The sequence below is a fragment of the Actinosynnema sp. ALI-1.44 genome (assembly GCF_001984155.1).
Lineage (GTDB): Bacteria > Actinomycetota > Actinomycetes > Mycobacteriales > Pseudonocardiaceae > Kibdelosporangium.
In genome coordinates this window covers 1-57,671 of record NZ_MTQO01000021.1, presented here as the reverse complement: position 1 = coordinate 57,671, position 57,671 = coordinate 1, and the positions used below count along the sequence as shown (strand labels likewise).

Annotated in this window: 45 protein-coding genes (1 of these 45 running past the window's edge); 13 read left to right on the top strand and 32 right to left on the bottom strand. The window is 69.5% G+C overall.

Translation table 11 applies throughout. From position 1 onward, the window contains the following. Positions 1-1,303, top strand: partial view of an ATP-binding protein gene (locus ALI144C_RS01430; protein WP_076985156.1) — the 3' end only. The gene continues 1,343 nt to the left of window position 1, outside the view; the window shows 1,303 of its 2,646 coding nt (coding positions 1,344-2,646); the start codon falls outside the window, past its left edge; the stop codon is at positions 1,301-1,303. Here ALI144C_RS01430 and ALI144C_RS01425 read toward each other — a convergent pair. From ALI144C_RS01425 to ALI144C_RS01410, 4 genes are all read right to left on the bottom strand, one after another. After that, a complete protein-coding gene (locus tag ALI144C_RS01425) occupies positions 1,300-1,869 on the bottom strand; it encodes a DUF3558 domain-containing protein (protein WP_076985155.1) in 570 nt (189 codons plus the stop codon). The two genes, ALI144C_RS01430 and ALI144C_RS01425, sit on opposite strands and share 4 nt — an antisense overlap. A 74-nt stretch (positions 1,870-1,943) precedes the next feature. Continuing rightward, positions 1,944-2,867, bottom strand: coding sequence for a hypothetical protein (locus ALI144C_RS01420; protein WP_076985154.1), 924 nt, complete (start codon positions 2,865-2,867; stop codon positions 1,944-1,946). Between the two features lie 68 nt (positions 2,868-2,935). After that, complete coding sequence (locus ALI144C_RS01415) at positions 2,936-3,949, bottom strand: D-cysteine desulfhydrase family protein (protein ID WP_076985153.1); 1,014 nt, start codon at positions 3,947-3,949, stop codon at positions 2,936-2,938. 1 nt (position 3,950) lies between these two features. Then, a complete protein-coding gene (locus tag ALI144C_RS01410) occupies positions 3,951-4,358 on the bottom strand; it encodes an HIT family protein (RefSeq protein WP_076985152.1) in 408 nt (135 codons plus the stop codon). Between the two features lie 156 nt (positions 4,359-4,514). Here ALI144C_RS01410 and ALI144C_RS01405 point away from each other — a divergent pair, with 156 nt between their 5' ends. The 3 genes from ALI144C_RS01405 (at position 4,515) to ALI144C_RS01395 (ending at position 7,833) form a co-directional block, all read left to right on the top strand. Then, positions 4,515-5,120, top strand: a complete 606-nt coding sequence (locus ALI144C_RS01405; RefSeq protein WP_076985151.1) for a hypothetical protein — start codon at positions 4,515-4,517, stop codon at positions 5,118-5,120. Between the two features lie 28 nt (positions 5,121-5,148). Beyond that, positions 5,149-6,648: a tannase/feruloyl esterase family alpha/beta hydrolase gene (locus tag ALI144C_RS01400; protein WP_076985150.1), complete on the top strand. Its 1,500-nt coding sequence runs from the start codon at positions 5,149-5,151 to the stop codon at positions 6,646-6,648. A 96-nt stretch (positions 6,649-6,744) separates the two neighbouring features. Further along, positions 6,745-7,833, top strand: coding sequence for an IS630 family transposase (locus tag ALI144C_RS01395; RefSeq protein ID WP_083752607.1), 1,089 nt, complete (start codon positions 6,745-6,747; stop codon positions 7,831-7,833). A gap of 7 nt (positions 7,834-7,840) precedes the next feature. On the opposite strand, the gene ALI144C_RS01390 is transcribed toward ALI144C_RS01395, so the two are convergent. Genes ALI144C_RS01390 through ALI144C_RS01380 form a run of 3 tightly spaced genes read right to left on the bottom strand, consistent with a single transcriptional unit; the run spans position 7,841 to position 10,587 of the window. Next, the gene (locus ALI144C_RS01390) at positions 7,841-8,545 is read right to left on the bottom strand and encodes a GntR family transcriptional regulator (RefSeq protein ID WP_076985148.1); all 705 of its coding nucleotides are present in this window, start codon (positions 8,543-8,545) and stop codon (positions 7,841-7,843) included. Next, a complete protein-coding gene (locus ALI144C_RS01385; RefSeq protein WP_083752606.1) occupies positions 8,542-9,981 on the bottom strand; it encodes a purine-cytosine permease family protein in 1,440 nt (479 codons plus the stop codon). The genes ALI144C_RS01390 and ALI144C_RS01385 overlap by 4 nt, the downstream gene beginning before the upstream one ends. A gap of 60 nt (positions 9,982-10,041) precedes the next feature. Continuing rightward, a complete protein-coding gene (locus ALI144C_RS01380; RefSeq protein ID WP_076985146.1) occupies positions 10,042-10,587 on the bottom strand; it encodes a TetR/AcrR family transcriptional regulator in 546 nt (181 codons plus the stop codon). 100 nt (positions 10,588-10,687) lie between these two features. On the opposite strand from ALI144C_RS01380, the gene ALI144C_RS01375 reads away from it, so the two are divergent. Beyond that, a complete protein-coding gene (locus ALI144C_RS01375) occupies positions 10,688-11,608 on the top strand; it encodes an SDR family NAD(P)-dependent oxidoreductase (protein WP_076985145.1) in 921 nt (306 codons plus the stop codon). A 54-nt stretch (positions 11,609-11,662) separates the two neighbouring features. On the opposite strand, the gene ALI144C_RS01370 is transcribed toward ALI144C_RS01375, so the two are convergent. From ALI144C_RS01370 to ALI144C_RS01360, 3 genes are read right to left on the bottom strand one after another with little or no spacing between them, the layout of a single operon-like run. Further along, the gene (locus ALI144C_RS01370; RefSeq protein WP_076985144.1) at positions 11,663-12,172 is read right to left on the bottom strand and encodes a DUF742 domain-containing protein; all 510 of its coding nucleotides are present in this window, start codon (positions 12,170-12,172) and stop codon (positions 11,663-11,665) included. Between the two features lie 12 nt (positions 12,173-12,184). Continuing rightward, a complete protein-coding gene (locus ALI144C_RS01365) occupies positions 12,185-12,616 on the bottom strand; it encodes a roadblock/LC7 domain-containing protein (RefSeq protein WP_076985143.1) in 432 nt (143 codons plus the stop codon). Then, positions 12,613-15,207, bottom strand: coding sequence for a nitrate- and nitrite sensing domain-containing protein (locus tag ALI144C_RS01360; RefSeq protein WP_076985142.1), 2,595 nt, complete (start codon positions 15,205-15,207; stop codon positions 12,613-12,615). The genes ALI144C_RS01365 and ALI144C_RS01360 overlap by 4 nt, the downstream gene beginning before the upstream one ends. Before the next feature lie 263 nt (positions 15,208-15,470). Here ALI144C_RS01360 and ALI144C_RS01355 point away from each other — a divergent pair, with 263 nt between their 5' ends. After that, the gene (locus ALI144C_RS01355; protein ID WP_237773904.1) at positions 15,471-15,839 is read left to right on the top strand and encodes a DUF485 domain-containing protein; all 369 of its coding nucleotides are present in this window, start codon (positions 15,471-15,473) and stop codon (positions 15,837-15,839) included. Then, the gene (locus ALI144C_RS01350) at positions 15,836-17,431 is read left to right on the top strand and encodes a solute symporter family protein (RefSeq protein ID WP_076985141.1); all 1,596 of its coding nucleotides are present in this window, start codon (positions 15,836-15,838) and stop codon (positions 17,429-17,431) included. Before ALI144C_RS01355 ends, ALI144C_RS01350 begins: the two co-directional genes overlap by 4 nt. On the opposite strand, the gene ALI144C_RS01345 is transcribed toward ALI144C_RS01350, so the two are convergent. From ALI144C_RS01345 to ALI144C_RS01280, 14 genes are all read right to left on the bottom strand, one after another. After that, positions 17,423-17,893: a carboxymuconolactone decarboxylase family protein gene (locus tag ALI144C_RS01345; RefSeq protein WP_237773903.1), complete on the bottom strand. Its 471-nt coding sequence runs from the start codon at positions 17,891-17,893 to the stop codon at positions 17,423-17,425. The two genes, ALI144C_RS01350 and ALI144C_RS01345, sit on opposite strands and share 9 nt — an antisense overlap. Then, the gene (sigJ, locus tag ALI144C_RS01340; RefSeq protein WP_076985140.1) at positions 17,890-18,735 is read right to left on the bottom strand and encodes an RNA polymerase sigma factor SigJ; all 846 of its coding nucleotides are present in this window, start codon (positions 18,733-18,735) and stop codon (positions 17,890-17,892) included. Before sigJ ends, ALI144C_RS01345 begins: the two co-directional genes overlap by 4 nt. A gap of 35 nt (positions 18,736-18,770) precedes the next feature. Then, positions 18,771-19,613 (bottom strand): SAM-dependent methyltransferase, encoded by an 843-nt coding sequence (locus ALI144C_RS01335; protein WP_076985139.1) that lies wholly within the window; start codon positions 19,611-19,613, stop codon positions 18,771-18,773. Positions 19,614-19,690: 77 nt separating this feature from the next. Further along, positions 19,691-20,578: a GHMP family kinase ATP-binding protein gene (locus tag ALI144C_RS01330; RefSeq protein ID WP_076985138.1), complete on the bottom strand. Its 888-nt coding sequence runs from the start codon at positions 20,576-20,578 to the stop codon at positions 19,691-19,693. Further along, positions 20,575-22,380, bottom strand: a complete 1,806-nt coding sequence (locus tag ALI144C_RS01325; protein ID WP_076985137.1) for a class I SAM-dependent methyltransferase — start codon at positions 22,378-22,380, stop codon at positions 20,575-20,577. The genes ALI144C_RS01330 and ALI144C_RS01325 overlap by 4 nt, the downstream gene beginning before the upstream one ends. Further along, positions 22,377-23,513 (bottom strand): glycosyltransferase, encoded by a 1,137-nt coding sequence (locus ALI144C_RS01320; RefSeq protein WP_076985136.1) that lies wholly within the window; start codon positions 23,511-23,513, stop codon positions 22,377-22,379. The genes ALI144C_RS01325 and ALI144C_RS01320 overlap by 4 nt, the downstream gene beginning before the upstream one ends. Then, a complete protein-coding gene (locus ALI144C_RS01315) occupies positions 23,510-23,890 on the bottom strand; it encodes an alpha/beta fold hydrolase (RefSeq protein ID WP_076985135.1) in 381 nt (126 codons plus the stop codon). Before ALI144C_RS01315 ends, ALI144C_RS01320 begins: the two co-directional genes overlap by 4 nt. Continuing rightward, positions 23,815-24,294, bottom strand: a complete 480-nt coding sequence (locus tag ALI144C_RS01310; RefSeq protein ID WP_076985134.1) for an alpha/beta fold hydrolase — start codon at positions 24,292-24,294, stop codon at positions 23,815-23,817. The genes ALI144C_RS01315 and ALI144C_RS01310 overlap by 76 nt, the downstream gene beginning before the upstream one ends. 3 nt (positions 24,295-24,297) lie before the next feature. After that, positions 24,298-24,585, bottom strand: coding sequence for an acyl carrier protein (locus ALI144C_RS01305; RefSeq protein WP_237773902.1), 288 nt, complete (start codon positions 24,583-24,585; stop codon positions 24,298-24,300). After that, positions 24,563-28,510, bottom strand: coding sequence for a type I polyketide synthase (locus tag ALI144C_RS01300; protein WP_076985132.1), 3,948 nt, complete (start codon positions 28,508-28,510; stop codon positions 24,563-24,565). The genes ALI144C_RS01305 and ALI144C_RS01300 overlap by 23 nt, the downstream gene beginning before the upstream one ends. Next, positions 28,498-34,971, bottom strand: a complete 6,474-nt coding sequence (locus ALI144C_RS01295) for a type I polyketide synthase (protein WP_237773901.1) — start codon at positions 34,969-34,971, stop codon at positions 28,498-28,500. Before ALI144C_RS01295 ends, ALI144C_RS01300 begins: the two co-directional genes overlap by 13 nt. Positions 34,972-35,366: 395 nt before the next feature. Next, positions 35,367-36,827 (bottom strand): aldehyde dehydrogenase family protein, encoded by a 1,461-nt coding sequence (locus ALI144C_RS01290; protein ID WP_076985131.1) that lies wholly within the window; start codon positions 36,825-36,827, stop codon positions 35,367-35,369. Further along, the gene (locus ALI144C_RS01285) at positions 36,808-37,470 is read right to left on the bottom strand and encodes an MHYT domain-containing protein (protein ID WP_076985130.1); all 663 of its coding nucleotides are present in this window, start codon (positions 37,468-37,470) and stop codon (positions 36,808-36,810) included. Before ALI144C_RS01285 ends, ALI144C_RS01290 begins: the two co-directional genes overlap by 20 nt. 343 nt (positions 37,471-37,813) lie before the next feature. Further along, positions 37,814-39,070: a pyridoxal phosphate-dependent aminotransferase gene (locus ALI144C_RS01280; protein WP_076985129.1), complete on the bottom strand. Its 1,257-nt coding sequence runs from the start codon at positions 39,068-39,070 to the stop codon at positions 37,814-37,816. A gap of 193 nt (positions 39,071-39,263) precedes the next feature. Here ALI144C_RS01280 and ALI144C_RS01275 point away from each other — a divergent pair, with 193 nt between their 5' ends. Then, a complete protein-coding gene (locus tag ALI144C_RS01275; protein WP_076985128.1) occupies positions 39,264-39,863 on the top strand; it encodes a TetR/AcrR family transcriptional regulator in 600 nt (199 codons plus the stop codon). Here the strand turns inward: ALI144C_RS01275 and ALI144C_RS01270 are convergent. After that, on the bottom strand, positions 39,854-40,120 hold the full coding sequence (locus ALI144C_RS01270; RefSeq protein WP_076985127.1) for a hypothetical protein: 267 nt from the start codon (positions 40,118-40,120) through the stop codon (positions 39,854-39,856). The genes ALI144C_RS01275 and ALI144C_RS01270 overlap by 10 nt on opposite strands. Positions 40,121-40,184: 64 nt before the next feature. Further along, on the bottom strand, positions 40,185-42,881 hold the full coding sequence (locus tag ALI144C_RS01265) for a helix-turn-helix transcriptional regulator (protein ID WP_076985161.1): 2,697 nt from the start codon (positions 42,879-42,881) through the stop codon (positions 40,185-40,187). Between the two features lie 198 nt (positions 42,882-43,079). On the opposite strand from ALI144C_RS01265, the gene ALI144C_RS01260 reads away from it, so the two are divergent. Both ALI144C_RS01260 and ALI144C_RS01255 read left to right on the top strand, forming a co-directional pair. Next, positions 43,080-43,625 (top strand): hypothetical protein, encoded by a 546-nt coding sequence (locus ALI144C_RS01260; RefSeq protein WP_076985126.1) that lies wholly within the window; start codon positions 43,080-43,082, stop codon positions 43,623-43,625. A 195-nt stretch (positions 43,626-43,820) separates the two neighbouring features. Then, positions 43,821-44,426, top strand: a complete 606-nt coding sequence (locus ALI144C_RS01255) for a response regulator transcription factor (protein WP_076985125.1) — start codon at positions 43,821-43,823, stop codon at positions 44,424-44,426. Between the two features lie 45 nt (positions 44,427-44,471). On the opposite strand, the gene ALI144C_RS01250 is transcribed toward ALI144C_RS01255, so the two are convergent. The 6 genes from ALI144C_RS01250 to ALI144C_RS01225 all read right to left on the bottom strand — a co-directional run bounded on the left by ALI144C_RS01250 (position 44,472) and on the right by ALI144C_RS01225 (position 52,945). Next, a complete protein-coding gene (locus tag ALI144C_RS01250; protein WP_202818818.1) occupies positions 44,472-45,572 on the bottom strand; it encodes a sensor histidine kinase in 1,101 nt (366 codons plus the stop codon). A gap of 209 nt (positions 45,573-45,781) precedes the next feature. After that, entirely contained in the window at positions 45,782-47,284 is a 1,503-nt protein-coding gene (locus ALI144C_RS01245; protein WP_076985123.1) for a SagB family peptide dehydrogenase, read from the bottom strand. Between the two features lie 23 nt (positions 47,285-47,307). Further along, entirely contained in the window at positions 47,308-49,590 is a 2,283-nt protein-coding gene (locus tag ALI144C_RS01240; RefSeq protein WP_076985122.1) for a TOMM precursor leader peptide-binding protein, read from the bottom strand. A gap of 6 nt (positions 49,591-49,596) precedes the next feature. Further along, the gene (locus ALI144C_RS01235; RefSeq protein ID WP_076985121.1) at positions 49,597-49,821 is read right to left on the bottom strand and encodes a hypothetical protein; all 225 of its coding nucleotides are present in this window, start codon (positions 49,819-49,821) and stop codon (positions 49,597-49,599) included. A 434-nt stretch (positions 49,822-50,255) separates the two neighbouring features. After that, a complete protein-coding gene (locus tag ALI144C_RS01230; protein ID WP_076985120.1) occupies positions 50,256-51,893 on the bottom strand; it encodes a tannase/feruloyl esterase family alpha/beta hydrolase in 1,638 nt (545 codons plus the stop codon). Positions 51,894-51,943: 50 nt separating this feature from the next. Continuing rightward, positions 51,944-52,945, bottom strand: a complete 1,002-nt coding sequence (locus ALI144C_RS01225) for a LacI family DNA-binding transcriptional regulator (RefSeq protein WP_076985119.1) — start codon at positions 52,943-52,945, stop codon at positions 51,944-51,946. 147 nt (positions 52,946-53,092) lie between these two features. Between ALI144C_RS01225 and rhaI the strand changes: the two genes are divergently transcribed. The 3 genes from rhaI to ALI144C_RS01210 are packed head-to-tail and all read left to right on the top strand — an operon-like array spanning position 53,093 to position 57,632. Then, positions 53,093-54,259, top strand: a complete 1,167-nt coding sequence (gene rhaI, locus ALI144C_RS01220; protein ID WP_076985118.1) for an L-rhamnose isomerase — start codon at positions 53,093-53,095, stop codon at positions 54,257-54,259. Further along, a complete protein-coding gene (locus tag ALI144C_RS01215; RefSeq protein WP_076985117.1) occupies positions 54,247-56,271 on the top strand; it encodes a bifunctional rhamnulose-1-phosphate aldolase/short-chain dehydrogenase in 2,025 nt (674 codons plus the stop codon). The genes rhaI and ALI144C_RS01215 overlap by 13 nt, the downstream gene beginning before the upstream one ends. Further along, the gene (locus tag ALI144C_RS01210) at positions 56,271-57,632 is read left to right on the top strand and encodes a rhamnulokinase (RefSeq protein WP_076985116.1); all 1,362 of its coding nucleotides are present in this window, start codon (positions 56,271-56,273) and stop codon (positions 57,630-57,632) included. Before ALI144C_RS01215 ends, ALI144C_RS01210 begins: the two co-directional genes overlap by 1 nt. Positions 57,633-57,671: the final 39 nt, after the last annotated feature.

The window sequence follows — 57,671 nt, the reverse complement described above, 5'->3', positions numbered from 1 at the left end:
CAACGCGGAACGCCAGGACAACCCGGATGCCCGGTCCCATCTGTCCACCACGGCCGAGGCGATCAGCGATCGGTACCCGGAAGCGGGCGTCCACCAGTTCATCTACGTGGCGCGGCACGACCAGGAACCCGACCTCCGCGCGGCGACCGCGCGGATGGCGAAACTCGCCGACGACACCAGCCGTCCCGTTGCCGCACAGGCGATCGGATACCTGGGCAAGGCCATCACGGCGATGCTCGACGGCCAGTTCACCGACGCGGTCGGGTACGGGGAACAGGCCATCGGGTACGCCAGGCAGTGCGACGCCGAGCAGGCGTTCCAGGGCCAGCGCATCAGTGTGGTGCTGAGCCCGTTGCACGCGCTGACCGGAAACGTCGCCCGCGCGATCGAGTTCGCGCTGGAGGCCGTGGACACCAAGCATTCGATCGAGATACCCACGCACGCGTGCTATTCCCGGTATGTGTTGTCGTGCGCGCGTTACCTGAGCGGTGACATGACCGCCGCCCTCGCCGAGATCGACAAGGCACTGGAACTGTCCGCCGGGCTGCCCCGGCACCGGGCGAGGTCGCTGGCGCAACGCGCGTTCCTCCGCGCGGAACGAGGAGAGCTGACCGAGGCGGCCGCCGATCTCGACCAGGCGCATCAGGTGTGCCGGGCGCCCGATCTCGGAGTCGTCGAAGTGACCAGGTTGGCGGCCAACACGATCGCACTGCATTCGGAGAACCGGGCCCAAGCCGAGCCCGATCCGGACTTCCGGTTGTTCCCGCTGTTCTGCGACCCGTACGCGGCCATGATCCGCCCGCTGTTCTCCCCCTCGTACGCGGAGAAGGCATTTCGGGCGTTCGGCGACCAGGCAACCCTGGCAGTGGCGCTCGCCGACCGGTTCACCGCGGTGCGGACGGGCGACCAGGACCTGTTGGCCGACGCCGTCAGCCGCCTGGAGAGCTTCGGCGCGGTCCTGTTCGCCGCACAGGCCAAGCTCGACCTGGCCGACCCCGGCGCGGTGCTGGCGGCGCTGGAAGTGTTCGAACACGCCGGTGCCGCGCCGTGGGTCAACCGCGCCCGGCACGTGGCCAGGGCTCTGGGTGTGCGGATCCGTTCGGCGCGCGGGACAGGTCCACTGTCCACCCGGGAAACGGATGTCGTCCGGCTGTTGGCCGAGGGCCTGTCCAATGCCGACATCGCGAGCCGTCTGTTCCTGAGCCAGCGAACCGTGGAAACCCACCTGCGCAACAGCTACGCCAAGCTGGGCCTCGCCTCACGGGTCGCGCTGGCCCGCTGGGGCGCGGACAACCTGGGCTAGGACGTGACATCCCCGATGATGGCGTTGGCCAGCAGGTCCGCGTCCGGGCAGGGAACGGGGTAGTTCAGGGTCTTCGGGTCCGCGATGGTGGTGGTGACCGTGAGCAGGGCGTCCTCGGCCACGCCGACGCTGACCGTGCAGCGCCCCTGGTCGGGGATGGCCCGTTCCGGGTCGTGGCGCACCGCCGGGTAGCCCTGGATCTCGGTCGGCTCGAAGTACGGCAGCCTGTTGCGCTTGCGGTACAGCCCTTCCAGACCACCGGATGCCAGGTCGACCGTCGCGGTCATCAGCGGCTGCTGTGGCGTCCTCGCCCGCCACACGCAGGTGTTGCCGCCTTCGTTGCTGCCGGGGACCAAGTCCTTGGTGACCGGCTGGTCCGGGCGGAGCATCGAACACGGCTCGGTGGCGTACCGCTTGACTTCCAGCGGCAGCGGAACCTCCGGTGCGAGCCTGCTCGGGCTCGGTGGCGGCGTCGCCATGACGATCCCGTGCCCCGGCGGCGAGCCGCAGCCGCCCAGCACCAGCAGGGCGACGCCCGCCAGTGCGCAGAGACCGATCCGGATCATGCCTCGACGATACCCTCAGGTGCCCTGATCAGGGGTGATCCTGTTCACGACGCATACGCGCGCCGTGGACTGGCCTACCGATCCTGGGCGGAGCCGTTGATGTGCCTGCCGTTCTCGGCGGCCTGAATCGCGCGGAGCAGTTCCGGACCGGGAATTTCCCTGCTGTTGGCCGCGGCGGTCAATTGCGCGAGGTGCCCGATCATCTCCACGCTGTTCTCGATCTCCTCGGTGTGCCGGGCCAACCACCACACAACCGCGCTTCCGGTGTCCTTCAGCACGTCCTCACTGAGGTAACGGCGCATGCTGATCTCCATTCGCCGTTCCTGGTCCCACATCCGCTCGTGTTTGCGCAATTCCGCGAGGCGATCCAGTCGACGGGAATCGTCGTCGGTCATCGTGAGCGAAACGTCGACGGCCCAGGCGACCACATGTCCGTACGGCTCAGCCAGCGCTGTCCCGAGCGCCACCGCCAGCCGGTGCTGGACCACTCGGTACTCCTCGGGCTTCTCCAGCACGGTGAGCTCACGGGCCCGGGTCAGGATCCAGTGCACGGCTAGGTCGCCGGGGCTGGCGTGCGGCACGGCGGCCTGGGGACTCGCCTGCCGCCAGCACACGGTCGCCGAGAACAGGAACCGGTAGTCCACCTCGGAACTGGGCAAAGGCACCGCGGACACCGGGTACTGCACGTGCGTCGGCGCCTCGGGTTCGCTGGACGGCGACGCCGCCTGGTCCGCGCCCGCCTGGTCCGGCCCCGGTTGGTCCGCGCCCGCCTTGGCCGCTCGCTGCTCCGCCAGCACCTTGCGCAGTTCGGCCTGTTCCCGCCGGTGCACGAACTGGATCGAAAGCAGAACAGCGATTCCGTTCCCGCCGACCATCACAGCCGCCCACACCCATACCGGTGCGGTCAGCAGAAGACTCAACGCCAATACGGCAAGGGTCGTCAGCACCGCGGTGAAAACGGCCAGCCGGGTCTTGTCGCTGTGGTTGCCACTGGGCACCTCGGGACCTGCCTTTCGTAGCCCCACCCGGGCCCATGTTCCCGTGCGATCCGCCTCCGATGGGATACCTACGGCAGGTTTTCCCTCAAACGAACCAGTTCCGGAGCATAGGCGAACAAACCCGGCAATCCACCGGTGTGGAGGAACACAACGGTTTCATCAGCACCAATGGCACCACTGCGCACAGCCGCCACCAGTGCGGCAGCCGCTTTGCCCGAGTAGACCGGGTCGAGGGTGATTCCCTCCGTTCGGGCGAACAGCCGCAACGCTTCCCACATCTGCGGTGTCGGAATGCCGTAACCAGGACCGACCGCGCCGTCGGACAGGCGCACGTGCGCCAGGTCCCCGGTGGTCGCGCCGAGCAGGTCCGCCGTCTCGCCGACCAGCCTGCGGATGTCGGCCATCGACTCGTCGGTTGTGTGCGAAATGCACGCGCCGTCCAGGATCACCGGCCAGTCCAGCAGGTGGATCCCCAGCGCGAGACCCGCCGCGGTGCCCGCGCTGCCCACCGCCACCACGATCCGGTCGACCGCCTCGTCCGCCACCTGGGTGCGCAACTCCGCCGCGGCGGCCACGTAGCCCAGCACGCCGACGGCGTTGGAGCCGCCGACCGGGACGGTGGCCGTCCTGCGGCCTTCCGCCCGCGCCTCAGCGACGATCCGGTCGTAGACCTCGTCCGTCTGCTCCGGCGTGTCGCAGAGGTGGACGTGGGCGCCGTACAGGTCGTCCAGGACGATGTTGCCGGACCGCTCGTAGGCCTCGCCCGACATCGGCACCGACTTCGTCAGGACGAGTTCGCACCGCAGGCCGAGCCGGGCGCACGCGGCCGCGGTCTGCCGCCCGTGGTTGGTCTGCACGGCACCGAACGTGATCACGGTGTCCGCGCCGTCGGCGAGCGCCTCGCCGAGCAGGAACTCGGCCTTGCGCAGCTTGTTGCCGCCGACGCCGAGACCGTTCACGTCATCGCGCTTGACCAGGATCCGGGGGCCGCCGAGCGCCTCGGTCAGCCTCGGGCAGTCCTCGACGGGCGTCGGCCAGTGGCCGAGCGGGACGCGGGGGTGCGCCGACAGGTCGATCGGCATGTCACACCTTCGCGCGGATGTCGGCGGCGTAGGACTCGGCTTCCTCGTCCGATGCGTACTTCGTCCTCGGCCAGAAGAACCCGCGCAGGCCGTCGCCCTTGGTGCGGGGCACGACGTGCGTGTGCAGGTGCGGCACGCTCTGGCTCACGGTGTTGTTCATCGCGACGAACGTGCCCTGCGCGCCGAGTCCTTCCTTGACCGCGACGGCGATGCGTTGCACGAAGCCGAAGTACCCGGCCAGGTCGGTCGCGGGCAGGTCGGCGAGGGTCTCGATGTGCGTCGGCGGGACGACGAGCACATGCCCCTTGAACACCGGCCTGGTGTCGAGGAACGCCGTGCCGTCGGATTCGGCGGCGACCACGAAAGCCGGCTCACGCCCGGCCACGATTTCACAGAACAAGCAAGCCACAGCGTGAGCCTAGCCCTCGTGATGTCCGAAAACCGCTCAGCTCTTGCTCAGCTGTATCGAGTCAGAAGTCGAAAACAAACCGGGTCGGCTCCGCGTTGTGGTAGTTCTTCCCCTGCCCTGCAGGCACGGATTCCCCATTGGTGGTGTGCACCCGAAATGAAGACGCGAACGACCACCGCCAGTGCTGTCGGCGTCGTCGGTGGCGTGTTGGTCGTCGAGGCCGTTGTGGCGCTGCTCAACCCGTTCCGGTGGACCTGGAGCGGCGACCGGCCGTGGCTCTGGCTGCTCGTGGCGGCCGTCGGGTTCGCCGCGCTCAGCGTCAGCTTCCTGCTGCTGATGCTCGCCCGGCCGGGTCCGCGGCGGGTGCCGCCCGCGTTGGCCATGGTCTGCCTGCTGCTGGTGGGCATGGTGGCGGGCGGACTCGGGCTGCTCGGGCTGGCGCTGCACGACCACGAGATGCGGGTCGTGGCGACGTCCGGCGACGGCAGGTTCGAGATCATCGTGCACGACACCAGCGACGTCATCGACCCCGTGGACGCGCTGTACGTGCAGACCACCGGTGGTCCGTTCAGCAAACGCGCCTACCTCGGCTGTTTCAACTCCGAGTCGGGTCACACGTTCGGTTCGGCGCGCTTCGCCGGGAACGGCACCGTGATCCTCGACGGCACCAAGCAGTGGACGCTCCGGTTCGACGCACAGGACGTCCGGAGTGTCGACGTCGTCGAAGAGGGCGCGTGCACCCGCCAGCTCTACACCGGCTGACCAGCTCACCGCGAAGGAACGACTGATCATGCGCAGAAGCCCAGGCAGGAACACGGTACTGGCTCTCACGACACTCCTGCTCATCCCGTTGGCGAACGCGTCACCGTCGACCGCGGCCGAACAGGCCTTCTCCGCACCGGAGCAGTGCACGGCGCTGCGTGATCTCAACCTGGAGACGCTGCCCGGCGCGCCGACACGGATGGCGAACGCCGAAGTAGTGCCCGCCACGCAGGCCACGCCGAGCCACTGCCGCGTCACCGGGTACGTCGCCCCGCAGGTCCAGTTCGAGCTGCGGCTGCCCGACCCGGCCGGGTGGAACGGGGACTTCCTCTTCGGCGGCTGCGGTGGCCTGTGCGGGAGCATCGACTCCGCGACGTGCGTCGAGGGCGTGTCCCGCGGCTACGCGTCGGCGACCACGGACACCGGTCACGTCGGGGCGGACCCGTTGGGGCTGGGCACGGTCGTCACCGACGCGTTGTGGGCCTACGGCAACGAGCCCGCCGTCGTGGACTGGGCGCATCGCGGTGTGCACGTCGCGACACTCGCCACGAAGAAGATCACGGAGTCCTTCTACCGCCGTGCCCCCAAGCTCTCCTACTTCCTCGGCTGCTCGAACGGCGGCCGTCAGGCGATGGTGGAGGCACAGCGGTACCCGGACGACTTCGACGGCATCTGGGCGGGCGACTCCGGGATCGACTACCGCACGGTCACGCTGAACTGGGTGTGGGCGGCGAACGCCAACCTCGGCCAGAACGGCGAACCGATCATCGTCGAGGCGGACGTCCCGCTGATCCACGACGCCGTGCTGGCGCAGTGCGACAACCTCGACGGCCGGGTCGACGGCGTGCTCGACGACCCACGGCGATGCCGGTTCGACGTGTCGGCACTCGACTGCGCACACACGCCGAAATGCCTTGACGGACGCAAGATCGCGGCACTGCGCCGGATGTACCAGACGCCGGTGAACTCGCGCGGCGAGGAACTGACCGACGGCGGCCTGCTGCCCGGCAGCGAGGGCGACTGGCCGACGTGGCTGACCGGAAGCGGCGGATTCCCGCCGCTGGCCCAGGTTCTCGCCGACGGCATGCTGCGCTACCTGGCGTTCGACACCCCACCCGGCCCCGGCTACAACCCCCGCGCGTTCGACTTCGACACCGACCCGGCGAAGATGAAGCGCAGGGACGAACTCGTCAGCGCGGAGAATCCCGACCTGTCGGCGTTCCGCGCGTCCGGCGGCAAACTGCTCATGACAGCCGACTTCGCCGACGGTGTCCTGTCTCCCCGGTCGTCGCTGAAGTACTACGACCGGGCCGCGCACGTCAACGGCGGCGTGGCCGCGACCCAGCGGTTCTACCGGCTGTTCATGGTGCCCGGCAAGAACCACTGCTCCGGCGCCGGGCTCGGCGAGACCGCGGACCCGTTGCGCCTGCTGGAGGACTGGGTCAAGCGCGGCGTCGCGCCGGACACCATCACCGTCCAGTACCCCGGCGGGCCGCGCTCGATTCCGGCATACGCACCGGGCCGCTAACTAGTGCCGCATCAAGCAACGTCGACGTTGTAATCGTGTCGTGTGGACGTGGGGTTGAGTGATGGTTCAGGCTGGGCCGCTGGAGGTGGTGGTCGAGTGGGGCGTCAGCCTGAAGTGTTCGTTCGCCCGCTGGAGCCCGAGGAGGCCCAGCGCCTGGTCAAGATCACCCGTTCCACCCGCGACCGCGTCCGATTGCGGCGAGCCGGGATCGTGCTGGCCTCGATGCAGGGCCGCAGCGCGGTCGATATCGCGATGATGTTCGCCGCGACCGAGGGGCATGTGCGGGAGGTGATCCACGCGTTCAACGAGTTGGGGTTCGCGGCACTGGACCCAAAATGGAGCGGCGGCCGACCTCGTAAGTTCGGGTCGGCCGCCCGAGAGTTGATCTGCCGCGTCGCCCAAGCCGCCCCCACTGGTCTGGGGCAGCCGTTCACCACGTGGAGCCTGTCCAAGCTCGTGGCCTATCTGGCGGAGTACCACTGGTTACGGGTGAGCACGGAGACCGTCCGTCAAATCCTGCGTGCCGCGGGCATCACTTGGCAGCGCACGAAGACGTGGAAGACCAGCAAGGATCCCGATTTCGCCAGCAAGATGGCCCGGATCCTGGACCTCTACGACCATCCACCCACCGACGGGCGGGTCATTTGTGTCGATGAGTTCGGTCCGCTGAACCTGCAACCCCGGCCAGGCCACGGCTGGTTCCCCCGCGGCCGCCCAGCCCGGCTGCGGGCCACCTACACCCGCGCCGCCGGAGTGCGGCAGATGTTCGCCGCCCTGGACCTGGCCACCGGGCAGCTGTTCTACCGGTTCCGCCACCGCAAACGCTGGCCGCAGTTCCTCGACTTCTGCAAACAACTACGGCGTCGGTTCCCGGCCGGGCGGTTGTATCTGATCTGTGACAACTACGGCCCACACCAAAAGGCCGAGGTCCGGGCATGGTGCGCTGGTCACGATGTCGAGTTGGTGTTCACACCGACCAACGCATCCTGGCTGAACTGGATCGAGTGCGAGTTCACCGCGCTGCGCTACTTCACCCTCGACGGCAGCGACTACCCCTCCCACACCGCCCAACAGACCGCAATCGCCCGCTACATCCGGTGGGCCAACAAGCACACCGCACCCAAACAACACTTCGCGGTCAACTCCAAGATCCGCAGACCTGATTACCTACCCAACGTTGCTTGACGCGGCACTAGCCGCCGAAGACCAGGTGCAGGCGGAACCGGTCGGGGTCGAGCAGGCTTTCGACGTGCTCGACGAACCGGCCGTTGAGATCCCTGGTCACCCGGCGGGTGCGCAGAAACCGCTCGCCTTCGGGCCGTCCGAGGAGCCTCGCCTCGACGGCGCCGAGGCGGGCGAGTTCGCACCACTCCTCGCCCGAGTCGGGCACCAGGCCGACCGCGCGCAACTCCTCGTACAACGACTCGCCGAGGCCGCGCTCGGGCAGGTCGCGCAGGGTCCCGATGGCCGGGACACGGCTGCGCTCGAAGGAGATCGCCTCGCCGTCCACACTGGAACGCAGCCGGTCGACCGCGACCAGCTCGGCCGAGTCGAGGCCGAACCGGGCGGCCAGTTCGGCGTCCTCGACCAGTTCCACGCGCACGATCGTGGTGCGCACTCCCTGGTCGGCCAGCGCACGGGTCCAGCCGAGGCGGTCGTCGATCGGGCGGCCGTCGAACGTCACGAACGAGCCTTTGCCGGAGTGCGTGGCGATCAGGCCCTGGTTGCCCAGTTCGGTCAACGCCTGCCGGACGGTGTTGCGGCTGACGCTGAACCGCGCCGCCAGCGCGTTCTCCCCCGGCAACTGCGCGCCGTGCGCCAGCCGGCCGGACTGGATCTCCTTGGCCAGGTGCTCGACGATCCGCTCGTGCTTGAGCTTGCCGACTCGGTCGTTCACATCCGCTCCTGCGCCACGACCCGGCCACGGCCCGCCAGGAACGTCACCAGGAAACCGGTCACCAAGGCCACGAGCACGCCGAGGTTCGCTCCCGACCAGCCGTCTGCCAGACCCAGCGGGGACAGCAGGTAACCCTGCCAGCCGAGCCACGCCGCGCCGGTGTTGGTGACCAGACCCCAACCGATCGCGGTCCCGGCGAGCACGGTGACGATCGGCAGGACGCGGACGTCGCCGTATCGCCCGGAGGGCGTGTAGAGGTCGGCTTGAGCGTAATCGCTTCGGCGCAGCGCGATATCGGCCAGCATGACGCCGCACCATACCGCGATGGGCACACCGAGTGTGATCAGAAATCCCTGAAACTGCCCGAAGAACGCACCGGCGAAGAAGACGACGTACACCGTGCCCGCGACCACGACGACGCCGTCGACGAACGACGCCGCGTAGCGCGGGATCCGGACACCAAGCGCAAGCAGCGTCAAACCGGACGAGTAGATGTTCAGCACAGCGCCGCCGACGAGACCCAGCACGGCGACCACCGCGAACGGGACCAGGTACCAGGTCGGCAGGATCGCGGCGAGCGCCCCGATCGGGTCCGTCGCGATCGACGCGTTCAACTCGGGCGACGACCCGGCCAGCAGCAAACCGAACAGCAGCAACACGATCGGCGCCAGCGACGACGAGAACGCCGTCCAGCCGACCACAGCGCGACCGGAGGTGCCGCGTGGCAGGTACCGCGAGTAGTCCGCGGCGGCGTTCACCCAGCCGAGCCCGAAACCGGTCATCACGAACACCAACGCGCCGACCACATTCTGCGCCGAGCCTGACGGCAACGCCGACACCGCCGCGAAGTCGATCCGGTGCGCGACGAAGGCGATGTACCCGATCGTGAGGGCACCCGTGATGACCGTGATCCACGTCTGCATCCGCATGATCAGGTCGAACCCGAGCACACCGCCCGCGACGGCGAGCGCGCTCACCACGACCAGTGCGACGATCTTCGTCGCCGTGCCGCCGCCCCACCCGAGCCGTTCGAACACCGTGGCGGTCGCGAACGTCGCCAGGATCGTCAGCACGGTCTCCCAGCCGACGGTGAGCATCCACGAGATCAGCGACGGCAACCTGTTGCCGCGCACGCCGAACGCCGCGCGGGACAGCACCATCGTCGGCGCGGAGCCGCGTTTGCCCGCGACCGCGATCAGCCCGCAGAGCAGGAACGAGACCGTGATGCCGACGATCCCGACGAGCACGGCCTGCCAGAAGGAGATGCCGAAGCCGAGCACGAACGAGCCGTAGCTCAGCCCGAACACCGACACGTTGGCCGCGAACCACGGCCAGAACAGCTGGCGCGGCGTGCCCCTGCGTTCCGCGTCGGTGATCACGTTGATCCCGTTGGCCTCGACCTGGAACGGTCTACCGCCGACCGGCACGTCCGCCATGACCGCTCCTCGACCCGGTTCAGACCTGTTCAGTCCCGAGGGGACCGTAGGCCCAGGTCATCACGGCGTCAAGCCGTCCCGCACGACCTGGAACGCCTTGTCGATGTCGCCCCGGTAGCGCCGCATCGCCTGCAACCCCACCATCAACGCCTTGACGTCCATCACGTCCACATCGGACCGCATCGCGCCTGCCCGCTGCGCGCGCCCGACGAGGTCGGCCAGCACGTCGAGGAACGCGCGTTCGGCCTCGGGCAGCACGACCGACAGGTCGATCCCGATCCCGGCCAGCGCGTCGACCAGTCCCTGGTCCACCGCGGCCTCGTCGACCATCAGGCGCAGGAAGTGGTACACCGCCTCCCCCGGTTCCTCGGCGGCCAGCGCCCGCGCGGCGTCGGTCAACTGTCCGACGCGGTCTCGCACGATCGCCTGGAACAGCAGGTCCTTGGTCGGGAAGTGCCGGTAGACGGTGCCCGCGCCGACTCCGGCGCGCCTGGCGATCTCGTCGATCGGCACGCCGAGACCTTCCGCCGCGAAGGTCTCGTACGCCACCCGCAGGACCTTGTCCCTGTTGCGCGCGGCGTCGGCTCGCAACGGCCGCCCTGACATGTGACCCACCTCTCCTCATGTCCCGTCCTCGACAAACGGGGCGTGCGTTCCGTATATTCGGAACCGGAACGCTCGCCCCGATTCTACGCGTGGAGGGATCATGGCCAAACAGAAGTGGACGGCAACCGACGTCCCCGCCCAGGACGGCCGCACCGCGATCGTCACCGGAGCCAACACCGGCATCGGCTTCGAGGCCGCGAAGGTGCTCGCCGCCCGCGGCGCCACCGTGGTGCTCGGCGTGCGCGACCTCGCCAAGGGCGAAGCGGCGTGCCACCGGATCAAGGCCGACCACCCCGGCGCCGACGTCCGGGTGCAGCGCCTCGACCTGAGCTCGTTGGACTCGGTCAGGAAAGCCGCCGACGAGCTGCGTGCCTCGCACAGCCAGATCGACCTGCTGATCAACAACGCCGGGGTGATGTACACGCCGAAGCAGACGACGTCGGACGGCTTCGAGCTCCAGTTCGGCACGAACCACCTCGGCCACTTCGCGTTCACCGGCCTGCTGCTGGACATGCTGCTGCCGGTGCCGGACTCGCGCGTGGTGACGGTCAGCAGCGCGGGCCACCGGATCAAGGCGCGGATCAACTTCGACGACCTGCAGTGGGAACGGTCCTACGACCGGGTGGCCGCGTACGGGCAGTCCAAACTGGCCAACCTGCTGTTCACGTACCAGCTGCAGCACAGGCTTTCCGGAAACGGCAAGACGATCGCGACCGCCGCGCACCCCGGCCTGAGCCGCACGGAACTCACGCGCCACGTGCCGACCATGATGCACTTGCCCTACAAACTCCTGATCGAACCGTTCTTCTCCCAGGACAGCCACAACGGATCGCTGCCGACGCTGCGCGCGGCCACGGATCCGCACGCCCTCGGCGGCCAGTACTACGGCCCGTCCGGCATCGGCGAAGGCAAGGGCGCGCCCACGCTGGTCAAGTCCAGCGCCCAGTCGCACGACACCGAGCTGCAGCGTCACTTGTGGACGGTCTCGGAGGAGCTGACCGGGGTCAAGTTCCCCGTCTGAGCCCGTCGGACGACGCCGTCCCGGTCGGTGACGCCGAGGAGCAGAGCCGGACGATCACCCTGTGGGGACAGCTCCGGCCCTGAGGTTGGTCAGTCCTTTCAGGACACGTTCGAGCAGCGCCATGTCCGGGCTGGTCGACGAGCTCTCGTGCACGATGACCAGGCCGAGCGCCGCCATGTCGCCGAGCACGACCTTCACCACCCCGAGCGGCAGCCGCAGCAGCGCGCCGATCTCCGCGACCGACTTGGAGCTGCGGCACAGCTCGGCGATCTCCTGGTGCTCGTCCTTGAGCTCCCACATCAGCTCGAGCGCACGGGCGCTGGTGGTGACCAGCGTCTCGATCTCGAACCGGTGGGTCGAGCGGGTCCGGCCGCCGGTCCACGCGTAGGCACGGACACTCGCCGCCTGCTCGACCGGGTAGTCGGAGTCCGCTTCGGCGGCGTCCGCCGCCGGTTTCGGCGGCACCGGACCGGCGGGCAGCCGCGCGGCGCGGCCACCCGCACGGAAGTTCAGGCTGAAGCCGTTGAGCACATCCGCGAATCCTCGATCCTCACCTGCACCCACCGATCACCTCGCTCACCGCCGCACTGCCCCGCTCAGTTCGGCACGCAGTTCCGGGGTCAGCATCTGGCCGACCTGGTCGACCAGCACAGTCATCTCGTACGCGATCTGCGCGATGTCGCTGTCACGGCGAGCAAGCACAGCAAGGCACGAACCGTCCCTGATGGACGTCAGCAACAGCACGCCGTAGTCCATCTCCACAATCGTGCGGTGCACAGTGTCCGCACCAAGGCACTTCGCCGCACCGGTGTTCAGGCTGACGATGCCCGCGGCGATCGCGGCCATCTGGTCGGCCCGGTCCTCCGGCAACCGGCTCGACGCGGTGAGCAGCAGCCCGTCGACCGAGATCACCACGGAGTGCGCCACCCCGGGCACCCGCTCGGTGAAGTTGTCCACCAGCCACCCGAACCTGCTGACCTGGCGGCCTTTCGTCGGCGTCTCGGTCATGTCTCCCCATCCCCCTCGTCGGTCTTGCTCTGGCGGATGCCCGCCTGGAAGCTGTTGAGCAGTCCCCTCGCCCGGTCGGCGTTGCGCGGACCCGGTTGGCGGTGCACGCCACCGTTCCCCGAGCCGTTCCCTGAGCCGTTCCCCGGGCCCCCGCCGTCGGCCTTGGCGGGATCCATCGGGGTGACGAACAACATCGCCTTGGGCACCCGCTTGGGCAGTGCCCCGTTCTCCGGCTGCGGTGGCGGCGTGGCCGCCTGCCTCGCCCGCGGCACCGACGGCGGCGCGGGTCGTGCGGCAGTCGCACCCGCCCCCGATCCACCCGGCCCGCCGAGCCAGGCGAAGTCCGCGGGGCCCTGCGGTTGCGGCATCGACTGAGACACCGGCGGGGCCGCCGGTGGTCGGGCGCCTGGGTGGACCGCCGCCTGGGGCACGGATTCGGCCGACGGTCGCGCCGGGGCCGCGTGCCGAGGCTCGGCGGAGGCCGGTACGGGCACCGGTTTGTGCGAACGGAACAGGATCGACGCCGGGGAACTGGCCAGCGGCAGCCGCGGCAACCGCACCGCGATCCCCACCGAGCTCAGCTTGCCGGTCAGGCTCCCGTCCTCGACCGGCCGCTCTTCCCACCGGTCCACCGGGAGAACCGCCGTCTCAGCCGGATCCGCCGTGCCGGCGGGTGCCGTACCGGTGATCAGCTCCGGTGGCACGGCAACAGACGCGACCATGCCGTCCTCGCCGTTGTCCCTGCGCCCCAGCACCACCTCGATGCGGTGCCGCCCGGCCAGGCTGCCGACCACGAACAGCCCCATCTGCCGGGACACCGGGACGTCCACCCCGCCACCGGCCGCCACCCTGGCGTTGGCGTCGGCCAGTTCGGCGTCGCCCATGCCGATGCCCTCGTCGACGATCTCGATCAGCACCGACCGGTCGGCCCTGACCGCGGTCTGGATGACCACCTGGGAGTCCGGTGGCGAGAACGCGGTGGCGTTCTCCACCAACTCGGCCACCGTGCGGACCAGGTCGCCCGCGGCGTAGCCGAGCACGTCCACCTTCGGCACCGAGCGCACCGTCGCGCGCTCGTAGTGCTCCACTTCGGACACGGCAGCGCGCAGCACGTCGGCGAGCGGCACGTGTTCGGTGAACCGGCGGCCGAGGTCCGCACCGGAGAGCACCACCAGGTTCTCGTTGTTGCGCCGCATCCGCGTGGCCAGGTGGTCCAGCTTGAACAGGTTGGCCAGCTGGTCGGGATCGTCTTCCTTCTGCTCGAGCTGCTCCATCAGGCGCAGCTGGCGCTCGACGAGACCCTGGCTGCGCCGGGACAGGTTGACGAAGATGTTGCGCAGGTTGCCCCGCAACTCGGCTTCTTCCTCGGCCGAACGCACCGCCTGGTTCTGCACGGTGTCGAAGGCACGGGCCAATTGGCCGAACTCCTCGCTCGTGCGGACCGGCATCGGGTCGATCTTCGCGGCACGGCCCGCGCGGATGTCGGCCACCGCGGACGGCAGCTGGTTGGACGCGACGTCCAGGGCGGCCCTGCGCAGGGAACTCAGCGAACGCAACAGGTACCGGCCGACGACACCGCCGATGCCTGTGGCGAGCAACACCATCGCCAGCAGCAGCACCGACTCCGCGCCCGCGCGGTTGCTCGTCTCGTCCTGCAGCCGGGCCGCGCCCGCCCGCAGGTCGGCCGCGGCCTGCCTGGCCACACCCGTCATCAGCGAAGTGGTCTGGTTGGACGTGCGCGACCAGTCCTCGGCCTTGAACGGCATCGTCGCGCGGGTGCCAGGTTTGCGTTGCCCCTGCGGCACATCGGCCCGCGCCTGCCGGACGAACTCCTGGCGCTGCGCGACCTCCGACCCGGCGACCGTGTCGAGGTAGCGCTGCCACAGGGCGGGCGGCGCGACCGACCGCATGTCGGCGACCACGTCCGACAGCCGGACGTCCGCTTCGATCAGCCGCTCGCGTTCCGGGGCGTTGAGCTCGCCACGCCGGATTCCCACGAGCACCAGCGACTGCTGGAACGAAACCTGCTCCCGAGCCACCTGCAGGTCGAACAGGGCGGAGGACGAGCCGGTCAGCCCCTCGTCGGGGAACTTGCTCGTCAGCGACCGGTCGAAGTCCACCATCGCCTGGATGATCGCGGCGTACCCGGCGAGCAGGACCTGCGTGTCGGCCCCGGCGACCACCTGCTGGCGCAACTGCGGCAACGAGCCGAGTTCCTTGCGGAGTTTGTCGTAACCGGCGGTGGCCACCGGACCGAGGTCCTCCGTGTTGGCCGCCATCCAGTGCACGGTGTCGATCAGCGTGTCCGTCTGCGTCCACTGGGCACGGCGGTACGCGTCACCCTGCGGCTCCATGGCCAGGCTGCGCTCGGTCTGCAGCAGGCCGATGGTGGGCACGAGCTCTTCCCGCAGGTGCGCGAACCGCTCGACCTCGGCGTACGAGGCGGCCAGGTCAAGGTCCGCCCGGACCCGCAGGGTGCCGAGCGTCATCGCGCCAATGACCGGCACCACCAGGACGGCGCCGATCTTGACGAGCACAGGCCAGTTCCGCCACTGCACGGCGGCGGTGGACCAGGAGCGCCGTGCGGTCACGAGAACCTCGAATACAAATACGACATCGCGGATAACCTAGGTAACTGTCGCCCATTTGTTCAAGTGTCAATTAAGCCACGACCCCGATACTGTCGGTCAATGGAGCGGTATTCGGCGTGACAACATTGGTGTTGGAACTTTTCAAACCAACGCGCCATCCGGTCGCCCGACAACCGGAACAGTGCTTGACGTCGTAGGGACGACGGCCTAGCTTGACTTCCACCCCCTGGCACGCCGAAGAACCCCGCGGAGGACAATCCCCGATGAAAACGATGACGTCCTTTTCACGGGACCACGATTTCACCGAGGAGGAGAACGACGGTCAGCCGGATTTCTCCGCGATCGCCGGGAGTGCCGAATTCGTCCAGTTGCGCCGTCGGATACTGCGGTTCGTCCTCCCGATGACCGGCTTGTTCCTCGGGTGGTACCTCATTTACGTGGTGCTCGCCGCGTACGCGCCCGAGTTCATGAGCATCCGCGTCGGCGACAACATCACGGTGGGCCTGCTGCTGGGGTTGTCCCAGTTCGCGACCACTGTGGCGATCATGATCGGGTACGTGGTGTTCGCGAAGCGCCGCATCGACCCGGCGACCGCGCAATTGCGTGAGCACGCGGGCAAGGCATCGAGATGACCATTAATCTCGCCGCCGCGGCGGGCAATCCGGGTCTGAATGTCAGCATCTTCGTCGGCGTCGTGGCGATCACGCTGTTCATCGTCTATCGCGTGAGCAGCAGGAATACCACCACGGCCGACTACTACGCCGCGGGCGGCGCGTTCAGCGGCATGCAGAACGGCATCGCGTTGTCCGGCGACTACCTGTCCGCCGCGTCCTTCCTCGGCATCGCGGGCGCGATCGCCGTGTACGGCTACGACGGGTTCCTGTTCTCCATCGGCTTCCTCGTCGCCTGGCTGGTGCCGTTGCTCCTTGTGGCGGAACGGTTCCGCAACACCGGCCGGTTCACCATGGGCGACGTGGTCAGCTTCCGGATGCGCCAGCGCCCGGTGCGCGCCGCCGCGGCCAACGCCACACTGGTGATCTCCTTCTTCTACATGCTCGCCCAAATGGCCGGTGCCGGTGGTCTCGTCGCGCTGCTGCTCGACGTGCACACCAAAGGCGGCCAGGCGCTGGTGATCTGTGTCGTCGGCGCGATCATGGTGCTGTACGTGCTCATCGGCGGTATGAAGGGCACCACGTGGGTGCAGATCGTGAAAGCCGCACTGCTGCTGGTCTGCGTGAGCCTGATGAGCGTGTTCCTGTTGGGCAAGTTCGGCTTCGACCTCGGCTCGCTGCTCGGCCGCGCCGCGGAGAACAACGCGCTGAGCGGCCTGGTGCTGGAACCCGGTGCCCGCTACGGCAAGACCGAGACCACCAAACTGGACTTCGTCTCGCTGTCGCTGGCGTTGGTGCTCGGCGCGGCCGCGCTGCCGCACGTGCTGATGCGGTTCTACACCGTGCCCAACGCCTACCAGGCACGCCGTTCGGCGGTCTGGGCCATTTGGACCATGGTGCTGTTCTACCTGAGCACGTTGGTGATCGGGTACGGCGCGAGCGCGCTCGTCGGCTCCGACGCGATCATCAACGCGCCCGGCGGCGAGAACTCCGCGGTGCCGCTGCTCGCGTTCCACATCGGCGGGACTGTCCTACTCGGACTGGTGTCGGCCATCGCGTTCACCACGATCCTCGCCGTGGTCGCCGGGCTGACGCTGACCGCGTCGGCGTCGTTCGCCCACGACGTGTACGCCAACGTGCTCAAGCGCGGCAACCCCGAACCCGGCTCGGAGATCAAGGTCGCCCGGCTGACCGCGATCGTGATCGGCTGCCTCGCCGTCGGCGGCGGCATCCTCGCCACCGGCCAGAACGTGGCTTTCCTGGTGGCGCTGGCGTTCGCGCTCGCCGCCTCGGCGAACCTGCCCGCGATCCTGTACACGCTGTTCTGGCGTAGGTTCAACACGACCGGGACGCTGTGGTCGATCTACGGCGGCCTGGCGAGCTGCCTCGTGCTGATCCTGTTCTCACCGGTCGTGTCCGGCACGCCGACGTCGATCATCCCCGGCGTCGACTTCGCGGTGTTCCCGTTGTCCAATCCGGGGCTCGTGTCCATCCCGCTGTCGTTCGCGCTGGGGGTCGCGGGCACGTTCGTCGGTGAACGCAAGGGCTCCGGCGACCCCGAACGCCGTGACGAGATGGATGTCCGGTCGGTGACCGGGATCGGGTCAGGCTGAACCGGCGTGCCCGGCGGCCTTGCGCAGCGAACCGGGAACGGTCCGCATGATCGTGCCGTACCGGTTCCACGCGTTGATGGTCGCGATGGTCACCACCAGCGCGCCCAGTTCCTCCTCGCTGAAGTGCTTGCGCGCCTCCTCGAACGCCTCGTCGGACACGTGCCCGGACTCCAGCCGGGTGCCCTCCTCGGCCAGCCGGAGCGCTGCCCGCTCCTGCTCGGTGAAGAACGGCGTCTCCTGCCAGGTGACCAGGCTGTACAGCCGCTCGTCGGTCTCGCCCTCCGCCTTCATGTCGTGCGAGTGCATGTCCACGCAGAACGCGCAGCCGTTGATCTGACTGACCCGGAGCTTGACCAGGTGCCGGATCGTCTCGGACAACGCGCTTTTCTGCTGCCACTGCTCAAGCGCGAACATGTGCTTGTACGCCTCGGCGGGTGCCGTCATCCGCGGTTCCACTGTCACTCATTCCTCTCGTTGATCGATACCCGCGTGAGTTTCTCCGGGTTGGCCACAAGGTCGATCGCCGTCACGCGGCTGTCGGCGGTGGACAACGCCATGACGCTGTGCAACTGCCCGTCGACCACCCGGATCAGCCCGGCCCAGCCGTTGACCGTGACCGAGCGGAAGTCCACCGCCCTGCTCCGGCCGATCCCGACCAGGAACCTCGCGACCTTGTCGGCGCCGTACACGGGGTTGCGGGCCGCTTTCACCAGGCCACCGCCGTCGCTGTTGAGTACGACGTCCGGATCGAGCAGCCGCACCAGTCCTTCCAGGTCACGACCCACGCACGCCTCGGCGAACGCCGTCACGACGCGTTTCTGCTGCTCGGGGTCCAGGTCGTAACGCGGTGTCCTGGCACGAACGTGCTTACGGGCCCGCGTCGCCAGCTGCCGCACCGCGGCGGGTGTGCGGCCGACCGCCTCGGTGACCTCGGCGAACGGCATGCCGAACACCTCGTGCAGCACGAACACGGTCCGCTCGGCTGGTGACAACGTCTCCAGCACCACGAGCAGCGCCATGTTCACCGACTCGGCCATGGTGACCCGGTCCTCCGGGCCGTCGACCAACGGCTCCGGCAGCCACGGTCCGACGTACTGCTCACGCCGGACCCTGGCCGACCGGACGTGGTCCAACGCCAGCCGCGAGGTCGTGACCACCAACCAGCCGGTGGTGTCCTCGATCCCCTCGGTGCGGCTCAGCCGTACCCACGCCTCCTGCACGATGTCCTCGGCCGCGCCGAGGTCACCGGTGATGCCGTAGGCGATGCCCAGCAGCCGGTCCTTCGCTTCGAGAAACTCACGCACATCTGGAGGACGAGACAGCGATCAGAAAAGTGACATCAGCGTTTGACGCCGACCGCGCCGAGCGCCAGGCGCTGGCTGGGGGCGAGCGGGTGCAGCCGGGGGCCGTCCGGCCACCAGTCGGCGCAGATCGCCAAGCCGGGATCGAGCAGCTCCAGTCCGGCGAGCATGCCTTCGATCTCGTCACGGGACCGCGGCCACGCGCCGACACCGGCGTCGCGGTAGACACCGTTGAGGTCACGGGCCAGTTGGGACAGTTGCGGATCACTGGGTCCCGGGTCGGTCCAGTGCCCGAAGACCACATAGGAACCGGGTGCGAGCAGGTCGACGTATCCGGCCATGATCCCCGCGGGGTCCTTTTCGGGACGGACGTGCTGCAACGTGCTCACGATGAACAGGGCCACGGGCTCGTCGAAGTTCAGGTGCTTGGCCACGACCGGGTGCTCGACCATCTGCCGCGGGTTGCGGAAGTCCGCTTCCGCCATGTGAGTCCGGTCGTTGTCGGCGACCTGCGCACGGCCGTGCGCGAGCACGCCCGGGTCCATGGAGGCGTAGACCATGGTCGCTTCCCGGTTGAGGCGTTGCGCGACGTCGTGCGGGTTGTCCTTCTCCGGCAAGGTCGCGCCGACATCGAGGAACTGGGTCACGCCGCGCTGCCCGGCCAGGTAGCGGGTGGCCCGCATGATGAAGTCGCGCCGGTCCCGCACGACCCGGACGAACTCCGGGTCCAGCCTGAGGAAGCGGGCCATCACGTCCCGGTCGACCTGGAAGTTGTCCTTGCCGCCGAGCAACGCGTCGTAGACCCGGGTGATGCTCGCCCTGGCGATGTTGACACGGGCAGGTGCGTCCCGTACATCCGGCGATTCCTCACCCCGAGTCATCCGCAGTCCCCGTCTGTTTGCAGCCGTTCACTGCATACAATACGGGTTCACGCAGCGCGACGGGTGGCATACGGATTTTATGGGGTGATTCTTCTTGCCCCCTGACTCGGGCGGATGGTGAGGTACCTCGGCGCGGTCAGCCGTTCCCGCCGGAAAGCACCGGAAACACCGGCGCGAACCGCGGCGAGCGATTCTGGCCTCACGAGTGCGGCGATCGGCCTGCCGGGCTCGTCGACCAGCATCGTTGCGCCGAGCGCACCGGCTTCGACCGCCGCGGTCACCGCGATGTCCTGCGCCGCTTCGGGTTGCTGGGCGCGGTGGAATTCGGTCAGCGCCGGCCCGAGTCGTCCGGGCGATCCGCTGTCGGGCATCGCGAAATCCGCCAGTCGGGCTGGCGTGTCGCGGCGGATCCTGGTGTCGACGATCAGCAGCCGCGCATCACCCAAAGCGACACCGACTTCGTATCCGGCGAATGCCGCTTCGACGCGAACGTGCGAATGCAATTGCGCGTGGGATCGCGTGACGACGTCCACGAGATAGTCGAGTGGAATATCCGGGTCGCACAGGTCACGCAATGCCAGCGCCGCCGCGCACGCCAACGCGGTCCGCGCGGAAAGCCCTGCGCCCGCGGGAAGGTCCACACTGCACAGCAGCGTCGCTCCGCAGGGACGCAACGCATCGACCACGTTGGCAACGGGCAGAGCCCACGCGGGAACGTCCTCCGTCGGCAGGACAACGGGTTCCGCTGGTTTGTTGATGGACCGCAGTTCGATGACGCCGTCGGTCCGCCGTTCGCCCGCGACGATCGCACCCCACCGCCCGCACACCGCCAGTTCGGATGTCAGAGCCACCACACCGGGCGCGTACCAGACGCCTTCGGCCGAGCGGCCGAACGCCTCACGGAAGGCATGGGGCACAAGACGAAGCTCCGGTGCCACGTCCGGCCTGTCCGCCAGATCGATCATTCGGTCTCCTTGTGCGCCAGCACGCGGTAGGCGTTGCCGCAGTCGCTTCGGTTGGCGATGGCCCGGTTGATCGTCTTGTCCAGCAGCCCGGCCACCACAAGCCACGGGATGCCGAAAGACCACACGACCAGGCTGCGCAACCCCTTGACCTTCGGCTTGCCCGGACGCCACGGCGCCGGTGAGCGCGGCGCGATGTCGGCGAGCATCAGGTAACTCGACAGGGCGAAGTCGTTGCACTGGTGCGCTTGGGCGCGTTCCTCGGCAACCGGGCGTAGGCCGCGCTCCGCCAGCGCCTTCTTCAGAACGCCGATCGGCAGCATGTTCTGGTGCTGCGGCTGGAACCACGGCATCCAGTACCTGCCGAACAGCTTGGCCAGCCGCCATTCCGGGTCCGGCACCTCGATCAGCAGGTATCCGCCGTCCGGCAGCGTGTCCGCGACGATGTCCAACTCCTCCCACGGGTCACGGACGTGCTCGAGGTAGTGGTGCATGCTGATCACGTCGTACCGGCCGCGCAACCCGTCGGCGAAGTCCTTGAAGTTGCCCCGGTACCCGCGGGTGACCCAGCCGAGCGTCTCCGCGTCCTCGATGGCCGCGCCCTGGTCGAGCCCGTCGAACCGGGTGCCGGGCAGTATCTCCTTGGCACCGCGGCAGAAGTGCCCGTGTCCGCCGCCGACGTCCAGCCAGGTGCGTGGCGTGGTGAACGGCTGGACCATCCTGGCTCGGTCGTAGTACGGCTCGGGCTTGCCGGAGAACACGGCTTCGGCCGCGGCGGCGCCGTGGCCGTCGTAGAAGTCCCGGTAGTAGAAGTCCAGTCCCGCCGTGGACAACCGGGGGTTCTGGAAGACGAGTCCACACGAGACACAGCGGTCCATGGTGAACTCGCCCGGTTTGCGCTGCACCAGGTCGACGCTGCGGACGTGCCGCGCCAACGACGTGCTCGAACAGGACGGGCAGTCCTGCCTGCGCGGCTCGAAGAACCGCTCGGTGCCGCGCTCGATCTCGTCGGCGTACGCCGGGACAGCGGCCAGCATGTCCTTCTCCTGCTGGATCTCCGCTGCCGTGCGCCACCGCCCGGCCAGCGTCCTGACCCACAGGTACGGCTGGTAGGCCACGCGGAACACCGACGTCAGCCACAGGTCCCTGGGTCGCAACGGGGTGCCGGCGAACGCCAGCAGCGGCTGGAGGCTGTAGAGACCTGCCGCGATCAACCCCCACGGCCACGTCCAGAGGGTGACACCGAGAACCGCGAGATACCCGAGTACGGATCCGGCCGTCCACAGCGCGGGGCGCTTGCCCAGCTTGCGCAACCGGGCCGCCCGCGTCGACAGGTCGTACGGACCGGCGGGCAGGTCGCGGGAGACCGCCAGGTCGACGCTGACGCCGTCGCGGTCCTTCACACGCCGTGCCACGGAGATGAACTCCGTGGGGTCGGCCGGTGGCGTGATGCCGAGGCCCTTGACGGCCTTGGGGTCGAACAGGATCGCCACACCGGCGCTGATTCCGCGCTCCCAGCGTCCCGTCCGGTAGGTCCTGGGGTTGACCTGGTTGAGCAGGTCGACCGCGGCGACGGTCGGGAGGGTGGCCGGGACGAGATCGACGAGGCCGAGGTTCCCGATCCGGGCGAACGCGACCGCCCGCTGCCGCACGCCGTCGGCCAGGTCCTGGGGGTAGGACTGGAAATCCCCGCGATCACCGCCCAGTTCGGGCAGCACCGCCAACTGGTTCGCCTTTCCCCGCAGGCGCAGGGCATCCAGCAGCGTCCAGGCAACCACCAAGCCGAACAGGATCCACGCGATCACGCCGCCACCGCCTCGAGTCGATCGGCGGCGGCACGGGCGCCGCCACCGAGCCGGAAGGACTCCCGCACCCGGCGCGCGTTGGCCGCGAAGCCGGGGTCGTACAGCACGCTGTCCAGCGCCGAGCGGATCTCTTCGGCGCGGACCCGTTGGTACTTCAGGCGTATCCCCGCACCGGCGGACACGACCTGGTCGGCGATGATCGGCTGGTCGTCCCGGATCGGCGCCACCACAAGCGGAAGTCCGTGCGCCAGCGCCTCGCAGACAGTGTTGTGCCCGCCGTGCGAGATCACCGCGTGCATGTGTTCCATCAGCGCCAGCTGCGGAACACGTTCTCGCACAAGAACATTGCGCGGCACGCTGAGAGGCGGGGCGACCATGACCACCTGCACGTCCGGCATGTCCGTGACCGCTTCGACCACCTCGCCGAAGAACCTGTGCCCGGCGGCACCGTTCAGCGTTCCCAGCGACACCAGTACTTTACGCGTATCCGGGGCCAGCCATTCCCAGGGGAACCCGGTCGGCTCCGGCCGGTGCGCCAACGCGGGCCCGGTGAAGGCGTAGTGCGGCGGGAAGGTCTCGCCGACGAGCAGCGGCGAGGTGAACACCAGCACCAGCAACTCGGAGAACCGGATGTCCACATCAGACCGGCTGAGCTCGCGCAGCTGCGCGGTGACCCACTCGTCGACCTTCGGCATGCTCTTGAGCGGACGGATCAACTCGGCCGGTGTGCTCGCACTGGTCACCCACGGCACACCGAGATCACCGGCCACGATCGGCCCGGCCAACGCCTGCTGGTCGGCGACGAGCACGTCCGGCAGGAAGTGCTTCACCGCGTCGTGGGCACCGGGGATCATCGCGTGCGCGAGCGGGATCAGGAACTCCTCCCACAGGAACTTCAGCACCGCGATGCCTTTGAGCTCAAGCCACCGCTGCCGCGCTTCCCTGATGTCCGCTTCCAGCCGGTCATCCAGCGCGGGGTAGATCCGGGAACCCGGCGGCAGCAACGGTTCCAGCGTCGCCGGGTGACCGACCCACGCGACATCGTGGCCACGGGAGAGCAACTCCCCGCCGACACCGACCGTCGGGTTGACGTGCCCGGTCAACGGCGGCACGACGAACAGGAACCGGGTCACGAGTGCTTCTCCAACCACGTGAGCACGCGCTGAATCAGTTCACCGGTGGCCTCGCGCAGGACGGTGTGCCCGAGGCCGGGGATGACGTGCGTCTCGCAGTCGGGGACGAACCGGTCGAGATCCGCCGCCGCGCCCGCCAGTTCCGACTCCGCGCCGAACACGCCGAGCACGGGACAGCCGACCTGGGTGAGATCCGCCTCGGACAGCAACGCCCCCGCCACGAGGTCGTCGATCAGCGAGGTCCGGTTGAGCAGCGCGTCCGCGTTGTTGGCAAGCTTCGCGACCTTGCGCTGACCGAGTTTCAGCAACTGCTCGCCAGTCCGGTCGTATTCCAGGCCCAGCGCGGCGACGCTGAGCGTGTTGACGATGTCCTCCACCCACAGCTCCCCGGAACGCCCGCGCACGCCGCCTCCACCACGACCACACCGGCCACCCGGTGGGCGGCCTTGAGCGCCGCGTGCATCGCGACCACACCGCCGTAGCTGTTGCCCAGCAGGTGAACCGGTTGGTCGACGCCGAGTTCGTCCAGGATCGCCACCAGGTCGAGCGCGCTGTCCCGCGGGGAGTAGCCGGATTCCGGCCGGGCGGACATGCCGTGCCCGCGCAGGTCGAACAGGATCGTGCGGACGCCCGCCTTGGCCAGCGGCGCGGCCAGCGTGTAGTAGAAGCTGGACAGGTTGTCCATCACGAGGCCGTGCACGAACACGACTGTGGGCCCGGTGTTCTCGGCTCCCAGTTGCTGGACGTGGAACTTCAGGCCGCGGGCGTGGATCTCGGCCACGGGTCAGCCGGTGCTCGGGACGGGCTGGGCGGCGATGTGGTCGACGAGCCTGCCGACGGTCATCGCCATGATCTCGTCGATGTCCATCTCGCCGAGGAACGCCACCAGGTCGACCCGGTCGCCGTACCGCTCGCGCAGCTTGTCCGCGAGCGCGACGAACTCGATGCTCTCCAGGCCGAGGTCGTCGCTGAAGGTCGTCTCCGGGGTGATCTCCACACCGACGAGCACGTCCTCGCCGACGACGTCGACGATCAGCCGGACCACCTCGTCAAGCACGTTCGGTTCGGACACGCCGCTCTCCCGTCTGCCATTCGACCACATAGGACGTTCCTTGGCCCGTGACGACGGCACCGCCCGGGGTGGCCGCCGTGCCGGGTCTGATGTCGATCACCACGTCGCCGTCGCCCGCGATGGCGACCGCGCAGCCCGCTGCCGACGGTCTGCCGGGGTCGGCGCAGTGCGCGACCGAGACCTTCGGCGTCGCGAACGCGCCGCGGACCCGGACCTCGGTGCCGTCGTCGGCGACGGTCAACTCGGCGGGGAAGATCGCACCGGCGCCGCGGTTCCACAGCCAGCGCCGGACCGCGTCCTTGGCCGCGATCCGGCGCAGCAGCCACTGGCGCCGGGTCCGCAGGTCCAAAGTGGCGTAACCGGCCCGTTCGGCCGCGGTCAGGTACCTGCGCGCCATCAGTTCCCGGGTCGCGCTGTCGTCGGCCCATTTCTCGGTGACGAGCACCCAGCCGCCGTCGCGCGGCTCGGCCAGGGTGTTGTGCTCGGCGCGGAGTTTGACCTGCCAGATCCGGTCGTCGGTGGTGAACCGGCGGGTCGTCCACCCGTCGACGCGGCACCACAGCCTGCCGTCCGCGGTCCGCAACCGCGCGTCCGCGCGCATGACCTCGTCGGTGACTTCCACGATCCGCGCGTCGCAGTCGATCCGCGTGCCCGGCTCGGGATCGGGTCCGTAGTACCGGACCCGGTCGATGCCGGTGGGCAGCACGGTCTGGTCGACGTCCTTGCTGACCTGCATCCAGTGCCCGATCAGCTGGCCCGCGCAGTCCAGCAGCGCGCCGGGCGACGGCAGGACGGTCAGCGCGCCGGTGATCCCGTTGTCCGCCAGTGTGGTGATCTCGCTGACCCCGGCGAACCGGGGACCGTGGAACATCCAGCCGTCGTCGTACAGTTCGGCCGCCGACACCGGCGCGGGGCGCGGTGCCCGCAACGGCGGGTAAACCGGCTCGTCCGGCATGGGGTACGCGGCCTCGATCCGGACCAGCCCTTCGGCGTACCCGGCGACGCGGACGCGGACGAGGTCGCCGTCCCGCTCGGCGGTGATCCGGACCTCTTGTGCCGGTTCGACTTCCAGCCACCGGATCGCCTTGACCGATTCGACCGCGGTCACGACACCACCGGGCACGAGCGCGCGGGCAGCGTCCTTGATCACGTCGGCGAGGCCGGTGATCGGCACGATCGGGAACCCGTCCGACGGGTCCGGCCACCCCTCCGCCTGGGGGAACACCGAGTGGTCCACCAGGTACGGCATCGTCCGCAACGAGAAGACCTCGGCCCGCTCGGATCCTGCCGGAACAGGCTCCGCCAAAGCCAGGGCCACTTCTCGGGCCACCGCTGTGGTCTGCGTGAGCACGGCGTTCAAGGCCGCGCCCACGGGTGTGCTCACATCCACCGCGACGGGCTGGTCGATCGAGATCGGGTCGAGCCGGACCGGTGTGAGACCGAGCGACAGCTTCCTGCCCCGTGTGGGCCGGTTCAGTCCGAAAGCCCACAGTGCCGACGCGGCTCGGTGTTCGTCGTCGCCCGCGATGGTCACGAACTGCTCGCCGCCGAGGGTGTCCTCGACGAACCCGGGCAGGCTGCCGGGGCCGACCTGGACGAAGGCCCGGATTCCGCTCGCGTGCAGGCGGTGCAGCAACGGCCGGAACCGGACGGGTTCGACGAGGTGCCGCAGAACGAGTTCCCTGATCCCGGCCGGGTCGCCGGGCATCGGGGCGAGTGAGGTGGCCGACCAGACCGGGATGGACGGCGGGTGCACCGCGAGGGCTTCGACGGTCGCGCGGGCCGCCGCGAGGTGCGGGGCCAGCGCCGGGGTGTGGAAGCCGGTGCGGAACGGCATGATCTGCGCCATCACGCCGTGTTCCTTCAGGCTGGCCACGGCCGTGGCCAGGTGGTCCGCCGGACCGCAGATCACCGACTGGTGCGGGCAGTTGTCGTGGCTGATCACCACGTCCGCCGGCCCAGTCAGTTCGTTCAGCACGGCCTGCGCCTTCTCGGCGGAACAGCCGAGTGCGGCGTAGACGACGTCGGCCACCGCGACCATGCCCGGCCGCAACGAGTCGACGAACTCGTCGATCGTGGGGTAGATCCCCGCGACGATCATCGCGGTCCACTCCCCCATGCTGTGCCCGGCCATGGCGCTCGGCACGATCCCGGCTTCGCGCAGCTTGTTCGCCTGCCTGCGGCCTGCTCGCAGCAAGTCCAGTGCGTGCTCGACGACGGACTCCTCGCCCGCGAGCTCGGCCGTGCCGCGCTGCTCGAACCCGGGGAACAGGAAGGCGATCTGGTCGTCGCCGGTCAGCAACGGCCGGGGCGAGAACCAGATGTCGTGCCTGCCGGTCCACTTCCTGCCCCTGGCCACGACCTGCCGCGCGATCTTGAGCCTGCGGGCGTCCGGCTGCCAGATCGCCAGGCGGCACGGCAGGTCATCGGCCCTGACCCGGCGCGCGGCGCGGCCGATCAGGTCGCCGTCGTCGGCCAGCAGTTCCCGTTCCAGGTCCTCCGGCGAGTTGGCCGACAGCAGCAGGACAGGCGCGAGCGGGTTCACGTCGACCGCGCGGGAATCACCGGTCTGCTCGAGCACGACGTGCGCGTTGATCCCGCCGAAGCCGAACGCGTTCACACCCGCCCGACGTGGTCCCTCCCACGCCCTCGGCTCGACGACGGGCGCGAACCGGGTGCCGGTCATGGCGGGGTGGGGATCGTCGATGTGCAGGGTGGGCGGCAGGGTCGCGTGGTGCACAGCGAGCGCGGCCTTGATCAGCCCGGCCATCCCGGCCGCGGGCATCGCGTGGCCGATCATGGACTTGACCGTGCCGATGCCGACGGGAGCACCGCCGCCGCCGAACGCGGTGATCATGGTCGTCAGCTCGGCCGCGTCACCGGCTGGGGTCGCGGTCCCGTGCGCCTCGATCAGGCCAAGGCCCTCGCCGGGTTCCAGCCCCGCGTCCTGCCATGCCCGCCGCACGGCCAGCAGCTGGCCGTCCGGGTTGGGTGTCATCATGCTGGTCGCGCGGCCGTCGCTGGCCGTGCCGACGCCGCGGATCACGGCGTAGATCCGGTCACCGCTCGCTTCGGCGTCACGCAAACGCTTGAGCAGCACCATGCCGACGCCTTCGGACAGCAGAGTCCCGTCCGCCGCACGGTCGAACGGGCGGATCTGTTCCTTGCGACTGAGCGCCCGCAGTTGCGTGAACACGCTCCACAACGTCGGGTGGTGCGACACGTGCACCGCACCGGCGAGCACCGCGTCACACCGGCCCGAGGCCAGCTCGCGGACGGCGTGCTCGACCGCGACCAGGCCGGACGCACACGCGGCGTCCACTGTGTATGCCGCGCCGCGCAGGTCGAACCGGTTGGCGATCCGGGACGCGGCCAGGTTCGGCACGAGGCCGATGGACGCCTCCGGCTGCTCCGGGCCGAGCCGTGCCCGGATGGCTTCCCGCAACGCGGCCGTGTCCACACCGGGGATGAGGTCCTTGACGACCGAGATGAGCTGCCCCACCTGGACCCGCTGGTCGAGCCGCGCGCAGCCGGGGGTGAGGTAGCCGCCCCTGCCGACGACGACACCGATCCTGGCCCGGTCCGGCAACGCCTGCTCGCCGCCCGCGTCCGCGATCGCCTCGGCGGCCACCCCGAGTGCGAGCAGCTGGTCCGGTTCGGCGTCATCCACTGTGGACGGCATGATGCCGAACCTGGTCGGGTCGAACACGGCCTGCTCGTCGAGGAAACCGCCTCGCCTGCAGTAGAACCGGTCACTGGCCGGGCTCGCCGACGGGTCGTAGTGGACGTCCGGGTCCCAGCGGTGCGCCGGGATCGTGCCGATCGCGTCGACCGATCCGGCGATGTTGCGCCAGAACCCCGGCGTGTCGTCCGCACCGGGGAACAACGCCCCCATCCCGACGATGGCGACGTCTAGCGGGCGCATTGGTAGACCACCTGGACCGCGTCACCGATGGCGATCTCGCGCAGCAGAGCCGCGACGCCCGCCTCCGGGTCGATCAGCCGGATACCGCGCCGGGCGTACTCTTCGGCCAGTCCGGCGGCCATCCCGCTGCCCGCCCACGGGCCCCAGTCGACGCTCACCACACGGGCACTGGTCCGGGTGGCCCAGAACCGGGCGATCCGGTCCAGTGTGTCGTTGGCCGCGGAGTAGTCGGCCTGGCCGCGGTTGCCGAGCACACCGCTGATGCTGCCGAACAGCACCATGAACTTCGGGTCGTGCTCCAGCGCCTTCGCCAAGGCCCGCGCGCCGCCGACCTTGGTGTTGTACACGCGGGCGAACGCCTCGGGGGTCTTGTCGGCCAGCAGTTTGTCGTCCAGCACCCCGGCGCCGTGCACCACGCCGTCGATCCGGCCGAAGCGGCCGACGATGTCACCGATCACCGCGTGCACCGCGTCGGCGTCCTGCACGTCGCAAGCGTGGTAGCGCACGGACGCCGCCGCGGCGCGAAGTGCGTCCATGGTCGTCCGGACCTCGCGTTCGGCCAGGATCTTGCGGGCCGCCGTGGCGATCTCCTCGCGGTCGGTCAGGCCCGTCTCGATCAGCGCCCGGCGCAGATCGGCCTCGGTCGCCGCGGCGGCTGTCCGCGCGTCCTCCGGTCCCTTCGGCGGCGCGGTCCGGCCGATCAGCTCGATCCGGCACCCGGTCCGCTCGGCCATCTCGATCGCGGCGAGTGCCGTGATCCCGCGTGCTCCGCCGGTCAGCAGCACCACGCTGTCCTCGTCCAGGTCCACCTGCCCGTCACCGGCCAGCTCGGTGTCGAGTTCGGCGGTGTCGAGTTCGATGGCGTGGCGTGTGCCGGACGCGTGCCCGACGACCGCTGGTCCGTCCACTGTGGTCAGCTCGGCCAGCAGGGACGCCGCGATCACGCGGTGGCTTTCCTTCGTGCTCACGTCGACCGCGCGCACGTGCAGGTCCGGGTACTCCGCGGCGACCGTGCGGATCAGGCCGTGCATGCCGAGGTCCAGCGGCTCGTGGTCGTCCTCCGGTTCGTCGAAGCCGAACGTCCCGCCACCCGCGGTCGCCACGATCAAGCCCTTGACGCCGGACAGCAGGCTCGTGCGGATTTCCTCGTAGGCTTCGGGCAACGTGGGCTCACCGGTCGAACGCAACGCGCTCAGGTACAGCACGTAGTCGGCGTCGACGGTGGTGACGTGCTGGGTCGTGTGCGCCGTGCCGCCGAGCCGTTCGATCCGGTCGGCCAGTTCCAGCCCGACGTCTCCGCCGTCGTCCACGATCAGGATCCGCTGGCCCGCCAGCGAACCGGGTGCCGGGCAGGCGTCGATCGCGACCAGGCTGGGTACCTGGCGGACCGGGGTGTCACCGATCTTCGCCTGGGCGGGCGCCGGTTCGGTTCGGGTGAACCAGCCGACGATGCCCTCGATGGTCTTGATCCCGGTCAGCGCCTCCACGGCGGCGCCGTCGCCGGTCACGCCGAGCGCCGTGGCCAGCTCGCCGATGATCTCGGTCCGCTTGATCGAGTCGATCGACAGGTCCGCTTCCAGGTCAAGGCCCGGTTCCAGCATCTCGGGCGGGTAGCCGGTGCGCGCGCTGATGGTTTCCAGCACGACCGTGCCGACGTCCAGTGTCGGCCGGTGCGGCTCGGGGACCGGTTCCGCAACGGCCTCCGGCACGACGACCGGATGCGGCGCGGGCAGCGGAGCGGGCGCCGCGGGTGCCGTGCCGAGGTAGCCGAGTAGCACGTCACGTTGCGCGGCAACGGCTTCCCGCATGCCGTCCAGGAACTCCTTGACGATCACTTCGCGGTTCGCCTGGCCTGCCATGGTGATTCGCGGCTGCTCGGTGGCCGGGCGCAGGCCGCCACCGAGCGCCTTGCCGTTGATGTCACGCACGAGTCCTCCATCGACGAACCACTGGGGCCGAGCCGGGATCTCTTCGAGCCGGACCGGTTCGGCCCGGCCGGTGAACAGCGGCGTCACGGTCACCGGCACACCGGCGACGGCGAGCCCGGCCAACGCGCGCAGGAAAGCGGCCATCCCGGCACGGCCGTCGCAGGCCACAGCCGTGAACGGCCGGTCGCCGAGAATCCCGCCGACCAGCCCGGTCAGCACCGAGCCCGGTCCCGCCTCCACGAACACCCGCGCACCGGCGGCGTACATGGCCTCGATCTGGTCGACGAACCTGACCTCGGCTGCGACCTGACGGGCCAGCGTCGCGCGCACGTCGCGGTGCGGCCGGGCGTCCACATTGGACCAAACCGGGATGGCGGGTTCGCCGATCTCCTGCGTGGCCAGCACCTCCGCGAAGACGCCTTCGGCCCGCGCGACCACTGGGCTGTGGAACGCGGCGGCGACCGGGATCGCCCGTGCGGACAGGCCCGCACCGGACAGGCGCCGGACGGCTTCGGCGACCGCGTCGGTGCCGCCGGAGATCACCGCCTGGGTCGGCGAATTGTGGTTGGCCACCACGACGTCGTCCGGGACGAGCGCGCGGACCTCGTCGACGGCGCCGCTGACCGCGGCCATGGTCCCCGGATCGTCCCCGACCGCGCTCACGATCGCCTTGGCTCGTGCCTCGCTCAGCTCCAGCAGTTGTTCCGGCTCGAACACCCCGGCGGCGGTCAACGCGACGAGTTCGCCGTAGCTGTGCCCGCCCGCCATGTCCGGCCGGACGCCGAGCCATTCCAGCAGCCGGGTCACAGCCAGGCCCGCGATGCCCAGCGTGGGCTGGGCGACGGTCGTGTCGGTGATGGCGGCCTTCTGCCGCGCGGCGTCGTCGGGTGTCGTCGCGGCCGGTGGGAACATGACGTCCTCGTACCGGCCACCGGCCAGTCGCAGGGTTTCCTGCAACCAGGGGAACGCGGTGAACAGGTCGAGCAGCATGCCCGGCCGCTGGCTGCCCTGGCCCGGGTAGAGGAACGCGACGGTCGGCGTGGTCGCGTCGCTGCGCAGCTGGACGGCATCCGATGCGCGCCACGCCTGAACATCGGCCACCGCAACGGCCAGCTGCTCGAAGGTCTCCACCACAGCCGCTGCCTGGATCGGCTGCCCCGGGGACATGGCCGCCGCCGTGGCCGCCAGGTCGCGCAGGTCGCGTGGGCGGCCCGCCTCATCGTTGGCGCGCACCAGCCGCGCCAGCCGGTCGGCCGCACGCTGTGCGGCGGCCTGGTCGGCGCCGCGGAACACGAGCAGTTCCGCGGGCCATTCCCGCAGGCCGTGCCGTGGCTCGTCGACGCCGTCGTAACCGGTGATGACGGCGTGGAAGTTGGTACCGCCGAAACCGAACGCGCTGACACCCGCGGTGCGCTGCCCGGCCGGGGCCGACCAGGTTCGCCTGCCGAAGGCGAACGGGCTGGTTTCCTTCTGGTAGTAGGCGTTCGGCGCGGTGACGTGCAGCGTGCCCGGCCGGATGCCGGTGTGCACGGCCGTGGCCGCCTTGATCAGCCCGGCCAGGCCCGCGGCGCACTTGGTGTGCCCGATCTGGGATTTCACCGAGCCGACCGTGCAGCCCGCGGTGTCCGCACCGGCCTCGGTGAACATCTCGGTCAACGCGGCCAGTTCAGTCCGGTCGCCGACGACCGTGCCGGTGCCGTGCGCCTCGACAAGCCCGACCTCCTCCATGGACACGCCTGCCGAGGTGTAAGCCCGGCGCAGCGCGCGGCGTTGCCCGTCAGCCCGGGGTGCGGTCAGGCCCAACGACTTGCCGTCGCTGGACGCGCCGATCCCCTTGATCACCGCGTAGATCCGGTCTCCGTCGCGTTCGGCGTCGGCCAGTCGCTTGAGCACCACGCACGCGACGCCTTCACCCAACGCGATGCCGTCGGCGGCCGAGTCGAATGTGGCGCACCGGCCACTGGGCGACAAAGCCTGCACCGAGGCGAACATCAGGTAGTCGTGCGCGCTGTTGTGCAGGTCGACCGCGCCACACAGAACCATGTCGCTGGTGCCCGTGCGCAGTTCCTTGCAGGCCACGTCAAGCGCGGCGAGGCTGGACGCGCACGCCGCGTCCACGGTGTAGTTCGCGCCGCCGAGGTCGAGCCGGTTGGCGATCCGCCCGGCGATCACGTTGCCCAGCACGCCGGGGAACGAGTCCTCGGTCAGCTTGGGCAGGAAGTCGTCGAGCCCGTCCGGTGTGCCGCCGAACAGAGCGGGCAACGCGGACCGGACGGTGTAGGCGTTGGCCAGGTCGGCGCCCGCCTCCGCGCCGAAGATCACCGACGTGCGATCACGGTCGAACTGCCTCGTCTGGTATCCGGCGTCGGTCAGTGCTCGCGCGGCCGCTTCGAGCGCGAGCAGTTGCGCGGGTTCGATCGACGTCAGCGACGCCGGTGGGATGCCGTACGCGAGCGGGTCGAACGGGACCGGGTCGAGAAAACCGCCCCACCGCGACGGGGTGGCGCCCTGGTACAGCTCCGGATTCCACCTGTCGGACGGCACCTCGCGGATCGCGTCGGCGCCCGAGACCACGTTGCTCCAGAACCGTGCCACGTCGCCCGCGCCGGGCAGCATCGCGGCCATCCCGACGATGGCGACGTCCAGCGGCCGGACGCCCTCCGCCTTCGGCGCACGCGCCAGTTCGGCGTGCCTGGCACGCACCAACCCGGTGCTGGTGACCTGTTCGTGCAGGGTGGCGATGTCGGTCAGCTCGGACCGCAGCGTCGCCACCTGGCCGATCATGAACATGCCGGTGTCGCGTTGCTCGTCCTCGTCGACCGCGACGAGCTCGACGCCGACGCGCTTGAGCGCGCGGCTGGCGATCCGCAGCCTGCCGAGGTTGAGCTGTTCCAGCCGTTCCCACGCCTCCTGGCGCGGCGCGCCCGCCAGCTCGGCCTTCGCTTCGCCGAAGGTGTCCACAAAGGACGACTGGGCGCAGCGGACGCTGTGCCCCGGCGAGGTCTCCAGCAGCGCTGTCTCCGCGCACTCGAGTGCCACCTGCTGGAACACCGGTGTGATCGCGCCGAGCTCGACAGCCTCACGGGTGAACAGGTAGGCCGTGCCCATCAACGCGCCGACGGCGGCGCCGCGCTCGATCAGCGACGCGCTCATCGCCGACACCATCGCAGCCGAGCGTTCGTCGTGGATCCCACCGGCGAACAGGACGCGGACGTCGGCGAGCGATCCCCGGTCGAGCAGCACCGAGATCTGCTGCTCCCACAGGGTGAAGCTGGACCGGGGGCCGGTGTGACCACCGCATTCCCAGCCTTCGAAGACGAACTTGCGCGCACCGTCGTCCAGGAAGTTGCGCAGCAACGCGGGCGACGGGACGTGCAGGTACGCCTCGATCCCCGCGTCCTCAAGGGCTTTGGCCTGCGCGGGGTTGCCACCCGCCACGATGGCGTAACGCGGTTTCGCCGCGAGGACCTCGGCCAACTGGGCCTGTCTGAGGTCCGGATCGGCGAAACCGAGCATCCCGATGCCCCACGGACGGTCGCCGAGAAGATCGGCTGTTCGGGTCAACAGCGACCGGGTCTGCTCGCCGTTCATCAAGGAGAGCGCAAGGAACGGCAACCCACCGCCCTCAGCCACGGCCGCGGCGAACGCGGGCTGGTCGCTCACGCGGGTCATCGGGCCTTGCGCGAGGGGATACCGCAGTCCCGGCGCGCGCTCGCAGAATGGACCACCCGGCCGCAGCGCCGGATTCCGCGCGGCCGATTCGAGATTGGCGCGCACGGTTTCGCCGACCATTTGCACTACGCCGCCCACTGTGCGGCAAGACCGCCACAAACCGTCGGCCAGCGCGCCGTCCTGCCCGATCTCGACCACATAACCAGCGCCGGGACGTGCCAGTACCCGACGGCCGTCGACAATAGTCGTATCCGCGCCGTCCATACCCATAACAGTGGTGACGAGCTCAGCGTCGAGACAATCCCGCACTTCACTGAGAAGCGCGAGCTGACTGTCCAGAACGACGCCGCGAGCACCACCGGCCACGGCCGCGGCGGCGGTATTCGGGCCGATCCCACCGGCCGCCCACACCGGCACGTCGAACTCGGCAACCAGGCGTTGCAGCAATACGAACGTGGTCGACTCGCCCACTCGCCCGCCCGATTCCGAGCCACGCGCGACCAGGCCGGTGGCGCCGTGTCCGACTGCGGCACGCGCCTCGTCCAGCGAGGTCACCTCGGCGAGGACACCACGGCCTCGAACGGGACCAAGACCGGGGATCGGCCGGGGTGTGAGGATCACGTCGACGTCGTCGGGCAGCTCGTCCGGCCCCAATGGACAGTCGGGCCCGACGCGGACACCGAACGGGGTTCCCAGTCTGCGGCGCACGAGGTCGAGCGCCGCCAGTGCCTTGGCGCGGTCGCGGCCGAGGTCGAGCACGCCGAGACCGCCGGCACGCTCCACGGCGACGACCAGCGCGGCATTGGGCTCGGCGAGCGGGCTGACGCCGATGACCAGGTCACGATATGAGAGCGCGCTCAAGTCGTTCCTCCTCACACCTACAGGGCAATTGGGATGTGAAAGGAAACCAGTGGTGAACAACCGGAGCGCCACCCCGGTGGGGCGTTTCCGGACCGTTTACAACCGTTTCAACGGGTTAACGTCGCCGCAACGACAATGTTGCCGTTGTTCGACACCGCGTACGACGACCCAGCACATTGGGGGCACATGATGACGGACTGTCGTACGCCGATCACCGTACAAACAAACCCGACCGCCGTCCACACCCTTGTGGGAATTTCTCATCGAGCGGGGGATGGTTGTCCGGGGACCACAGCATCCGCTAGGGCGAACACTCACGATGGTGAGTCCGTCAATCAACTGAAACGATAAAGGGGGTCCGGCTATGGCCGAACCCCCTTGACACATGACACTTCTTACAACGGAAAGCCGGGAATGCCCGCCCGCGCGGTGATCCACCTGGTCTCGGTGAATGCCTCGATGTTGGCCTCCGCGCCACCGAACCGCGACCCGGTCCCGGACGCACGGACACCGCCGAACGGCGCATGCGCCTCGTCGTTCACCGTCTGGTCGTTGACATGCACGATGCCGGTCGGGATCCGCTCGGCGAGCGCCAGCCCCCGCATCGCGTCCCCGGTCAGGATCCCCAGCGACAGGCCGTACTCGCTGTCGCCTGCCAGCTTGACCGCGTCGTCCTCGGACTCGAACGGCGTGACGACCGCGACGGGGCCGAAGATCTCCTCGCGGTAGGCCCGCGTGCTCGCGGTGCGGTCAGCGAGGACCGTGGGCCGGTAGTACAAGTCGGTGTAGGTCCCGCCCGCGGCCAGGGTCGCGCCCGCCGCCACCGAGTCGGTCACCAGAGCGTGGATCTTGTCGCGCTGTCCCGCGTCGATCAACGGGCCGAGCGCGACGTCCCCGGTGGCGGGGTCGCCGACGACGAGGCTGTCGGCCTTCTCGGCCAGCAGGCGCACGTAGTCGTCGAAAAGGGACTCATGCACCAGATGCCGTCCGGTGGTCATGCAGATCTGGCCCTGGTGGAAGAACGAGCCCCACGCCGCCGCGCCGACCGCCCCCGCCAGATCGGCGTCCCGCGTGACGATCAGGGCGGAGTTGCCGCCGAGTTCCAGGTGCGCGCGCTTGAGGTGGCGGCCCGCGACCTCCCCGACGCTGCGGCCCGCGGCCGTCGAGCCGGTGAACGAGATGACCCGGACGTTCGGGTCGGACACCAACGCCTCACCTGTCTCCCGGCCACCGGGCAGCACGTGCAGGACGCCCGGCGGCAGACCGGCGTCCTCGAAGACCCGCGCCAGCGCCACGCCGCCGCAGACCGCGGTCCGCGGGTCCGGCTTGAGGATCACGGCGTTGCCGAGCGCCAGAGCCGGTGCCACCGAACGGATCGAGAGGATCAGCGGCGCGTTGAACGGCGCGATCACGCCGACCACGCCCGCGGGCACCCGCTGGGCCATGCTCAGCCGCGGCGCCTCACTCGGTAGCACGGATCCGCTGGGCCGCCCGGGAAGCGCGGCCGCTTCGAGGCATTCCTGTTCGGCCACGTGCAGTTCGAAGCCGACCTTGGCCGCCGTGCTGCCGGACTCCCGTGCCAGCCACGAACCGAGCTCCTCGCTGTGCACGCGCCACAGTTCGGCGGCTTTGCGCAGCACCGCGGCGCGTTGCTGGAACGGTGTCGCCGCCCACGCGCGTTGCGCGTTCGCCGCCACCTTCGCCGCGTCCGCGACATCGGCGGGCGCGGCCATGCCCGCCCGGCCGATCTCCCGTCCGGTCGCGGGTTCCACCACCGCGGTGTCACCGCCTGCCGAGGTCACCCACGAGCCGGTGAAGATCCGTCCCCGCCAGGTCTCATCGTCGAGAAACGCCATACGGCAGACGTCTACCCGCCGGATGGGTGGCAGTCAGCCCTGGTTTCCGCTCAGTGGAAGCCTGACCCGCGCCGGTGGCGTTGGCGATTCTCGCCTGCAGCGCGCGTTCCTCGGCGATCTCCTTGGGGTTGGGCGAAAGCGTGACGATCGCGAGCGTCATGACGGTCACGAAGCTGATGCCGACGATCAGCGGCAGCAACAGATCGCGCCCGTTCATCCCGTGCAGCCCCCCGGCCGCCATGTTCGGCATCACCTCCGCCGCGGCCATCCCGACGTGGTGCATGCCGTTGACCGCGACCCCCATGATCAAGGCGGCCGCCACGATCGCGCCGAACGCCCGGATGTTGACCGTGGCCCACAACGCCGCCGTCGCGGCCACGATGGCGATCACGACCGAGAGCAACACCAGGAACGGGTCGTAGCGCACCTCGCCGTACAAGTCGATCGCGGCCATTCCGACGTAATGCATGATCGCCACGCCCGCGCCGGTGGCCGCACCGCCGACGAAAAGCCATCCCGAGCCCGCCTTGAACCCGACGATGAACAGCCCGACCGCGACCACGAGTATCGCGAGGACCATGCTCAATATTGTGGTCGCCGCGTCATATCGCAACGGTGTTCCGTGAACTTCCGACCCGAGCATGGCAATGAATGCATGACCCAGATACCGGTCCCGCCAATGGACGTCGCGGCGAGCCCGAGCCACCTCGCCCTGGCCCGCCCGTCGACCACGCGGGCCCGTGACGTGCACAGCAAGCCCAGCGCCGAGCCGACGACGGACACCCCGTACGCGAGGACGGCGGTCACGACGTCAAAACTGAAACCCTGCATTGCCTCAGCCCTCCCGAATGAGCGCCACTCCCTGAAGCAACTGGATAGTGGCGCTAAATATAGCCCGGCGGGCGGCGTTGACAAGGGGCACGCGAAGAGTTCATGACGTGTGGGTGATAACCGTCAATAATGAACGAGAAACATACTGGACCGGCTCAGCCGCACACCTTGCCGAACGCCTCGCCGATTCTGGTGAGCAAGTCACTCACATGCGGGAGCCGGGCCGGGTCCGCCGAGTCGAGCGCCTGCCGCTGCAACTCGGCGGTGTCTCCGTACAACGTGCTCGTGGAAGCCTTGAACCGCAGGGCGTCCTCGTCGTCGCCGAGCAGGTGCCCAGCCAGGACGCCGATCCCGTGCTCGTCCAACAGCTGACGGCTCAGCGACGCCGAATCCGTGACGCCACGCCCGGCGAGTCTTTCGCGGACCGGCGAGAAATCCGGGTACACGGCGAAAGCGCCGACCGGCGGGCGGCACACCGCGCCCGCGTCGACCATGATCCGGTGCACCGCGCGGGCGATCGACCCGTGCAGCCGGGCGCTGTCGGCGAGGCGGCCGCGGATCTCCGGGGGCTCGGCGAAGGCGTACTCGGCCACCCGCTGCATCGGTTCGGCCACAGTGGACCACACCTCGCTCGCGAACGCGATCACGCCGTCGCGGATCCGCCTGCCCCACACCCCGTCGGGGAACCTGGCCACGCCGATCCGCCACCCGCCCAGTGCCAGGTTCTTGGAGAGTCCCGTGGTGACGACGGTTCGCGCCGGCGCCAGCTCCGCCGGGCTGGTCAGCCGGGTCCTCGGGTCGTGCAGGACGTCGCGGTGGATCTCGTCGGAGACGATCAGCAGGTCCTCCTGCTCCGCGATCACGCAGATCTCCCGCACGAGCTCCGGGGACGCCAGTGTGCCGGTCGAGTCGTCCGGCAGGGTGAGGATCACGATCCTGGGGTCACGACCGAGCGCCCGTGCGGCGATGATGGTGTCCCGCAACGCACCTGGGTCGGGGACACCGCCGGCCTGCGCCGGGATCGGCACCCGGAAGGCCTTCTTGCCCGCCAGTTCCGCCTGCGGCGCATAGGTGTTCCACGCGGGCTTCGGCACGATGACGTCGCCCCGCACGACCAGGTTCAACGCCAGCAGCAGCGGTTTGCTCCCCGGGCCGGCCACGATCTGGTCCGCGCCGGTCGGCACCCGGCGCCGGGCGAAGTATCCGGCCACGGCTTCGCGCAACGCCGGACCGCCTGCCACCGGACCCGCGGCGGTCCGGTACGCGCCGGCGACCAGGCGCTCGACCAACGGTTCGAACGCGGGCAGCCGAACCTCGCCGAACCCGAGGTGCACAATGGACTCCCCGAGGGCGAGGCGCTCGACGACCAGCTCGTCGAGCGCCAGGCTGGGCGAGACCCGCCAGTCGGCCATCGCGCAAAGCTCCCCTCATCCGCTGATCGCGGGAGGGAAACTCCCGCACCCGTTCATGGTCGCCCAGTCGGCTGGCGAATTCGAGTCGTCCGCAGTTGGCCCGTGAACAGGCCGTTCGTCCCCTGGCACACCCCGCATCCGCCCTTATAGACTCGAAATCCGCGAAGGGCCTCCGGCGGCGGATGGGACTGCGATGGGACATCGGGAGCAGCTGCTGGCGGGCGCGAAGAGGTGCTTGCTGGACAAGGGATACGCCCGCACGACCGCGCGGGACATCGTGGCGGCGTCGAAGACCAACCTCGGCTCGATCGGCTACCACTTCGGCACCAAGGACGCGTTGATGAACGCGGCGCTGGTCCAGGCGACCGAGGAGTGGGCGGCCGACATCGCGCACCTGCTGGCCGTCAGCGAGACCATGGCGGGCACGGCCACCCCGCTCGACCGGTTCGAAGCGATCTGGCCCCGCGTCCTCGACCTGGTCGAGCACCACCGCGCGCTGTGGGTGACGCAGTTCGAGGTCCTCACCCAGCTGCACCACTCCCCCGAACTGCGGCCCTACTTCTCCGCGGCGCAGGAGAGCGCCCGGCGTGCGCTGGCCACCTTGCTGCGGCTGATCGACCCGGCCGCCGACGAGCGGTCCGTCCGGTCCGCGGGCTCGTTCGCCCTGGCCGTGTTGTTCGGTGTGATCGCGCAGTGGCTGGTGGACCCCGGCAAAGCTCCCGACGGCCGCGACCTGGCCGACGCGGTCCGCGCGGTCGCGGGCGTCAGCCAGGCGCTACCCGTTCACTCCTGATAAGCCAGCAGGCCCGCGTCCCACAGTTCGGCCACCCAAATCTCCAGATCCGCGCGCGCGTTCACCACGTCGAGCCGCCACTGCCCGGCCAGCAGCACGGCGGCCGCGTCGATCTGCCAGTCGTGTTGGCACAACGCGATCCACATGGCGGTGCCGACCGGTCCACAGTGGAACCGGATGTCGGCGGCCCCGGACAGCTCCATCCGGCCGTCGGCGGACACCGCGGCTTGGATCCAGGGGTGCGGCCTGACCGCCATGCCGCCATTACAGCGCGGGCGCGGCGACGACCGACACCCCTAAGCGCCGCGATGGGGTGCCGTTCTAGGCGCCCTTCACCGGAACGCGACTGAGCAGCAGGCCGACCGGCAGGTCCGCCCGGCTGCCCACGTTCAGCTTGCGGTACACCCGAGTCAGGTGCTGCTCGACAGTGCTCACCGTGATGTACAGCATCCGCCCGATCTCCCGGTTGCTGTACCCGCGCGCGGCCAGGGTCGCGACGCGCCGCTCCGCCCCGCTGAGCGGCGGCACGCCCTCGGCTTCGGCCCGTTGGTCCTTGGTGTCGAACGACCCGCCGTGCGACAGCAGCTTGGTCAGGGGTTCGGCCCGGCACGCCTTCGCCTCGGCCGCGGCCCGGCGGGCGTGCATCCGCGCCCTGCTGAATTCGCCGAGTTCCTGGTGGGCCTCGCTGAGGTCGATCAACGCCCGAGCCAACTCCAGGCGGTCCCCGCACGTGTGCAGGTCCTCGATCGCCTCCATCAGCATCCCGGGGCGCTGCCGCAAGTCACTGGTGGCGGCGAGGACCCGCAACGCCGTTCCCCGGGTGCGTGAGCTGATCGCCCGTGGCCGGTCGAGCTGGCGGCACACCATGTCCCGCGCCACCTTCCGCTGGTCGAGACGCAGGTACGCCTGTGCCAGGTCGGAGTGCGCGGGCACGAGCGCGGGTATGTCGATGTTCCACTGCCGCATCTGCCGGTCGCACGTCTGGAAGTCGTCCAGCGCCGCCAGCGGGCGGCCGGTCGCCAGGTGGTAGTGGCCCCTGGCGTGCAGCCACCGCAGGCCGATCACCGTATCCGCCATCCGGTCGGGCACGAACTGCCTGAGCACCTCGGCGGCGCGGTCCAACCGGCCCATCGCGGTGTACGCCAGCAGCAACGTCGCCCTCGGCAGTCCTATTAGGACGCCCCAGCCGTCGGCGGGCAGCATTCGCAAGGCGGCGCTCGCCTGCGCTTCGGCCAACCCCAGGTCTCCCTGCCGCTGCGCGATGTCGGCACGGGCCGCGCTCAGCACGGCCTGCCAGGTCCGCGCGTTGCGGCGCTGTGCCTCGTCGGCCAGCGTGTCGCACCAGAACACGGCTTTGTCGGCCTTGTCCGCGTAGCACAGGGCGATCAGCGCGGACACCACGATCTCCACTGTGGTGTCGGCGAGTTGACAGCTTTGCAGGATGTGCTCGGCGCCCACGGCCACGTCAGCGCTGCGGCCCTTGACCATCAGGCTGGCGAGTCTGCCGCCGACCTGGATCCACGGTGTGCCGCTGGCTTCATTGGCTGGCAGGTCATCCTGCGTGCCGTACAGCCACCCGTAGGCCAGGCGCAGTTCGTCGGCGGCCTGCGGGTCCGTCACAGCACCGAGCGCGGCCACCGCAGCGGTCTTGTCGCCGTGCCACAGCGTGTGCCGGGCCAGTACTACGGCGTCGCGGTTTTCCACGGTGCCCTCGGCCAGCGCCTCCCGCAGCGACGGCATGTGCAACGCCGCCGCGGCGGGGTTGACCCGCCATTCGGTCCGGGCCAGGGACTTCGCGATGTCCCGCCGCCGTGCCCGGTCGGTGCAGCCGCGCAGGGCCAGCCGCAGGCACTGGCCCGCCCAGGCGACGTCGTCGTCGGCCAGTGCCCGTTCGGCCGCCTCGGCCAGTTGTGTGGTCACCCAGTCCTCTCCGGTGACGTCCGCGTGCACGAGGTGCCGGGCGATCTCCAGTGCGCCGAAGCCTTCCTGGTGCAGTGACCGCGCGGCCCGCGAATGCAGCCGGGAGCGGTCCCCGGGCGGCAGTGCGCCGAGCACAGTCGACGCGACGACGGGGTGCCTGAACGCCATCCGGTCGAGCATTCCCGCGCCGGACAACAGGTCGAGCGCGGACGTGACCTCGTCGGCGCTCTCGTCCACGAGCTGGCCGACGAGTTCGGGCGTGGCGTGCTCGCCGAGCACGGCGACAGCACCCGCCACGGCGTACGGCAGGGGCCCCGCGCGGTGCAGGCTCGTCAGCACGGCCTGGCCGTACGCGGCGCGCGGGGTCAGGTCGCCGTCCCTGATGTCCTCAAGCAAGGCGTGGACCAGCAACGGGTTTCCGCCGCTGAGCCGGTGGCAGCCGGGGCTGAACCGGGTCGCGGCCGGGCCGTCGAGGCGTTTGGTGATCAGTTCGCCGACGCCGTCGAGCGACAGCAGGTCGAGCGTGATCTTCTCGTGCGGCTGGCGGGTGATCTCGGCGCGGAACGACGGCCAGGTCTGCCGTCGTTGTTCCCAGCCGGACAGCACCAGCAGGATCGACGCGGCCGACATGCGGCGCCGCAGGTACAGCAGCACGCGCAGAGTGGCACTGTCGACGAACTGGATGTCGTCGATCCAGAGCACCACCGTGCGGTGTTTGGCCGCGCTCAGCAAGGCGGCGCACATGTCACGGATCACCGGCGCGTCGTGCGGCCCGACCACAGCGGGGTCCTCGACGACCCGGTCCCACGGCACGCTGTCCACAGCGGACGGTGCGGGTACCGGGACGTCCGGGAACGACGGGCCGTGCAGGATCTGGCACACCACGCCGAGCTGCAGCGACTGCTCGGCGCGCGAACCGGTCGCGGACAGCACCAGCGTGCCGTCGCGCGCCGCGTCGGCGGTGAACTCGCGCAGCAGTTCGGTCTTGCCCGTGGCCATCCCGCCGGTGACCAGCGCGACCACGCCCTGTCCCGCCGCGGTACGTGTGTGCAGGCGTGCCAACGCGCCCCATGGGCCATTCCGCTCGACCAGCTCCATCGCCACAGCCTTTCGTCGATATCCCACCAAAAATGTTCAGCGTTGCTCCGGGTCATTTCCAGTGCGGGGATCATCAACGTGGGTGTGTTCTTCATAGTTGCCACCGCCGAAATTTCATACGGGACGTCGTGAAGTGACTACTGGCCGGGTCCGCACGGGTTGGCGTATACCTTTTCCTGCTTTATATGGAGGGCGAAGATGGCAGACGCGACGAAACTGGAACTCCTGCGTTCGCTCACGGACGCACGGACCCGCTACGAGGAACGGTTCGGCTGGCCGGTGACCGTCGAGGTCCGGCGCGGCAGGCTGGTGATGCGGCTCGGCGACGTCGCGGACGCGCTGGTGATGCCGCGGCGGCTCGGTGTCCCCGTACTGGCCGAACTGAGGATCGCGCTGCTCGCCGGGCCGGTGCTCGCCGACACCACCGGCCAGTGGTGGGTGTTCCTGACCCGGCCGTCGGGCGGCGCCGCGGCGCGGCACGACGGCGAACTGCGCCTGTTGGACATGCACCCGGTGCCCGGTGGGACCAGCGTCGTGGTGCCGCGCGAATTCGACGGGAAATCCGGGTGTCCGTGGATCGAACCGCCGCGCGCACTGACCCGGCTGCCACCGTGGCCCGCGGTCGTCGCCACGGCGCGGCGGCTCGTGGCGATTCCGGCGCGGCGTGAACCGGAGCAAGCCGGAGTGCGACCACCGGGCGGTCCTGATAGGCCATCCGCCGACGCGGTGACCACCTCAGCCTGAGCAGTCACTCGATTCGCGTGTTGCGAAACGACGTATTCAGGAAAATTACCAGGGCGTGACCGGATGAATACACTCGGTCGGCGAAGGGTGGACCAGCTGCGTGAGGGCACTGATTTCCCCTAACAGCCGATCCGAATGACCGGCGAAACCCCTATGATCTCTAGTTGATAGTGGGCGCAGGAAGGGGGCCACACGATGATCACGGTGATGATCGCCGAGGACATGCACATGGTCCGCGGCGCACTCGTCGCGTTGCTCAACGTGGAGCCGGATATCGAAGTGGTCGCGGAAATGTCCTCCGGCGACGAGATCCTGCCCGCCGCGCACAAACACCGCCCGGACGTCGCGCTGCTCGACATCGACCTACCCGGCAAGGACGGCCTCACCGCCGCCGCCGAGATCCGCGCCTCGCTGCCCCAGGTGCGCACGCTCATCCTCACCGGCCTCGGCCGCCCTGGCACGCTGCGCCGCGCGTTGTCGGCGCATGTCAGCGGTTTCATGCTCAAGGACGCCCCGGCCAGCGAACTGGCCGACGCGATCCGCAGCGTCGCGGCGGGCAGGCGTGTCGTGGACAGCCAGCTGGCCCTCGCGGCGTGGGACAGCACCGACTGCCCGTTGACCACCAGGGAAAGCGAAGTGCTGCGGCTGGCCGCGCACGGCGCCGACGCGGCGGAAATAGCCGCGAAGCTGTACCTGTCAGTGGGAACGGTGCGCAACTACCTGACGACGATCGCCGGAAAACTCAACGCCCGCAACCGCGTCGACGCGATTCGCATCGCCACCGAAGCAGGCTGGCTGTAACCCCTGTCGTGCCCTTGTCGTGAGCGGAAATCGGGTCAGAACCACTCACGACACCACCCGCAGGGGTGGTTCGAGGTCGTCGTCCTTGCCTTTGTCTCGCACGTCCTGCTGGAGGGACAACGGCAGTGTCGCGCACAGCTTGAAGCGCTTCCGCGGCAGGAACTCGGCAACCAGGTCACCGCCGAGTTCGACGACTCTCGCCGACAGGTTGTGGATCCCGCTGCCGCCGGGCCCACTGTCCTCACGGGAGTCGATCGGGTCGTCGGGCACACCGTCGTTGACCATCGTGATCGTCACCGTCGTGGCGTCCTGCCGCAGTGAGATCTCGCAGAACTCGGCTTTGCTGTGCCGCAACAGGTTCGTGATGCCTTCACGCAACACTGTCGCCAGCGCGGTGGACACGCGCACCGGCAGGTCGCGGTAGTCCGCCTCCATCCGCACATGGACGTCCGCCGCGGCGAGCACCGACCGGGCCGACACGCATTCCTCGTCCAGTGACATCTCCCGGTAGCCGCTGGCGACCGCGCGCACGTCGGCCAGCGCCTGCCGGGAGATCTGCAGGATCTCGACCAGTTCCTCACGGGCGCGTGCCGGGTGCTTCAGCACAAGGCGGTGTGTCAACTCGCTCTTGAGGGTGATGGCCGAGAGGTTGTACCCGAGCAGGTCGTGCAGATCGCGGGCGAATCGCAGCCGTTCCCGCGCGACCGCCATCTTCGCCAATTCCTCGCGTGCCGAATGCAACTGCGTCACCAACGTCGACAACCAGGTCAGTCCGTAAACCAGCAACGCGGTCAGTGTCGTCGACAGTGTTATGTAGACGATCGGCTCGAGTTGGTCCGGGCTGAGCGCGGCCTGCGTGAAAGCCATACTCACCACGACGAGTCCCGCCGTGATCCAGCCATACGGCGGTCGTAACACGACGAGCGCGCTACCCGCGAGGAATCCGGGCAATCCGACCCAGGATTCCTTGAACTGGAGCAACGGCAGGTACACCAGGCAGGCCTGGGCGAGCAGCGCCGTATAGCGCAGCGCCGGTGAGAGTTCGGCGGCGCGCCGGGAAGTCCACAAAATCTGCAGCGACAGCAGGGCGATGAGGTAGAGCGTCGACAGCGCCGTGCCGACGAAGCCGACGCCGGAAGTCAGCACGCGGAAAAAAGCAAGCACAGCTATACAACTAAAGACTGTGGCGACGACCGACCGTGCCACCTTCGGGGCGAGTGTCGAGCTGACGGATAAGTCGACACCGTCCGCGTCTCGGCTCATTCTCCCCCCAGGGGCTTCACGCGCTCGGCATGCTACGAGGGTACACGTCAACCTGCGTCGACAGTCCCTGCAGCAAGCTGCAGCAAGGTCGGTCAACCGGTAGGTATCTCGGTCACGACTTCGGGTCGTACCCCGACCACAAACCCGCCGACGGTGACTTCGGACGGCCACTGGAGCAGGAACGCGCTGTCCGCCACTTCCATATCCCCGGGAGAAAGCGCACAGGGCGCCAGCCCCATCGCGGTAGCGACCAGATAGAGCGTCTGCTGCAGTACACCGACATGCCGCAGTGTAGTGGCATAGGCGATCCCGTCGTACATCCAGGACACCCTTCCCATCCGCGCGGTCATCGTGATGAGCGCCGGTGGCCGCTGCATTGCGCCCGTCGCCGCCTTCGCGTCGTCCAGTAATTCCCCGACCTCTTCGTCGGACGTGTTGATAAGTGTCAACGAGTGCCCGAGCGGGTCATAGTGGTATATACCACGCGGCAGATCGGTGCAGTGGTCGACAGTCACGTACAACTCGAGTTCGTGCAGATTCGCACTGCTCGGATAAGGCCGGTCGGAAACCGCGTAACTCACCCCGCCGCCTTCCGCCGGGCGGACCGAGCGAATGCGCGCCGAGCGGAACAACAACTCGCCGAGTCGCCGCGCGGACAACGGCCGCCGGGCGAACTTGCGGAACGACCGCCGGTTTTCAATCACCTCGGTGAACTTCGGGTCGGCCGCGGTGATTTCCGCGAGCACCGGTTTGTACAACGGATACCGCGGCCCGTCCGGCACGGGTTTGACCGCGGGCGGTGGCGGCAGCTTGTCGCCACGCGGGAAGACCGCCCGGCGCGGGGCGTCCGGTCTGCTCAGCCTGCTGCGCGAGTGGAACAGCAACTCGTTGTGCGACCAGACCGTCAACGACGGGTCGGTGTCCTCGGCGAACTCGGCTGTGAACGCGCTGCCGCCGTACTCCCCCAACACGATCATGCCCACCGCGGCCACGTACGTGACGATGTCGGCGACCAGCGCCTCCGGGATGTCGAGCGCGGGCGCCAGATCCGCCACGGTCGTGGCCTTGCCGAGCGAACCGATCACGCGGGTGGCCAGCGACCGGTGGAACACCACGCGGTGGCGGGCCAGCGGCGACTCGAGGACGACCTCGCCGTCGCTGGCCCGCATGGCGGCGAACCTGGACAGCCGGACCGGGCGGCCCGCCTCGATCACCGGCAGTTCGAAGGCCGCCCTGCGGGAGATCGGCACGGCCGACAGCAGTGGACCGCCCATGTCGGCCAGGCCGAGCGAGTGCACCACGCAGCTGCCCAGTCTGGTCAGCACCCGCTGCACCTGGCCGTAGTCCGGGTCGTCCTCCACCGGCCTGCGGCGGTTGCCCGGCCGGGGCGGCAGCAGGTTCTCCAGCGACACCGGGCCGAGGCTCATCCGGTAGAGCCATTCGCGCACCACCGGGCTCGGGTCGTCGATCTCGATGTCGCCCCACCGGGTGAACACCAGCAGCGAGTCGTCCGAGCCGGTCTCCACCAACGCGTCCTCGCGCAAGGACCAGAGCCGGACGCGGTCCGGCTCGTCGGTGGGGTGCGTGAACTGCACAGGTACGACTCTCCCGTGTGTTTCTATATGAACAGTGGAATGGGGTTCAGGTCCTCGTACGCGGTGGGTGCGCTGAGCCAGCCGAGTGCGACCGGCACGTCGAACAGCCGCCCCGGCGCGAACCTCGCCCAGAAGCTGCGCATGCCGGGCACGACCACCTTGACCACCGGCAGCCCGATGTCCGGCCTGGTCTGGTCGAGCACGAGCACTTCCAGGCCGAGTCCCTCGACCAGGCCACGGACCCGCGTGACGTCGTCGAGCAGGTCGCGCGACGGCGTGTAGCCGTAGTCCGACGGGACCAGTGGCCGGACTGCCGGGTCCGGGACCAGGTACGGCTGGTTGGCGACTGTCGCGTTCTGCCACCAGTTCAGCGGTTCCGGCTCGGTCCAGGTGTAGCCGTCCACCACGACCGGCATGAGCTGGTTCATCTCGGTCAGCGCCCGGCGCATCGCCACCCTCGGGTCGAGGTGTGCGCCGAAGCCGAACATGATGTCCTCGTTTCCCCCGCCGGTCCGCCGGGACAGCGCGACCAGAACCGGGATCCCGGAGTCGGCGGTCACGTCGAGCACCCAGACCTCGCGGTCCAGACCGGCGTAGACCTCCCGCAGTTCGTCGATCCACGGATCGCCGAACGCGGCCATGTCCACTTCGGGCCGCCGGGTGCGGTTGTACCACCACATCGCCGCCGAGTCGCGCTCCACCAGTTCCAGCAGTCCTTGCAGGACAGCGTCTTCCAGGCAGCTGCCAGCCGCGTTGCCGTTCGAGTCCGCGTAGAGCGAGACCGACCCCGCCTCCGGCGGCGCGCCGTAGTACAGCATCGCCGTGGGGAGCAGTCGGTGCCGCTCACGCGTCAGCGACCATACCGGTGTCCAATCGAGGACGGCGTTGTCGTCGAACGGATCCGGCACGTGCTGGAACGGCGAGTGGGTCGCGTTCCACGCTGACCGGCCCGGATACTGCCGGTCGTCGAAAAGTTGGCAGCTGGACGGGTGGATCGCGCGGTCGCCGAACGACTTGTAGCTGCCGCGGACGCGTTCCTCGTCGCCGTGGAAGAACCCCGAGTGCCGTTCGAGCGCCTCGCACATCGCGCTGACCTTGCCGTGCAACGGGGTCACGCCCTTGCCGCCGTTCTCCGCCCGTGGCGCGGCGTGCGGGTTGAACAGGCAGCGCTGTCGTACGGCCACGTTGTGCCCGGCGCGGAACGAGTTGAAGAACGCCGGCCCGGTCTCGTGCCGGGTGATTTCCTTGATCACGCCGGTGACCGGGCTGATCAGGTGCTGGTATGAGGCGAGGACCTGGTGCGGCGGACGCGAACGGTGCCCGCCCGCGTCGTCCGACGACTTCGGCTGGGACGACAGCAGCACCGGCCGGTGGGCCTGTGCCCGCATGTACGTCGGGTCGCCGCAGAGCGCGCACTGCGGACGGCGGTGGAACTCGTGGTGCCGCGCGGTCAGGTCGAGGCTGTCGAACGTCAGCACCGAGCGCTGCCCCGGATACCGGTATCCGGCAAGCCATTTGGTGACCTCGATGGCCAGCATCCCGGCGGCCGTCGCGTCCAGTGCCGGCAGGGACGCGACCGGCCGCGACGCCGGGCCCACGCGTCCCAGCGACGCCTGGACGTGCGCCTCGGCGTCCCGGTGTGCCCACAGGCGACTGGCCAGGCAGTGCCAGCAGCCCAGTTCGGGCGAGTCGAAGACCGGGCCGAGCCACACCTGCGCGCCCGTGGGTTTGGCCAGCAGCCACGGCTTGCGCATGGTCCGGTGTACCGCGTCGATGTCGGCGAGATCCGGCGCGAGGTAGTCGTCGCACAGCACGACCGACAGGTCGGCCGGGTCGTCGGTGGTCAACTCACCCGAGCTGACCCTTGTCGCGAGCCCGGCCTGCCGCAACGCGGCGACGGTGGCGGCCGGGTCGGCGTCGCCCGCCACGATCACCTGGACGCGTTTGCTCGCTGTGCCAGCCATGGCCGCGTCCGCGTCCGTGCCTGCCGCTTCCCAGTACGCCCTGGCCCGCTCGGCGGTCCCGGTGCCCGGCGGCGGGCCGAGGGTGATCAGCCCGGCTTCGTCCAGCCGGGCGATGAACCTGCCGACCTGCTCGGGCGCCACGTCGGCGGGGACATCCCTGAGCAGTGCCGGGAAGTCACGGGTGCTGTCCAACAGCGGCGCGAGGGCCTCGGCGTCCGAGCCCTTCAGCGCCGTCACGCCGCGCTCCGAGAAGAGGTACACGGCCTCGCCCTTGATCACTTCGACGCGCAGGTGGCGTTTGAACCCGACCACCCGGCCTGTCGGCGCACCCGATCCGGTCATCGCCGATCAGCGCCCCGCCGGTAAGGCGCGGTCGGCGACCACGACGAGGTTGAAGGTCTGGGTGAAGCCCGCGACCGAGTGCACGGGGTTGCGCCACTGGTCGAGTTCGTCGATGACGAGATCGGTGGCGGACGGGCGCAGGTCCATGCCCGCGAAGTAGGTCTCGATGGTGTCGGCCAGGCTGGTGGTGGCGGTGGCGATCACGATGTACCCCAATCTCGGGATTCCCACTGGGAATTGGTGCCGGAGAAAAGTTTGCGCCGTGCTCGACGTGGGTACCAGTGTCGCCCTAATCAATGCGTTCACAGATCCGTCACTGCCCGGAACAGTAAGAACACATACGTGGATCATGAAAATCTCATAGGTGTGGCCTGAGCGCCGCTTTCGCAGGTCAGCACCTTGATCACAGGGGGTGCACCGACCACGGGCCACCCGTGACCGGCTGTGATCAGGGGTGGTGGGGGTGGGTGTGCGCGCGATCGCGGGTACGCCGGGAAAGCGCCCATCAAGAATGTGGACACCCCTTTGTCACCGGGGGTTCGGGGAAAACGCCGTCGCTGATTCACGGACGCAAAGAAAGGCCACCCGTCTTGAACGTCTGCTTGAGACAGAGGCGTTTGAGGGGTGTGTCGGGGCCCCGCCCTCGGGGGCCCCGAACACGCGGGTCAGGCCCGCGGGCCTGGGATGTGGTGCAGGTACGTGCCGACCCAGTCGATGGCGTCGTTCAGCGGCGCCGACGGCGGCGCGGGCACGAAGTTGCTCGCGTCGTCGACGCTGCCGGAGCCGTCGTAGCGGGCCCGCAACGGGTACGGGAACACCGGGCGGGTCCTGGTGACCTGGCCCTGGCTGTCCCGGCCGGTGGCGATCACACGCTCAGGCGCGTGGCCGCGCTCGACCCACGCCGCGGTCTCCTTCAGCGGGTCGAACTCGGTGAGCGTGTCCCCGCCCGCGCAGTGGAACATCGACGGGGGCATGAAAAGCCGCGCCCACTGCTGGGTCCTGGCCGGTCCGCCGGAGCGCTGGGTGAGCCGCTGGTAGTAGTCGAGCGTGCCCAGCGGCGGGATGGCCTCGTCGGACCAGCCGTGCCAGAGCACCAGTTTGCCGCCCGCACGACGGAAGGCGTCCAGGTCGAGGCTGAGCGCGTTGGCCTTGTGGCCCTCCGCCGTCAGCCGGTCGAACTCGGCGCGGGTGAACTTGACGTCGGCCAGCGACGACGACGGCTTGCCGATCGGGTAGAAGATGTGCTTCAGACCGTTGTCCGCCAGGATCGCGGACACTGACCCCACCCCGGGGAAGGGCAGGACCCAGCCGTTCCACGCCAGTTCACTGCCATAGGACTCGCCGCCGGGGTAGAGCCTGCGACCGCGCTCGTCCGTGGGTCCGGCGTAGAGCTTCTTCGCCGCGTCGACCTGCGCCGCGGTCAGGCAGGTCGGCTGGTCCGCACCCGCGCAGCGCACGGTGTCCGGGTCGAAGTCGCATCGGCGCGGGTCGTCGATCTGGCCGTCCGCCAGGCCGTCCACGCTGTCGCACGCTTTCAGCACGGCGTTGTGCAGCACCGGCAGCTTGGCGGGAGTCAGGATGGACGAGCCGTCGGCAGCCGTGTTCGAGCGCGACAGCCAGGCTTGGTGCAGCACCAGCGGACCCATGTACGCGGCGGGCGCGCCCGCGACGATGCCGTCGAAGTCGTCCGGGTAGCGCTGCGCCAGCAGCAGCGCCTCACGGCCGCCGTTGGAGCAGCCGGAGAAGTACGAGTGCTTCGGCGCGTTGCCGTAGAAGGTGGCGATGATCTTCTTGCTCGCCAACGACACCACGTGCGGCGCGCGGTAGAAGTAGTCGTCGCGCGCGGCCTGGTTGTTCGCGGCCCACGTGCCGTCACCCATGGGGAACGCGCCGGTGCCCACGTGCCCGTCGTCGGTCGCGGCCACCGCGAACTGGCCGCCGCGTGGCAGGCAGTCCTTCGGGAACGCGGGATCCTCGATCACGCCGCAGAACCCGCCACAGCCGAGCTGGAGGTAGCGGCCGGTGTACGTGGTCGTCGGGAGTTTGACGCGGAACTGGACGGCGGCTTCGACATAGCCGCTCACGTCGCAGTGCTCGGGTTCGGTCGCTGTCGCCGGGACGAGTTTCGCGGTCTCGACGTGCGCGGTCGTCTTCGGGATGTCGTACGTCCGGATCAGGTCCTCGCACGCGCGGACCGGTCGGACCGAAGTGGCTCCATCGGCTTGTGCGGCGCCGGGGACGGTCAGGAAAGCCGCGAACGCGGCGATCACGAGCACCCCAGCGCGCCTTCTGATCAAGGCCATGGAGTCCAACCTACCGACCGCGGCCCCGATTCGATCCCGACGCACCGCGGTCAGGTGGATTCCCGCACCACCAGTTCGGGTTTGAACATCACCTGCTGGTGGGAATGCGTGTCCGGGTAGTCGCATTCCTCCACCAGCAACCCGGCCGCGCTTCGTCCTATGTGGAGCGTCGGCTGCCGCACGGACGACAGCGGCACGGCCGCGTCGGCGGCGAACTCGATGTCGTCGTACCCCATGATCGCGATGTCGTCGGGCACGCGGCGGCCCGTGCTGACGGCGGCGCGCAACAGGCCGAGGGCCAGCAGGTCGTTGGCGCAGAAGGCAGCCGTGACGTCGACTGCCCGCTCGAACACCTCGCGCGCGGCCTCGTAGGAGATCCTGGCCTTCAACGCGGGCAGTTCGACCACTTCGACCGCGGTGTCCGGGTCGAGCCCCGCGTCCCGCACGGCGGCCCGCAGGCCCTGCAGCCGGTCCGCGCACTGCCGGATGGTCAGCGGCCCGGTGAAGTACGCGATCCGCCGATGCCCCTTCGCCACCAGGTGGCCGCCCGCGAGCTCGCCGCCCGCCACGTCGTCGACGGCGACCGAGCAGCAGTCGACCCGGGGATCGTGCCGGTCGACGAGCACAGTCGGCGTGCCGCGCCTGCGCAGCGCGTCCAGCCGTTCGGAGCTGACCTCGACCGGGGTGATCAGCACTCCCCTGACCCGCTGCTCCTCCAGGACCTGCAGGTACCGGTCCTCCCGCGTGACCTGTTCGTCGGAGTTGCACAGCACCACGGCGTAGCCGAGTTCCGTGGCGATGTCCTCGACTCCCTTGGCCACGTCGTGGAAGAACGGGTTCGCCATGTCCAGCACGATCAGGCCGAGCGAGCGGCTGGTGCCCGCGCGCAACTGCGCCGCCGAGGAATTGCGCACGAACCCGAGCTCGGCGATGGCGGCGAGCACCTGGTCGCGCGTGGCCTCGGCGACCTTGTCCGGCCGGTTGAGCACATTGGACACCGTGCCGATGGAGACACCCGCGCGGACGGCGACATCCTTGATACTCGGCGCCATTTCCGAAGGGTATCAACCCCCGAGCCGATCACCACGCCCGTCACCACCACCATCATCACGGGGGTGACCAGGCACCTTGACGCCCGGCTCGGCGCGGGGCTAACTTGGCACGGAGCGTGGTGAAACGTTTCAGCGCCAGGAGGGCGGATGGCCGACAGCCAGGCCGTGCGTGCCGCGTTGCGGGCGCAGCGCATCGAGACCCCGTCGTGGGCGTTCGGCGATTCGGGCACCAGGTTCAAGGTCTTCACCCAGCCCGGGGCACCCCGCGACGCCTACGAGAAGGTCGACGACGCCGCGACCGTGCACCAGTACACCGGCGTGGCGCCCAGCGTGGCGCTGCACATCCCGTGGGACAAGGTGGACGACTACGCGGCGCTGGCCGTGCACGCCCGCGACCGGGGCATCAGCCTCGGCGCGATCAACCCCAACGTCTTCCAGGAGGACGACTACCGGCTGGGCAGCGTCTGCAACCCCGATCCGGCCGTCCGCCGCAAGGCACTCGGCCACCTGCTGGACTGCGTCGACGTCATGGACGCCACCGGATCGCGCGACCTGTCGCTGTGGTTCGCCGACGGTACGAACTACCCGGGACAGGACTCGATCGCCGCCAGGCAGGACCGGCTGTCCGACGCGCTGCGCGCGGTGTACGAACGGCTGACCGGCGACCAGCGGATGTTGCTCGAGTACAAGCTGTTCGAGCCCGCCTTCTACGCGACCGACGTCCCCGACTGGGGAACCAGCTTCGCCCACTGCGTGGACCTCGGGCCGCGCGCCAGGGTCCTCGTGGACACCGGGCACCACGCGCCGGGCACGAACATCGAGTTCATCGTGGCCTTCCTGCTGCACCGCTCGCGGCTGGGCGGGTTCCACTTCAACTCCCGGTTCTACGCCGACGACGACCTGATGGTCGGCGCGGCCGACCCGTTCCAACTGTTCCGGATCATGACCGAGATCGTGCTGGGCGCCGGGCTCGACCCGGCCGCGGGCGTCGCGTTCATGCTCGACCAGTGCCACAACATCGAGCCGAGGATCCCCGCGCTGATCCGGTCGGTGCTCAACGTCCAGGAGGCGACCGCGAAGGCGCTGCTCGTCGACGCCGAGGCGCTTCGTAAGTCCCAAATGGACGGTGACGTGCTCGGCGCGAACGAGGTCATGATGGACGCGTACAACACCGACGTCCGGCCGTTGCTGGCGCGGCTGCGAGAGGACATGGGCATCGACCCGGATCCGCTTGGCGCGTACCGGCGTTCGGGTCACCAGGACAGGATCGCGGCGCAGCGCGTCGGCGGCACCGCCGCCGGATGGGGAGCGTAGTCGTGGAGGAGTTGCTGGCCAGGGCGCACGCTCTGGGAGCCGACCGGCGCACCACGAACTACGCGGGCGGGAACGTCTCGGCCAAGGGCACGGGGCTGGACCCGGTGACCGGTGCGGACATCGACCTGATGTGGGTCAAGGGGTCCGGCGGCGACCTGGCCACGCTCAGCGCCTCCGGTCTGGCGGTGTTGCGGCTGGACCGGATGCGTTCGCTGGTCGACGTGTACCCGGGTGTGGACCGCGAGGACGAGATGGTCGCCGCGTTCGACTACTGCCTGCACGGGCGAGGCGGTGCGGCACCGAGCATCGACACCGCGATGCACGGCCTTGTCGACGCGCCCCACGTGGACCACCTGCACCCAGACTCGGGGATCGCGCTGGCCACGGCGGCCGACGGCGAGGAGCTGACACGCAAGGTCTTCGGCGACCGGGTCGCGTGGGTGCCGTGGCGGCGGCCGGGCTTCCAGTTGGGGCTGGACATCGCCGCGATCCACGCGGGCAACCCCGGCGCGATCGGCTGTGTCCTCGGCGGGCACGGGATCACGGCGTGGGGAGCGACCAGCGCGGAGTGCGAGGCGAACTCGCTGGAGATCATCCGCACGGCCGAGGACTACCTGGCGCGCAACGGCAAAGCCGAGCCGTTCGGGCCGGTCGTGCCCGGGTACGAGCCGTTGCCGGAACGCGCGCGGCACGCGTGGGCCGCGGCGCTGTTCCCGGTGCTGCGGCGGCTGGCGTCCACGGACAACCGCCAGATCGGGCACTACACCGACAGCGCCGAGGTGCTGGATTTCCTGTCCCGAGCCGAACACCCGCGACTGGCCGCGCTCGGCACGTCCTGCCCGGACCACTTCCTGCGCACCAAGATCGCGCCGCTGGTGCTGGACATGCCGCCGACCGGACCGGTCGACGACGTGATCGCCCGGCTGGGCGCCCTGCACGCGCGATACCGGGCCGACTACGCCGCCTACTACCAGCGGCACGCCACACCCGACTCGCCGCCGATGCGCGGCGCGGACCCGGCGATCGTCCTGGTGCCCGGTGTCGGGATGTTCAGCTTCGGGCGGGACAAGCAGACCGCGCGGGTCGCGGGCGAGTTCTACGTCAACGCGATCACCGTGATGCGCGGCGCCGAATCGGTGTCCCGCTACTCCCCCATCCCGGAGTCGGAGAAGTTCCGGATCGAGTACTGGGAGCTGGAGGAGGCCAAGCTGCGCCGGATGCCCGCGCCCAAACCGCTGGCCACCCGGATCGCGTTGGTCACCGGCGGTGGGTCCGGCATCGGCAAGGCGATCGCCCGGCGGCTGGCCGCCGAGGGCGCGTGCGTCGTCGTCGCCGACCGCGACGCCCAGTCCGCCGCGGACGTGGCCGACGAGATCGGTGGCACAGCTGTCGTCGCGGATGTCACCTCCGAGGACGCGGTCGCCGAAGCCGTGGCCGAGGCTTGCCTGGCGTACGGCGGCGTCGACCTGGTGGTCAACAACGCCGGGCTGTCGGTGTCGAAGTCGTTGCTGGACACCACGGTCGAGGACTGGGACCGCCAGCACTACGTGATGGCCCGCGGCTCGTTCCTGGTGTCCCGCGAGACCGCACGGGTGATGATCGCGCAGGGCATGGGCGGCGACATCGTCTACGTCGTCAGCAAGAACTCGGTTTTCGCCGGGCCGAACAACATCGCGTACGGCGCGACCAAAGCCGACCAGGCGCACCAGGTCCGGCTGCTCGCCGCCGAACTCGGCGAGTACGGCATCCGCGTCAACGGGGTCAACCCGGACGGTGTGGTGCGCGGATCCGGGATCTTCGCGTCCGGGTGGGGCGCGCGACGAGCCGCGGTCTACGGCGTGCCCGAGGAGAAGCTCGGCGAGTTCTACGCCCAGCGGACGCTGCTGAAACAAGAGGTGCTGCCCGAACACGTGGCCAACGCCGTCTTCGCGTTGACCGCGGGCGACCTGTCGCACACCACAGGAGTTCACATCCCGGTCGACGCCGGGGTCGCCGCGGCCTTCCTGCGCTGATGTTCGCCGCCGTCGACCTGGGGGCGAACAGCGGGCGGGTGATGCTGGGGACGGTGGACGGCGGCGAGGTGTCGTTGACCGAGCTCACCCGGTTCCCCACCGGGCCGCGTGACCGCCCTGGCGGCGGGCTGCGGTGGGACGTCGGGCAGATCCGGGACGCCGTGGTGGCCGGGTTGCGTCTGGCCGGGGAGCCGGTGTCGATCGGCATCGACTCGTGGGCCGTCGACTACGGCCTCGTCGACTCGTCCGGCTCGCTGGACGGGGACGTCCGCTGCTACCGGGATCCCCGCGTCGACGGGGTGGCCGAGCGGGTCCGTGCCGTGCTCCCGGAGCACTACGCGATCACCGGGATCCAGCCCCTGCCGTTCAACACGGTCTACCAGCTGCTGACCGAACCGCCCGAACGCCTGGTCGGGCACACCATGCTGCTGCTGCCCGACCTGATCGGATACTGGCTGACCGGCTCGATGGGTGCCGAGGTGACCAACGCGTCCACCACCGGCATGCTCGACGCGATCACCCGAAAGTGGTCACCCGCGGTCGTGTCACGACTCGGCCTTCCGGAGTCGTTGCTACCGCCGTTGCGCCAGCCGGGCGAGCACATCGGGCACTTCGAGTCCACCAGCGTCGTGTCCGTCGCCTCACACGACACAGCGTCCGCCGTCGCCGCCGTCCCGTTCGCCAGCCCGACATCCGCCTACATCTCGTGCGGGACATGGTCGCTCGTCGGCGTGAAGCTGGACGCGCCCGTGCTCACCCCCGACGCGCGGACGGCGAACTTCACCAACGAGGCCGGTGTTGACGGATCCGTGCGGTTCCTGCGAAACACCATGGGATTGTGGTTGCTCAACGAATGCCTGCGGGTGTGGGGGACGCCGCTGCCGCCGCTGCTGGCGGCAGCCGCGGGCGCACCGGCGTTCGCGGCGGTCGTCGACCCGGACGACCCGTCGTTCTTCGCACCCGGCGACATGCCCGCCCGGATCGCCGCGTACTGCGCGCGGACCGGGCAGCCGGAGCCGCCGTCACGGGCCGCGACGGTCCGCACGATCATCGAATCGCTGGCACTGGCACACGCCGGCGCGCTGCGGACGGCCGCGCGTCTGGCCGGGCACGACATCGACTTCGTCCACCTCGTCGGCGGCGGAGCGCGCAATTCGTTGCTGTGCCAGCTGACCGCGGACGCGTCGGGGCTCCCGGTGCTGGCCGGGCCGGTCGAGGCAAGTGCGCTGGGCAACGTTCTCGTCCAGGCCAGGGCGGCGGGGGTGCGCGCTTCACCGCCACCCGCTTTCGCGTCGTACCAACCATGTCGGTCACGCACGTTGTGGCAGTCGGCGGCGAGCCGCATCGGATTGGGTCTTTGAGTTCCTAACAAGTTGATCAGTTGTGGTACCTGAAGGGGC

What these genes read in the sequence shown, in the direction of transcription:
- ALI144C_RS01275 (WP_076985128.1), top strand. Translation starts at nt 39,264, where the DNA reads ATGGGACATCGGGAGCAGCTGCTGGCGGGCGCGAAGAGGTGCTTGCTG.
- ALI144C_RS01225 (WP_076985119.1), bottom strand. Translation starts at nt 52,945, where the DNA reads ATGGCGCCGAGTATCAAGGATGTCGCCGTCCGCGCGGGTGTCTCCATC.
- ALI144C_RS01330 (WP_076985138.1), bottom strand. Translation starts at nt 20,578, where the DNA reads ATGATCGATCTGGCGGACAGGCCGGACGTGGCACCGGAGCTTCGTCTT.
- ALI144C_RS01265 (WP_076985161.1), bottom strand. Translation starts at nt 42,881, where the DNA reads ATGGAGCTGGTCGAGCGGAATGGCCCATGGGGCGCGTTGGCACGCCTG.
- ALI144C_RS01300 (WP_076985132.1), bottom strand. Translation starts at nt 28,510, where the DNA reads ATGCGCCCGCTAGACGTCGCCATCGTCGGGATGGGGGCGTTGTTCCCC.
- ALI144C_RS01355 (WP_237773904.1), top strand. Translation starts at nt 15,471, where the DNA reads ATGAAAACGATGACGTCCTTTTCACGGGACCACGATTTCACCGAGGAG.
- ALI144C_RS01270 (WP_076985127.1), bottom strand. Translation starts at nt 40,120, where the DNA reads ATGGCGGTCAGGCCGCACCCCTGGATCCAAGCCGCGGTGTCCGCCGAC.
- ALI144C_RS01415 (WP_076985153.1), bottom strand. Translation starts at nt 3,949, where the DNA reads ATGCCGATCGACCTGTCGGCGCACCCCCGCGTCCCGCTCGGCCACTGG.
- ALI144C_RS01255 (WP_076985125.1), top strand. Translation starts at nt 43,821, where the DNA reads ATGATCACGGTGATGATCGCCGAGGACATGCACATGGTCCGCGGCGCA.
- ALI144C_RS01290 (WP_076985131.1), bottom strand. Translation starts at nt 36,827, where the DNA reads ATGGCGTTTCTCGACGATGAGACCTGGCGGGGACGGATCTTCACCGGC.
- ALI144C_RS01400 (WP_076985150.1), top strand. Translation starts at nt 5,149, where the DNA reads ATGCGCAGAAGCCCAGGCAGGAACACGGTACTGGCTCTCACGACACTC.
- ALI144C_RS01385 (WP_083752606.1), bottom strand. Translation starts at nt 9,981, where the DNA reads ATGGCGGACGTGCCGGTCGGCGGTAGACCGTTCCAGGTCGAGGCCAAC.
- ALI144C_RS01405 (WP_076985151.1), top strand. Translation starts at nt 4,515, where the DNA reads ATGAAGACGCGAACGACCACCGCCAGTGCTGTCGGCGTCGTCGGTGGC.
- ALI144C_RS01230 (WP_076985120.1), bottom strand. Translation starts at nt 51,893, where the DNA reads ATGGCCTTGATCAGAAGGCGCGCTGGGGTGCTCGTGATCGCCGCGTTC.
- ALI144C_RS01425 (WP_076985155.1), bottom strand. Translation starts at nt 1,869, where the DNA reads ATGATCCGGATCGGTCTCTGCGCACTGGCGGGCGTCGCCCTGCTGGTG.
- ALI144C_RS01260 (WP_076985126.1), top strand. Translation starts at nt 43,080, where the DNA reads ATGGCAGACGCGACGAAACTGGAACTCCTGCGTTCGCTCACGGACGCA.
- ALI144C_RS01375 (WP_076985145.1), top strand. Translation starts at nt 10,688, where the DNA reads ATGGCCAAACAGAAGTGGACGGCAACCGACGTCCCCGCCCAGGACGGC.
- ALI144C_RS01335 (WP_076985139.1), bottom strand. Translation starts at nt 19,613, where the DNA reads ATGACTCGGGGTGAGGAATCGCCGGATGTACGGGACGCACCTGCCCGT.
- ALI144C_RS01215 (WP_076985117.1), top strand. Translation starts at nt 54,247, where the DNA reads ATGGGGAGCGTAGTCGTGGAGGAGTTGCTGGCCAGGGCGCACGCTCTG.
- ALI144C_RS01380 (WP_076985146.1), bottom strand. Translation starts at nt 10,587, where the DNA reads ATGTCAGGGCGGCCGTTGCGAGCCGACGCCGCGCGCAACAGGGACAAG.
- rhaI (WP_076985118.1), top strand. Translation starts at nt 53,093, where the DNA reads ATGGCCGACAGCCAGGCCGTGCGTGCCGCGTTGCGGGCGCAGCGCATC.
- ALI144C_RS01285 (WP_076985130.1), bottom strand. Translation starts at nt 37,470, where the DNA reads ATGCTCGGGTCGGAAGTTCACGGAACACCGTTGCGATATGACGCGGCG.
- ALI144C_RS01365 (WP_076985143.1), bottom strand. Translation starts at nt 12,616, where the DNA reads ATGACCGAGACGCCGACGAAAGGCCGCCAGGTCAGCAGGTTCGGGTGG.
- ALI144C_RS01280 (WP_076985129.1), bottom strand. Translation starts at nt 39,070, where the DNA reads ATGGCCGACTGGCGGGTCTCGCCCAGCCTGGCGCTCGACGAGCTGGTC.
- ALI144C_RS01210 (WP_076985116.1), top strand. Translation starts at nt 56,271, where the DNA reads ATGTTCGCCGCCGTCGACCTGGGGGCGAACAGCGGGCGGGTGATGCTG.
- ALI144C_RS01240 (WP_076985122.1), bottom strand. Translation starts at nt 49,590, where the DNA reads ATGACCGGATCGGGTGCGCCGACAGGCCGGGTGGTCGGGTTCAAACGC.
- ALI144C_RS01350 (WP_076985141.1), top strand. Translation starts at nt 15,836, where the DNA reads ATGACCATTAATCTCGCCGCCGCGGCGGGCAATCCGGGTCTGAATGTC.